This window comes from Bradyrhizobium sp. CCH5-F6 (assembly GCF_001556045.1).
Classification (GTDB): domain Bacteria; phylum Pseudomonadota; class Alphaproteobacteria; order Rhizobiales; family Xanthobacteraceae; genus Bradyrhizobium.
Genome location: NZ_LSIC01000057.1, coordinates 1 through 53453, shown reverse-complemented (window position 1 = coordinate 53453; position 53453 = coordinate 1). Strand labels below are relative to the sequence as shown.

Sequence of the window (53453 nt, the reverse complement as noted above, 5' to 3'; positions counted from 1 at the left end):
GTGCCCGTTGAAACTGCAGCCAAGCACTCTGTCCTCATCCTGAGGAGCCCGCCAAAGCGGGCGTCTCGAAGGATGGCCGCAGGGAAAAGCTCTCATATGCGATAGCCCTGCCGGCGAAGGGAATGAAACTCAGGTCCGTAAAGCGCCGCGGACACGCCCAAGCCAACCCGGGTGCATCTGATCGACGCGATGTGTCAGACTCCGCCGCAGGAAGTGCAACCGTCGTCGCACGTCCCAGCCGATGTCGCTGCGGGATGTCAGAGCCTCGCGGAAGCGTGCCATCCTCAGCGACTGCTGATCTGCCGCGATCTTGTCCCGATCGGAATAGAATTGCGAGATCTTCTCCAGGCCCATGCCTGGCGTCATGAGCCAGCGCGACGCGTATTCGGTGCAAAGACGGTCGACGTCCACCAGCAGACGGGCAACACCGGTGCCGGCGGCGGGACAGTTGGTCTGGAACGCATCGCCGATGAGCACGACGCCGGGCTGGAGATGTCCCTCGACGACGGTCAGATCCATCACCCAATTCTGGACCCGGTCGATCACACGAAAATCGCCAAGGTAGCTCCGTAACCCAGGCAGCAGACGCAAGACTGTCGCCTCCGGTTCGCGACGCAACTCGCGCATGATCGGATCCGTCGGATCGCGGAACATGAAGAGGTTGGCCCGCATGCCGGCACGGACGGGAAACAGGCTGAGGTAGTCGATTCCGTCCGCCGTGCGATCGCCGTAGCAGGTCAACGCCTCGAAATCGAACGGAGCGCCGTCCTGGCGAGCGATCGTGAAGCCGAACGAAACCGAATGGCGCTCGGCCAATACGCGCCGCCTGATGCCGAGCTTGTAGCCGAGGGCCCCCGCCATCCCCGTGGCCAGAACAACGAGGCGAGCCGTGACGCGTCGTCCGGAGGACAGTTCGAGATGCTGGACATCGTCGCTGCTGCTGATCGCGTTGACCTCGTCGACGATCAGGTTGGATGGATCGGGGATCTGGCGACGCGCCATGGCGACGAGATCGGTATAGGGAAATCCGTAGGCCTGGCCGACGCTGACATCGACCACTTTGCCCTCCCGGATATTGAGCACCCGATCATATCGGCAAGCGACATCCTCGAGCGCATTGAGAAAGCCCAGCTTGCGAAACAGGTCCAGCTGATGGCCGCCGATCTTCTCGACCCGGAATTCGTCCGGATAGATCGCGCGCTTGTCGATGAGAGCAACGCGATGCCCTGCCCGCGCCAGCACGGCCGCCGCAAGCGATCCCGCAAGGCCACCGCCGACGACGGCGATGTCGGAGACGATCGGTGCCGTCTCGCCCTCATCCGCTGGCTCGGTTCTATCCGTCGTCATGGCTCGAGCTCCCACGGTCAACCGCGGTTCCAGTGCAATTCTCCCGCCTGATGTCGCATCGCGGAGCCAAGTGCGATCCTTTACGAAGATTGAGGTTAATGAACGAGAGCGCCGGCGCGTTGCCGCCGTCCCGGCACGCGTCTTGCTCGGAATGCTCCGTAGATACCGGGTTCCGACATCCCGATCGCCGATCCCGCCTTCTTCAGTCGTGGATGCGGCGCTATGCCGTCAGTCGGTCGAGCTGGACTTTGCGCCAGCCGGGACAATGAGGACGACGATGTTCCAGAGTGAAGCAACCGATCCAGCCGCGATATCCCCCGCGCAACCGGCGAGATCCTGCAAGTCGTCCGTTAACACTCGCGCTGTTTCGGCATGCTAGGTGTCCGCGGTGCCCGAACATGCCTCTCCGGGGGAACGCAGCCCCCTGAACTTCCATGATTGAATCCATCCTCCAGTTCATGCGGCGCGATGTCACGCGCGGTGTTGCCGGGACCATCCTCCTCAAGGTTGGCAGCGGCGCATTCGCGTTCGCATTGTTCTCGCTGGCGGCACGAACGATGTCGCCCCATGGCTTCGGCATCTTTGCGACCTGGCTTTCAGTCGCCCAGATCGCAGCCGTCGTGGGACTGGTGGGCCAGGAATCCCTGTTGGTGCGGTTCCTGAACGAGTATCAGGTCGGCGACAGGCCGGACCTTACCAAGGGCCTTCTCCAGTCGAGCTTCAAGATCACCTCGGTCGCAATGCTGGTCGTGATCGCCGGGATCGCCATCGTGGCGGGCGCGAGAGGCGACTGGTGGCTGTTGATTCTTGCGGTGTCGGCCTACACGGCCGTCAATGCCGGCGTGATGCTCGGCAGCCAGATCGCCCGCTCGCTCGTCAGCATTCTCATGGGCGAGGGAAATCGTGAGCTCTTCTGGCGGGTCATCGTCGTGCTGTTCCTGCTCGCCATGCTGCTCGGCCACCGGCAACTCGATCCCGCCGAGTTGTTCGCCGTCATGACAATGGCGATGTCGGCGGGCCTCGTTGCGCAGATCGTATCGATCGCACGAGTGCTGCCGGACTTGCGCGGTACGCCGGCGCGCTTCGAAACGGCCCGCTGGCGATCGAGCGCCCTTCACTTCTGGCTCGCATCCATCCTTGAAGTCGCCAACCAGTATTTCGACGTCATTCTGGTCTACTGGATGCTGGATCCGACGACCGCGGGAATCTACTTCGCCGCCTCGCGCCTCGCCAACATCTTCGCCATGCTGTCCGCGGCGCTGTACACTTTCGGCGCGCGCCGGCTTCCTTCACTGTATTTCAGCAAGAACCACCAGGAGTTCGAGCGGACTTTGCGGTTGATGGCCGAAGTGACCGCACTTTGCGTCATCGCCGGCCTCGCCACGATCTGGATCGGCGGCCCATATCTGCTGAACCTGTTCGGACCTCATTTCACCGAGCAGCACTCGGTCTTGATCGTGCTCGCGATCGGAACCGCCATCCAGGCGGCGGGCGGCCCGTCTGCTGCGATCCTGCAACTGACCGGCCACGAACGAGTCTATGTTCCCGTCGTTGCCGCCAACGTCGCGCTACGCTTCGTGGGATTTCTCGTCCTCATTCCCTGGCTCGGCGTGCTCGGCGCCGCCATTTCGGCGACCGTGTCGCTCGCGCTCGCGACCATCGCCCTGAATGTCCTCTGCCGACGGCGGACCGGGGTGGACCCTTCAATTCTCGTGCTCCTGCGCTTTTCGGTGTTCAGGCGCGGCAACTATGCGGTGCGCGGCGCGGACTCGCGTGACTAGGTGCCATCACGCCGTCCGCCGCCACGCGCCGGCAGCGCGCAAGGCCGATGGTTAACACGCACGCTGCGCACCAGCCGAAAACCAGTCGAATTGCCGTGCGAACGACGCCGTGACCAGGCCACGCATTAACTCCGTTTGCTGCTAGCCAGTGTCCGCGGGGTACCCGCGTGATAGGTACGGAGTTAAGAAGGTGAAGATTTCGTTTCTTTGGCGGGTCGGGATCCGTGCTCCACTATCAGCCGAACAAGGACTTGGGCGAGACGAGCCCGACGGCAGCGGCGCGGCCCAACGGCGGCGGGCGGAAGCTGCACGTGCTCCTCGCACAAACCCAGGCCGAGAACGCCGGTGCGCAGGAAATCTCCCGGCTTCTCGGCGCCGGGCTGACCGCTCGCGGCTACCGGGTCACCAATCTGTTCTTCTTCCGCAAATCGGACTCTTTCGATGAGCCGCCCCATACGCTCTACTGCGCGTCGGGCCGGCCAGGGAATCCGGTGGCGCTGCTGCGGATGCTCTGGACGCTCGGCCGCCACATCCGGACCACCAGGCCCGACGCCGTCCTGACCTTCCAGCATTTCGGCAACGTCATCGGCGGCGGCGTGACGCGCCTCGTCAGCCGGGCACCGGTTGTCGCAAATCAGGTCTCATCCGCGCTGTCGATGAGCTGGCCAGTCCGCACCGCCGACGTCGTCATGGGCAGCCTCGGCTTCTTCGACCGCATCACGCTCAATTCGCAGGACATGGAGCGCGAGTATTCGCGTTATCCCGCGGCCTACCGTTCGCGCATGGTGCATGTCCCGCACGGCTTCGACGACAAGGCCCTTACTTTGTCGAAGGAAGCAGCACGACAGAAGTTCGAGCTGCCGCCGGATCGCGTCCTGCTCGGCTGCGCGGCGAGGCTGCATCCGCACAAGCGACTCGATCTGGCGATACGTCTGTTGCCGGATCGACCATCCTGGCACCTTGCGCTCGCCGGCCAGGGAGCCGACGAGACCCGGCTGAGGCTGCTGGCGAACGACTTGCACGTCTCGGACCGACTGCATTTGCTCGGGGAGATCCCTCCCAGCGGCATGGCGGACTTCCTCGCCTGTCTCGACGTGTTCGTATTTCCGACACAGGCTGAAACCTTCGGTCTGGCCGCGGTCGAGGCCGCGAACGCCGGTGTCCCCTCCGTCGTGACCGATCTTCCCGTCCTGCGCGAAGTATTGTCCTACGAAGGAAGACCAACCGCGCTGTTCGTCGACGCCTCCGATCATGCGAAGCTCTCCGCAGCCGTTTCCACGTTGCTGACGGACAAGCACCTGAGCGACGCACTGCGACAAAACGCCAAAGGCTTGAGAAAGCGCTATTCGGTAGATGCCATGGTGGAGCAATACATTCGAATTCTCGACCAGGTCGTTTGACCTGATACTTGGGACTAGATTGGCTCAGCATGATCATCGAGTTTCGTTGTGAACGGGAGTACGCGCGGCGCTGGATGAACCGCGAGACGCTGTCGATCGACGGGCGGGACGTTCCGGTTCAAATCGCATGGGTGCCGACCGCGGAGCCCCGGCCTGCGGGCCTCGATGCCCTGTTCGAGCTCGAACGCGTGGTGTTGCACAAGGGCAAAGCCAGCGGCGCCGACAGGCTGAAGATCGTTCCGGAAAGCACTAAGGTTCATACCGAGACGGCCGACGTGATCGTCGATTTCACGGGCGGCGCGCGGAATCCGAATTGTTCTCCCCGGCTGTATCTCAGGCCGCTGTTCAACGGAGTTGCGGGCGAGAATGCCGCACTCGCTGCTATTCTCGCCGGCGACCTGCCCGTGATCGACATCGTCAACGAGATCGACGGTTCAGTTCTCGACCGCGGCCATCCATCCGGAGAAATTGCCGCCGGCCTCAGCGGCGCGCTCGAAACGGTCATGGCGCGAACCCTGACCCTGGTGACGGCGATCCTGTCGGGAAGGCCGCGAATTGTGCCGCAGCTGGCCCGACCCGTTGGCAACGGCTCGCACCATGGACCCGTTGGCCATGTGGCTCGCGGCCTTGTCGCATCGATTGCCAGGGAGGTCTATCGCCTCTGCTGCTACGCTCCGCACTGGCATGTCGGATGGCGCTTCAATGACGGCGCGGGCGTCTGGCAGACCGGCGATCTATCGGGCCCAGGCTGGAACGTCCTGGGAGATCCTGGAAACCACTTCTACGCCGATCCCTTTCCCGTCACGTGGCAGGGACGAACGTTCGTCTTCTTCGAGGATCTCGATCACCGTTTCGGAAAAGGCATCATTTCGGCGATCGAGTTCAGTGACGCAGGTCCGGTCGGCGAGGTGATGCCGGTGCTGGAGGAGCCCTGGCACCTCTCCTATCCGTTTCTGATCGAAGACGATGGCGAGCTGTGGATGATCCCGGAGAGCTCGACCCGCGGGGACGTCGCTCTCTACAAATGCGTTCGCTTTCCGGACAAGTGGGAGCGCTACGCGACGCTCCTTTCCGGGCTCGAGCTGGCCGACGCCACGATCACCCGGCACAACGGCCTGTACTATCTATTTGGCGCCTGGCGCGACGGCACGGGCGGCTATTCGGATTCGCTGGCGATCTATTACGCCGATCACCTGATGGGGACCTGGTTGCCTCATGCCAGCAACCCGGTCCTGATCGACCGCGCAAGCGCGCGGCCGGCCGGGAATTTCGTCACTCTCAATGGCAAATTGTGGCGCCCGATCCAGAACTGCACGGACGGATACGGCGCCGCGCTGGCCCTGGCGGAAGTGGTCGAACTGTCGCCGACGGCGTTCAAGCAGATCGTGCGTCACTCTCTGAAGCCCGGACCGGCATGGCCCGGCAGGAAGCTGCATACATTGAACCGCTGCGGCCGGCTCGAGGTGATCGATGGCTCGCGCGTCCAGCCCAAGACGAGTGCCTTCACGAGCAGAATTCCATCGGCCGTGTTGCCGGCGCGAACCAGCACGAGCTCCGCTCTTTGATTTGCGTTTCGCTCGCAGATCCTCACGGCGACCGGAATTCTACGGCTTTCCACTCATTTCGCGGCGTCGATCCAGATACCGGGCGGTGACTGCTCGCGGATGTGGCTGACCAGGAAGTCGGAAAAGACCCTGATCTTGGCGGGCAGCCTGACGCGGTTTTGATAGGCGATGTTCATGGTGAGCAGCGGCAGCTCCCAGCCCATCAGGACGGGCTCCAGCCGGCCGGCCGCGATATCGCCCTGCACGATGTAGAGCGGCTGGATCAGGATGCCGAGCCCTGCGCGCGCTGCGCCACAGATGATCTGGCCGTCATTGCTGTCGAGCGTCGGCGCGATCCGCACCGTCTGCGTCGTGCTCCCCTGGCTCAGCCGTAATGAGTAGGGATCGTTGGCGAGATTGTAGATCAGCATGTTGTGGCGGCCGAGATCGGCGGGATGTTCCGGCCGGCCGTGCTTTTCCAGGTAGGAGGGAGCTGCTGCGAGCACGCGGTGCATCTGGCCGATGCGGCGGACGATGATGTTGGAATCCGGCTCCTGCTCGCGCGTACGGATCGCGACGTCGATCCCCGCCTCGATAAAGTCGGGATAACGGTTCGCGCTGATGATCTGCATGTTGAGGTTGGGATAGAGCGCGCGGAAGGCAGGCAGCATCGGCGCGAGATAGATCATCGCAAAGGATAGCGAGCTCGTCACGCGCAGCATGCCCTTCGGCGACAGCGCGCGGTCGGAGACCGCGTCCTCGGCCTCTGCAAGCTCGTTCAGCAGCGTGCTGCAACGTTGCAACAGCTCCTGCCCTGCTTCGGTCAGCCATTGCCGACGCGTGTTGCGCTCGATCAGGCGGACGGCAAGCCGCTCCTCCAGCGCACTGAGGTGACGGCTCGCGGCCGCATTCGACATGCGCAGGATCTCGGCAGCTTTGGAGAGACTGCCGAGTTCAGCGGTTTTGGAGAAGACCTCGAGTTGGAGCAGCCGGTCCATTTTTGCTGAAAGTGGAAAAGAGACTTGCAAATTTTGACCTTTATTTCCGATTTCTGCAAGGCAAAATGGCGTCAATAAGCAAGTTGCAGGCGAGGAAATCAGGAAATGTCGGGCCCGATCAGGCACATCGTGATGTGGCGGCTGCGCGGAGAGACGCTCGCGGAGCGCACCGCTGCCCGCATCAAGGTCAAGACCCTGTTCGAGGGTCTGCGCGGCCGGATCGACGGCCTCACCCATATTGAGGTCGGCCTCGACGTCAGCGATGTCGACTATGCCTGCGACGTCGTACTGTTCTCCGAATTCACCGACCAGGCCGCGCTCGCCGCCTACGCCAACCACCCGGAACATCTGCGCGTGCGCGAGGCGCTGGGCGACTTGCGCATCGGCCGCTTCCAGGTCGATTATCCCATCAAAGAGACCGGCGCATGATCGGCTCGTTCACCTTCGAAAACCTCCCCTGCCGCGTCGTGTTCGGCAGCGGAACGCTGATTAGCGCGAAAGCCGAGATCGAGCGGCTGGGCGGCAAGCGCGCGCTGGTGCTGACGACGCCGCAGCAGGAGGCGCAAGGAAGAACTCTCGGCGCGGCGCTTGGCCCGCTCTATGCCGACATCTTTCCGGGCGCGACCATGCACACACCGGTCGAGGTGACGGAACGCGCACTCGCGGCGCTGAAGGCGTGCGGGGCCGACTGCGTCGTCTCGCTCGGCGGCGGTTCGACCACGGGCCTCGGCAAGGCGCTGGCCTTGCGCACCGGAATCAACCAGCTCTGCATCCCCACCACCTATGCCGGCTCGGAGATGACGCCGATCGTCGGCCAGACCGAGAACGGCCTGAAGACGACGGTGCGTGATGCCGCAGTGCTGCCGGAGACGGTGATCTATGATGTCGATCTCACCTTGACGCTGCCGGCGACTCTGGCCGCAACTTCCGGAATCAACGCGATCGCGCATGCAGTGGAAGCGCTTTACGCACGTGACGCCAATCCCGTGACGTCGCTGATGGCGGAGGAAGGCATTCGTGCGCTCGCACGCGCCCTTCCCGCGATCGCCGTCAAGGCGAACGACCGCGAGGCGCGCACCGAGGCGCTCTATGGCGCCTGGCTGTGCGGCGTCTGCCTCGGCACCGTCGGCATGGCGCTGCATCACAAGCTCTGCCACACGCTGGGCGGCACTTTCGACCTGCCGCACGCCGAGACCCACACCATCGTGCTGCCGCATGCGCTGGCCTACAACGCACCGGCCGTGCCCGATGCGATGGCGCGCATCTCGCGCGCAATCGGCGCTGCCGATGCATCGCAGGGGCTTTTCGAGCTTGCGAAGCGGCTGGGAGCAAAGCTTGCACTCCGCGACATCGGCATGCCCGAGAGCGGAATCGACAAGGCGGCCGATCTCGCCGTCACTAACGCCTACTGGAATCCGCGTCCGCTCGAACGGAGCGCCATTCGCGATCTGATCGCACGCGCCTGGGCCGGCGAGCCGCCGGCCGCCTTCAAAGCGGCGGCTTAGATCGATGCGGCGCACGCTGATCAGATCCGCGACCGTCATCAGCATGGATGACAGGATCGGCGACCTTTCGAGCGGCGATGTGCTGGTCGAAGGCAACCGGATCGTCGACGTGCGCCCCTCGATCGACCTCGGCAGCGGTGCCGCCGAGACCGAAATCGTCGACGGCGCCGGGCGCATCGTGATCCCCGGCCTCATCAACGCGCATATGCACTCCTGGCAGACGGGCTTGCGAGGTTACGCCGCAAACTGGACCCTGCTCGAATATTTCCGCCGCATGCATGCCGGGCTCGCGACCGTGTTCCGGCCCGAGGACATCCACATTGCGACGCTGGTCGGCGCGCTGAACCAGATCAATTGCGGCACGACCACCCTCGTTGACTGGTGCCACAACAACCCGACGCCTGATCATACCGATGCTGCCGTGCGCGGCCTGTTCGAGAGCGGCATTCGCGCCGCCTTCTTCCACGGCTCGCCGAAACCCGAGCCGAAGCCCGGCGAGCCGCATTTCTCGGAAGTGCCGCATCCACGCCGCGAGGTCGAGCGGTTGCTGACAGGCCCCCTCGCCGACCGCAATGGTCTCGTCACGCTGGGGCTTGCTATCCTGGGACCGCACTATTCGACCCTCGACGTCGCCATGCACGATTTCCGCCTTGCGCGTGAGCTCAACCTGATCGCATCGATGCATCAGGGCGGCGGCCCGGCCAAGACACCCGGCGGCTGGGAGAAGCTGATCGAGGCCGGGCTCGTCGGTCCGGGCGTGAACATCGTCCATGGCAACGATCTGCCCGACGATCTCCTCGACCGAATGGTCGATCTCGGCGTGTCGTTCTCGATCACGCCCGAGAATGAGATGATCCAGGGTCACGGCTTTCCCATTACAGGACGCCTCCTGAAACGCGGCGTTCGGCCGACGATCGGCATTGATCTGGAATCCGTGCTGGCCGGCGATCTTCTCTCCGCCGCCCGCGTCGCGCTCTCCATGCAGCGGTCGCTCGACAATGCGGAGTCGCGCAAGACCAGCGGGACCATCCCGGTGACCACTACCATTCCCGTCCGCGAAGCGCTGCGTTGGATCACGACGGAAGGCGCGCGCATGCTCGGTCGCGAGCACCAGATCGGCTCGCTGACGCCGGGCAAGCTCGCCGATCTCGTCATCATCAACGCCTCCGATCTCAATCTCGTCCCGGTGCACGATCCCGTCGCCACCGTCGTGATGCAGACGGGCCTTGCCAATATCGAGGCCTCGATGATCGGCGGCACCTGGAAGAAGCGTAACGGCCGGTTGCTGGCCGAGGGGCTGGAGACGAAGATGGAATTGCTGGCGCAATCCGGCCGGCGGCTGGTGCAGGACATCGAGCGACAAGGACGCGCCGCCTGACGGCGCCAACGGACAAGGACGATGACAGACACTTCGAAGAACGTCGCTTTCATCGGGATCGGCAAGATGGGCCTGCCGATGTCGGTGCTCGTCGCCAAGGCTGGCTTTGCCGTCACCGCGTTCGACCAAAGTGCGGCGCGGATCGATGAGGCACGCGCGCAAGGCATCGCGATTGCCGCATCGCCGGCCGAGGCCGTGAGCCGCAAGGCCGCGGTCGTCACGTCTTTGCCAGATGACGCTGCCCTGCGCGGTGCGCTGCTCGGCCCTAACGGCCTGATCGCCGCGATGACGCCAAAAGCTGTTCTCATCGAAACCAGCACCGTGAGCGTCGAAGCCTCCACCGAGGTCGCAGCCGCCGCGCAGGCACGCGGGATCGCCTATCTTCGCTCGCCGGTCTCCGGCAACGCCAGCATCGTGCACACGGGCGCGCTGACCTGTTTCGTGTCGGGACCGAAGGACGCCTTCGAAAGCGCAAAGCCGCTGTTCGTCGCCTTCACCCGTGCCCAGACCTATCTAGGCCCGGCCGAGGAAGCGCGCTACGCCAAGCTCTCCGTCAATCTCATGATCGCCGTGTCGGCGGCGATGATGGCCGAGAGCCTGGCGCTGGCCCGCAAGGGCGGCATCGCCTGGCAGGACATCCTAAAGGTGCTCGACGACAGCGCGGTCGCCTCGCCGATGGTGAAGTACAAGACCGCGCCGCTACGGGCCCGCGATTTCGAGTCCACCTTCTCCTGCAAGCAGATGGCCAAGGATCTCGATCTCATCCTCGGTGCCGGCCATGCCGTCGGCGTGCCGCTTCAGCTCGCGGCGCAGGTGCGCGAAACCTACGGCTCGCTGGTCGCGCAGGGCGACGGCGACACCGACTTCATCGCGACCGTCAAGCATCTGGAACGGCTGTCCGGCCTCGGCGAGCCGAAGCTGTGACCAACGGAGGCACGCATGCGTAACTTCGACGAGAACACGATCACCGACGCGGTGCTGGAGCGGATCTCAGGGGCGACCGATCCGCGCGTCAAGCAAATCAGCGAGGCCTTGGTGCGTCACCTTCATGCCTTCGTCCGCGAGGTGCGACCGACCCAGAAGGAATGGGAGTACGGCATCGATTTCCTGACCCGCACCGGGCACATGTGCAGCGACAAGCGCCAGGAGTTCATCCTTCTGTCGGACACGCTCGGCGTCTCCATGCTGGTCGATGCGATCAACCACCCGGTGCCGGAAGGCGCGACCGAGACCACGGTGCTCGGCCCGTTCTTCGTCCAGGCCGCGCCGGAGAAGGACAGCGGCGCTGACATCTCCGGGCCGATGCAAGGCGATCCGATGCTGGTCACCGGCTCGGTCTCGACCGTGGACGGCAAGCCGCTGGCGGGCGCCATCGTCGACGTCTGGCACTCCGACAACGACGGCTACTACGACGTGCAGCAGCTCGACGCCATCGGCGACCTCGCGATGCGCGCCCGCTTCCACACCGATGCCAACGGCCGCTTTCATTTCTGGTCGATCAAACCCGCCGCCTACCCCATTCCGCATGATGGCCCGGTCGGCGAAATGCTGGAGGTGCAGGGGCGTCATCCCTGGCGCCCGGCGCACGTGCACTTCATGATCTCAGCACCCGGATTCGAGCAGCTGGTGACGCACGTGTTTGTTGCGGGCGACCAATATCTCGACAGTGACGTGGTGTTCGGGGTCAAGGACAGCCTGATCCGCGAGTTCGTCAAGCATCCCGCTGGCCGTGCGCCCGATGGTCGCATGGTGCACAGCGAGTATTTTCATCTCAACTACGATTTCGGCCTGAAGCAGCTCGCGAGCAGCGCGAGAGCGGCTTAAACTCAAGCGGCGGCGGACCGGCAAGAGTCCGACAGGGAGCAGACGGGAGCTGAGGATGGGACCGCGGGTCAGCACGAGCATATTGGCCGAGCGCCTCACCGGCATGATCGGCTCGCGCGCAAGCGTCGCGCGCGGCGTGCTCGATCAGCATGGGCAGAGCGAATCTCATTATCGGAGCCTGCCGCCGGACATCGTCGTCTTCCCCGAGACGACGCAGGAGGTTGTGGACATCGTCAAGCTCTGCGCCGGCGCGGGCATGCCGATCGTTCCGTTCGGCGCCGGCACCTCGCTCGAAGGCAATGCGGCGGCGGTCGCGGGCGGCGTCTGCTTCGACTTTGTGCGCATGAACAAGGTGCTGGCAGTGCACGACAGCGACATGGATGTCGTGGTGCAGCCCGGAATCACGCGCAAGCAGCTCAATGCAGAGCTGCGCAACACAGGCCTCTTCTTTCCGATCGATCCCGGTGCCGATGCTTCGATCGGGGGCATGACCTCGACGCGCGCGTCGGGCACCATGGCAGTACGCTACGGCACCATGAAGGACAACGTCATGGCGCTCGAGGTGGTGCTGGCCGACGGCCGCGTCATCCGCACCGCCAAGCGCGCCCGCAAGTCGGCCGCCGGCTACGATCTGACGCGCATATTCGTCGGCGCGGAAGGCACGCTCGGAATCATTACCGAGATCACGCTGAAGGTCCACCCCGTGCCGCAGGCGATCTCGGCCGCAGTCTGTAGCTTCGACACCTTGCACGACGCCGTCGACACCGCCATCTCCGTCATCCAGTCGGCAATCCCCGTCGCGCGCATCGAGCTCCTCGACGACGTCATGATGCGCGGCATCAACGCCTACGCCAAGCTCGGCTATCGCGAGACGCCAACCCTGTTCTTCGAATTCCATGGCTCCGAGTCCTCCGTCGCCGAGCAGGCTGAGGCCGCGCAGGCGATCGCGGCAGACAATGGCGGCCATGGCTTTGCGTGGGCCAAGGCGCCGGAAGACCGCAGCCGGCTGTGGCATGCCCGCGACAACACGCTCTATGCTGGCCTTGGCCTGCGGCCCGGCGCACGCGCGGTGATCACCGATGTCTGCGTGCCGATCTCGCGTCTCGCGGAATGCCTGACCGAAACGCGGCGCGACGCGGACGAGCACGGCTTCACCGCACCGATCGTCGGCCATGTCGGCGACGGCAATTTCCACATGCTGATCCTGATCGATCCGGCAAAGCCCGAGGAGACCGAAGGGGCCAAGGCGCTGCAGGCCCGCATGGTCGCCCGCGCCATCGCGATGGACGGCACCTGCACGGGCGAGCACGGCATCGGTCTCGGCAAGATCGACTACCTCGCTGACGAGCTCGGCGAAGCTGTCGACGTGATGCGGTCGATCAAGTCCGCGCTAGATCCGAATGGTCTCATGAACCCCGGAAAGATCTTTGCGAGCGGAGCCAAGGCATGAGCGACGCGCTTCCGATAGAAGTCACCTCACCCACGCCGCTGCTGGAGCTGCGCGGCATCAGCAAGGAATTTCCCGGCGTCAAGGCGCTGGACGACGTGTCTTTTGCCGTCCACCCGGGTGAAGTGCACATGCTGCTGGGCGAGAACGGAGCCGGCAAGTCGAGCCTGATGAAGGTTCTGTGCGGCGCCTACCGCGCGGATGCCGGCGAGTTCTACTACAAGGGCGAGAAGGTCGCGATCTCGTCGGCCGCCGATGCGCAGAAGCTCGGGATCGCCGTAATTTTCCAGGAATTTTCGCTGGTCCCCCATCTCGACATCGCGCAAAACATCTTTCTCGGCCGCGAGCCGAAGGGCCGCATCCCGGGCACCATCGACCGCCGCCGGATCCTGGCTGACGCCAGACGCGTGCTCGGCACGATCGGCTTCGACATCGATCCCTCCACCACCGTCGACAAGCTCGGCGTGGCGCAGCAGCAGATGGTCGAGATCGCGAAGGCGATCAGCCAGAACGCTCGCATCCTCGTCATGGACGAGCCGACGGCGGCGCTGTCGGACCGCGAGACCGAACTGCTGTTCGCGCTGATCGCGCGGCTGAAGGCCGATGGGGTCTCGATCGTCTACATCTCCCACCGCATGGCCGAGGTGTTCGCGCTCGGCGATCGCATCACGGTGCTGCGCGACGGCCGCCGCATCGACGGTGTCCGGCCCTCCGACGTCACGCCGGACCAGCTGGTGCGCATGATGGTCGGCCGCAACGTCGACATGACCTATCCGCGCAACTTTGCCGAGAAGCCCGGGGAGCTGCTGCTCGAGGTCAGGGGCCTCGCCGCGTCGACGGGAATCGCAGACATCAACATCGAGGTGCGCCGGGGCGAGATCGTCGGCCTTTGCGGCCTCGTCGGCTCCGGCCGCAGCGAGGTCGCGCGCGCCATTTTCGGCGCCGACCCCGTCACTTCAGGACAGATCATCTTCGATGGCAAGACCATCTCCGGCGAACCGGACCTCGCCGCCCGCCGCGGTATTGCGCTGATCCCGGAGAGCCGCAAGAGCGAGGGCCTCGCACTGCTGCGCTCGGTGAGCGACAATCTCGTGGTGTCAGCGTTGCGAAAGCTATTCCCGAGCGGCCTGTTCGACCAGCGCCGTGCACAGCGCACATCCGACGGCCTGATCCGGCAACTGCGCATTGCAACGCCGAGCGCACGCCAGACCGTCGGCCTGCTTTCGGGTGGGAACCAGCAGAAGGTCGTGATCGGCAAATGGCTCGCGGCCGGCTCAAAGCTCTTCATCTTCGACGAGCCGACGCGGGGCATCGACATCGGCGCCAAATCGGAGATCTTCGCTCTGATCGATCGGCTGGTGGCCGAAGGCGCTGCCGCCCTGATGATCTCCTCCGAACAGGTCGAGATCTGCCATGTCTGCGACCGCGCCTATGTCATGCGCGAGGGGCGCATTGCCGGACACCTGACACGCAACGAATTGACCGAGGAGAACATCGTGCGACTGGGGATGCATCATGCGTGAAGCCGCGGTTGTTTCACAACCCAACCCGCTGCAGCGCATTCCCGGCGTTGCCATGGTCCTGGTGCTGCTGATCGCGCTGTTCAGCGTCATCGCGCCCGGCTTCCTGTCGGTCGCCAACCTCTCCAACGTACTGGTGCAGTCGACCATCCTGACCATGCTTGCGCTGCCGATGACGCTGATCATCATGACGGAGGGACTGGACCTCTCGATGGGCGCCGTGCTGACGCTGACCTCGCTCTGCGTCGCAATCGTGTCGCTCGCGACCAACTCGATGTTGCTGGGCTTGGGTGTCGGCCTGCTGGTCGGCACGGCCTTCGGCGTCGCCAACGGCTGGCTGGTCGCGATCCTGGGCATTCCGCCCTTCGTCGCAACGCTGGGGACGCTCGGCATGGCGCAGGGCCTGTCGCTGATCGTCAGCGACGGCCAGAGCGTGGTCGGCATTCCCCACAGCGTGCGCGACATCTATTCGGCGACGCTTCTCGGAGTTCCCGTTCCGATCGTGATGGCGCTCGTGACCTACGCGGTCTTCCACGTGCTGCTCTATCATACAAGGTTCGGCACCTACATCTTCGCGCTCGGCGGCAACCGCGAGGCGCTGCGCTATGCGGGTCTCTCGCCGAACCGGCTCCTGATCGCGGTGTACGCGATCGGAGGTGCCATGGCCGGAATCGCGGGCCTGCTGATGACCGCGCGGATGAATTCCGGCCACCCGACCGCCGGGCTCGGCCTCGAATTCGATGCCATCGCCGCAGTCGCCGTCGGTGGCACCTCGTTCGAGCGCGGCAATGGCTGGCTGCTCGGCACGCTCCTCGGCGTCCTCTCAGTCGGTGTGTTGCGCAACGGGCTGAACCTGATCTCGCTGCCATCCTCGGTGCAGGTCGCAAGTGTCGGTGTGCTCGTCATCGTTGCCCTGTTCCTCGACGGCCTCAGGAGCCGCGCATGACCGACATCACCAAGGACGCCATCGCGCCGCCCCGCTCGTTCCTGTCACAGGAGGCGATCCAGCTGTTCTACCGTCTCCTCGCGGCGCTCCTGATCTGCGCGGTGCTGGCCGTGCTCAGCGACTCCTTCCTGAGCCTCGGCAATATCCTCAATGTGCTGAGGCAGGCGAGCCTGACCTTCTTCATCGCCTCCGGCCTGACGCTGGTGGTGCTGACTGCCGGCCTGGATCTGTCGGTCGGCGCCAATGTCGCGTTGTCCGCCTGCATTGCCGGCACCGTGATCCACACGACCGGCTCACCCGCCCTCGGCATCCTCACCGGGCTCGCCTGCGGCGGCATCGTCGGCCTTCTCAACGGCATCATGGTCACAGCGCTCCGCATCCCCTCCTTCATCGCCACCTACGGCATGCTCTGGGTGCTGAACGGCCTCACCTACTGGTACATGGCGGGCGAGACCCTGCACGGCTTCCCGGCCGGCTTCCGCCAGATCGGCAGCGGCTATCTGTTCGGCCTGCCGATCCCGGTCTATCTGCTGCTGGTGTTCCTCGGCATCGGGACGTTCTTTGCACAGCGCACGATCTGGGGTCAGGAAATCTATGCGATCGGCGCCAATCCGGTGGCGGCGCGGCTCTCAGGCATTCCGGTCGCGCGGCGCCTGCTGCTGGTCTATGCCGTCTCCGGCACCATGGCGGGGCTCGCCTCGATCATCTTCCTGTCGCGGCTCAATTCGGCCGAGGCGGATATCGGCGAAAGCCTGACCTTGCCGGCGATCGCGGCCGTGCTGATTGGCGGCACCTCGCTGTTCGGCGGGGTCGGTACCGTGTTCGGCACCTTCATCGGCGCGCTGATCCTGACCTTGGTGCTGAACGGCATGAACCTGCTCTCGGTCAGCGCCAACTGGCAGCCGCTCGTCACCGGCGTCATCGTCATTCTCGCGGTCTGGCTCGACATGAAGACGCGCCGCCGCACGCAATGAGTTCCTAGAGTTCCAACAAGCAAAACGAGGGATGGAGGCAACATGAAACGGAAACTGGGCTATTTGACGCTGCCGCTGCTGATGGCCGCTGCGTTCACCACGCAAGCACGCGCGGATGGCGAGACCATCGCCGTCTTCACCAAGAACCAGACCAATCCGTTCTTCCAGACGGTGCGGGTCGGCGCCGACAACATGGCGAAGACGCTGAACGCGAAGACGCTTCAGTACATCCCGACCAAGCCGGACTCGATCCCCGAGCAACTCAGCCAGATCGAGGACGTCGTGGTGAAGAAGCCGAGCGCGATCGTCTTCACGCCGGTCGACTACAAGGCGATGGTGCCCGGCGTCGAGAAGATCAACGAGGCCAAGATTCCGGTCGTCAACATCACCGACCGCTCAGCCGGGGGCAAGTTCCTGTCCTTCGTCGGCGCCGACGATTACAGCCTTGGGCTGGAGACCGCGCGCTTCCTGCTGAAGACGCTGGGTGGCAAGGGCAACATCGTCATCATCGAGGGCGTCAAGGGCTCGCTGACCAATGTCGACCGCGTCCGCGGCTTCAACGACGCGCTGAAGGAGAATCCGGGCGCGAAGCTGCTGGCCTCGCAGCCCGGCAATTACCAGCGGCTCCAGGCGCTCCAGGTGATGGAGAACCTGATGCAGTCGAACTCGCAGATCGACGGCGTGCTCGCCGCCAACGACGCCATGGCGGTCGGTGCGATCGAGGCGCTCGACGGCGCCAACCGCAAGGCCCAGGTGATCGGCATCAACGGCACCAAGGAGGCGATCGACGCGATCAAATCCGGCAAGCTGCTGGCGAGCGGCGACTACAACGGCTTTGCGCAGGGCTGCCTCGGCACGATGATGGCGATCCGGTCCTTGCGCAACCAGCCGGTCATCGCCGAGATCGTGCTGAAACCGACCGTCATCACCAAGGACAACTACCAGCCGTTCGACGTGCCGCTGGAGCAGCGCACTTGCCCGACCTTCGAAGAGGCGGGCAAGCTCGCCGGCAAATGAACGTATGCACGACAACGACGGACGGCCGCTCCCGCGGCCGTCCCAAGAACCCAAGCAAGAAACGGAGCCCACAATGCTGTTCGCCATCCACGCCCTCGACCGCGACGGCGCGCTGCCGACCCGGCTCGCCAATTACGACGCCCACAAGGCTTTCCTGAGTGACACCTCGCGCTTCGGCGTCAAGATCGTGATGTCCGGGCCGCTGGTCTCCGACGATGGCCAGACGATGATCGGCAGCCTGTTCCTGATCGAGGCACCGGGCCGTGCCGAGGTCGAAGCCTTCAACCGCGCCGATCCCTTTGCCGCGGCGGGCATCTGGGAAAAGGTGACCATCACGGGCTTCCTGCGCCGACAGGGTTGAGGCGCGGCCACATCAACACAGGGGCATAACGCCACCATTCCTCGATCGTCGTTTCCCTCTCGGACCTGTCGCCAGCAGGGCTGGCGCAAGGGCTATTCGGCCGCCGCCGGTACGCCCTCTTCCAGGTGACAGGCCACCCACTGCTCGGCTCCGGCCGAGCGCAGCGTCGGCTCCTCGGTCCGGCAGCGATCGAACACGAAGGGGCAGCGGGTGTGGAAGCGGCATCCGTTGGGCGGGTTGATCGGGCTCGGCACGTCGCCCTTGAGGATGATCGGATTGCGCTGGGCGCCGGGCTCGGGCAGCGGCACCGCGGAGAGAAGCGCCTTCGTGTAGGGATGCCTTGGCGCGGCAAAGATCTCCCGGCGTGGCGCCACTTCGACGATCTTGCCGAGATACATGACCGCGACGCGATGGGTCATGTGCTCGACGATCGCGAGATCGTGGCTGATGAACAAGAGCGCGAGGCCGAACTCGTGCTGGAGATCCTGGAGCAGGTTGACGATCTGCGCCTTGACCGAGACGTCGAGCGCCGAGACAGCCTCGTCGCACACGATCAGCTCGGGTTCGGCCGCGAGTGCGCGCGCGATTCCGATACGCTGGCGCTGGCCGCCGGAGAATTCGTGGGGCCTGCGGTTCAACGCCTCGCGCGGCAGACGCACCGTGTCCATCAGTGCCGTGACGCGAACCTCGAGATCCTCCGCGGATTTGGCGAGGCCGAAATTGCGGATCGGCTCGGCGAGAATGTCGCGCACGCGCATGCGCGGATTGAGGCTCGAGAACGGATCCTGGAACACCACCTGGACGCGCCGGCGCATCTGGCGCATCGTGCCCGGGGCGGCGTCGTCGATCCGCTGGCCATCGAGGATGACCTGGCCCGAGGTGATCTCGAACAGCCGCAAAATGGCCCGGCCGACCGTCGACTTGCCGCAGCCTGACTCCCCGACCAGCGACAGCGTCTCGCCGCGCGCGATCTCGAAGGAGACGCCGTCCACTGCATAGACGAATTCCGACTTGCGGCCGAACAGGCCGCTCTTGACCGGAAAGTGCTTCTTGAGGTCGTTGACCTGGAGCAGCGGAGGGCTCATGCCGCGACGGCTCCCTTGGAAGCATAATGGCAAGCGGCAACGTGGCGCGGTCCCTTCTCTTCGAGCCCCGGCGCATATTGCCGGCAGAGATCGGTCGCGAGCGCACAGCGGCCCGCGAAGACGCAGCCGACAATGGGCTTTCGGAGATCAGGCACCTGCCCGGGAATCTCGGCCAGTCGCCTTGCCGTGCCCGTCAGCGACGAGCCAAGCCGCGGCACTGCGCCCAGCAAACCTTGGGTATAGGGATGGCGTGGCGAACGGAACAGTTCGGCCACCGGTGCCTCCTCGACCTTGCTGCCTGCATACATCACCATGACTCGCTCGGCGATCTCGGCGACGACGCCGAGATCGTGGGTGATCAGGATGATGGCGGCGCCGACCCGCCGCTTCAGGTCAAGCATCAGCTTCAGGATCTGCGCCTGGATCGTGACGTCGAGCGCGGTCGTCGGCTCGTCCGCAATGAGAAGCTTCGGATTGCACGCCAGCGCAACCGCGATCATCACGCGCTGGCGCATGCCGCCGGAGAGCTGGTGCGGATATTCGCGCACACGGCGCTTCGGCTCGGGAATGCCGACCAGCGTCAGCATCTCGACCGCGTGCGCCTCCGCCGCCTGCTTGTCGAGGCCCTGATGGATCATCAAGGTCTCGCGGATCTGGCGGCCGACGGTGAGCACCGGATTGAGGCTCGTCATCGGCTCCTGGAAGATCATCGAGATGTCGTTGCCGCGGATCGCGCGCATCTCGCGATCGGAGAGCTGCAGCAGGTCCCTGCCCGCAAAGCGGATCGCGCCGGCGATCCTGCCCGGCGGCTCCGGAATCAGCCGCATCAGCGACATCGAGGTCACCGATTTGCCGCAGCCGGACTCGCCGACGATGGCCAGCGTCTCGCCCTCGTCAACGTGAAAGGACACGCCGTTGACCGCGCGGTTGATGCCGCCGGGGGTGCGGAAATGGGTCTGGAGGTTCTCGACTTCGAGCAAAGCCATCGCGATCAGCCTCGATCCATCAGAGGCAACATCACAGACTCTTGGCCATGCGCGGATCGAGCGCATCGCGAAGGCCGTCGCCGAGCAAATTCACGGCGAGAACGGTGACGGACAGGAACGCCGCCGGGAAGAACACGATGTAGGGCTTCACCTGCCACAGCGCGCGGCCCTCGGCCATGATGTTGCCCCAAGACGGAATGGTCGGCGGCGTGCCGGCACCGATGAAGGACAGGATCGCCTCGGTGATCATGGCGCTGGCGCAGATGTAGGTCGCCTGCACCAGCATCGGCGCCAGCGTGTTGGGCAGGATGTGGCGCAGGATGATCATCGGCGTGCGCGTGCCGCAGGCCACGGCCGCGTCCACATAGGGCTGCTCGCGCAGCGACAGCACGACGCTGCGGACGAGGCGCGAGACGCGCGGGATCTCGGCGATGGTGATGGCCAGGATGACGTTGCCGACGCTGCCGCGCGTCAGCGCCATCAGCGCGATCGCGAGCAGGATCGGCGGAATGGACATCAAGCCGTCCATGAACCGCATCAGGATGCCGTCGGCCCAGCGGATGAAGCCGGATATCATGCCGATGGCGAGGCCGACTGCCGACGCGAAGATCGCGACCGACAGGCCGACCGTCAGCGAGACGCGCGCGCCAAACAGCACGCGGGAATAGATGTCCCGGCCGAGCACGTCGGTGCCGAACCAGAAATCGGCCGACGGCGCCCGCGTGCGTTTGGCGGGCGCAAGCGCGGTCGGGTCGACCGTGCCGAGATAAGGCGCAAAAACTGCGACCAGGACGAGGGTCAGCAGCAGCGCGCCGCCGATGGCGACCGTCGGATGGCCGCGCAAGAGGCCGAGGAAGCCGCGCCGGATCGTGACCGGCCGCAATATCTCGGGCAGTTGCGGCGCGACGACGAAGCCGGCCGGCAGCGATTGCGGATTGACGGTGGTGTCGGTCAATAGCGGATCCTCGGGTCAACGAGCGTATAGACGACGTCGATCATCAGATTGACGAGAACGTAGACGAAGCTGAACAGCAGCACGATGCCCTGGATCACCGGATAGTCACGGCGCAGGATCGCGTCGATCGTGAGGCGGCCGAGGCCGGGGATCGCGAACACGCTCTCGGTCACGACCGCGCCGCCGATCAGGAGCGCGATGCCGATGCCGATCACGGTCACGATCGGTACCGCCGCGTTCTTCAGCGCGTGGATGAACAGGATGCCGCCCTGCCCGAGGCCCTTGGCCTTGGCGGTGCGGATATAGTCCTGTTGCAGCACTTCGAGCATGGCGGCCCGCGTGATGCGCGCGACCAGCGCGATGTAGACGCAACCGAGGGCGATCGCCGGCAGGATCAGGTTCTCGAGCCACGGCCAGAAGCCCTGCGCGAGCGGCGTATAGCCCTGCACGGGGAGCCATTCCAGCTCGAGCGCGAAGATGTAGGCGAGCATGTAGCCGACGACGAAGACGGGCAGCGAGAATCCGAACACGGCAAAGCCCATGATGACGCGGTCGATCAGGCTGCCGGCCTTCCACGCCGCCACCACGCCGAGCGGCACCGCAATCACGATCGTGAGCAGCAGCGTCACGATCATCAGCGACAGCGTCGGACCGAGACGCTGCCCGATCATCGCCGAGACCGGCAGATTGGTGAAGATCGAGGTGCCGAGATCGCCGTGCAGGATGCGCCAGACCCAGCTTCCGAACTGGACCAGGAACGGACGGTTGAGGCCGAGGCTCTGCCGGATGCGCTCCACATCCTCCGGGCTCGCCTGATCGCCCGCGATCACCACGGCCGGATCGCCCGGCGCGATGTAGAGCAGGCTGAACACGAACAGCGCGACGATCGCCATGACTGGCAAGGTCGCGACGATGCGACGGAGGATGTAGGAGAGCATTTGGCCTCAGCGCACGATCATGCAGACTTCGACACGCCCCAGAAGAACGGCAGCGGCCCCTTTGTAATGCCGGAGACGTTCTTGCGCCACGCAGTGTAGCTCAGGAAGAAGCCCGTCGGCGCGTAGACCACGTCATCCAGCGCCGCCTTGTTGAGGCGGCCGATGGCGGCCTTCTCCTCGTCGAGGCTCTTGGCCTCGAACCAGGACGCGACCTCCTTCTCCGTGGCGGGGCTGTTGGGCCAGCCGAACCAGGCCTTGTCGCCATTGGCGCGAATGGCGGTGTAAGGCGCCGGATTGATGCAATCGGCGCCCGCGTGCCAGGTGTGGAACATGTTCCAGCCGCCCTGTCCCGGCGGCGTCTTCGCCGCACGACGCGATCCGACGGTGCCCCAATCGGTCGCGACGAAGTCGACGTTCATGCCGAGCTTCTTCAGCAGGTCCGCAGTGACGTCGCCTTGCGCCTTAGTAATCGGCTGGTCCTGCGCCACCAGGCACGTCACCGGCTGGCCGGAATAGCCGCTCTCGGCGAGCAGCTTCTTGGCCGCATCGAGATCGCGCTTGCCCTTCAGGATCTCGCCGCCGGCTTCGCTGTAGAGCGGCGTCTCCGGCGTGAAGAAGCCGGGCAGCGGCTTCCAGAGCGCCGTATCGTCGCCGACGATCGCGCGCATGTAGTCTTCCTGGCTCAGCGCCATCAGCACCGCTCGCCGCGCCCGCACGTCGTTGAACGGCGCAAAGAGATGGTTCATGCGGAACGAACCGATATTGCCGAGGGGATCGCCAATGTCGACGCTGATGTTCTTGTTCTTCTTCAGGACCGGCACCAGGTCCGCGATCGGGCTCTCCCACCAGTCGACCTCGCCGTTTTGCAGCGCGGCGGCCGCCGTGGCCGGATCCGGCATCACGATCCATTCGACGCGATCGACCAGGATCTGCTTGCCGCCCGCGAGCCAGGATGCCTTCTCCTGCCGCGGCGCGTAATCGGTGAACTTCTCGAACACCGCCTTGGCGCCGGGCACCCACTCGCCCTTGACGAATTTCATCGGCCCGGAGCCGACATAGTCGGTGATCTGCTTGAAGGGATCGGTCTGCGCGATGCGCTCCGGCATGATGAAGCCGCACGGCGAGTTGTTCTTGGCCAGCGCGTAGAGCATCTTCGGGAAGGGCTGCTTGAGCACCCATTTGAAGGTGCGGTCATCGACGGCCGTCAGCTCCTGCTGCAGCGCCTTGATCATCAATCCCATGGGGTCGCGCGCCGACCAGCGCGTCAGGCTTGCAACGACGTCCTTGCTCAGCACCGGCTCGCCGTCGTGGAACTTGAGTCCCGGCCGCAGCTTGAAGGTCCAGGTGGTGCCGTCGTCGCTCACTTGCTCGGACTCGACCATCTGCCGCTGCGGCTGCAGCGAGGAATCGATGCCGTAGAGCGTGTCCCAGACCATCGCCGCAGCATTGCGCACGACATATTGGGTGCCCCAGATCGGGTCGAAATTGGCGAGATTGGCCTGCGGCACGAAGCGCAGGGTCCGGGCGGATGCGCCTTGTGCGATCGCCGGGGCCGAGAGGCCGGTCAATGCCAGACCGCCTGCGCCGGCCAGTCCCTTCAATACGGTCCTGCGATCCATGAAGTCCTCCCAGTAGTGCCGTGATGCCGGCCATCGTCGGCCGAAAGCAGTGAAACCAGAGCCCATTTGCGTGCAAATGGTATGCCACTATTCGGCCCCTCGCGAGCATGGTCTGACGGCTGTCTGGCCGGATCCAGGGGCTCGGGTCCAGGACCTCAGAGGGCAGCCGCCAGCGTCGGCCCGGTCTCGAAATGCGGGATCGCCTCGACCAATTTGCGCGTGTAGTCGGTCTTCGGATTATCGAACAGCGCCCGGCTCTCGCCCTGCTCCACGATGCCGCCATTGCGCAGCACGATGGTGCGGTCGCAGAGCATGCGCACCACGTTGAGATCGTGGCTGACGAACAGCAGCGCGATGTCGTTCTCGCGCCGCAGGCGGTCGAGCAGTTGCAGCACCACCGCCTGAACCGAGACGTCGAGCGCAGCGGTCGGCTCGTCCAGCACCAGGAGCCGCGGCCGGCAGGCGATGGCACGGGCGATACCGACGCGGGCTTTCTGCCCGCCGGAGAGCTGATGCGGAAACCGCGGCAGCAGATCGAGCGGCAATCCCACACGTTGCGCGCATTCCTCCACCCGCTGACGCAGCGCATCACCCGTGCGCATGCCGTCGAGCCGCATCAAGGGATGGGCAATACAATCGAATGCCGTGAAGCGCGGGTTGAGACTCTCGTTCGGATCCTGAAAGACCATCTGGATGTCTTTGCGCAATGGCGAGCGGTGAAAATCACGCGACGCCACGTGCCCGATCGACTGTCCATCGAACACGATGTCGCCTTCGCTCGGGTCGATCAGGCGGCAAATCATGCGCGAGGTCGTGCTCTTGCCGGAGCCGGACTCGCCAACGAGCCCGACGCTCTCGCCGCGGGCCATCGTCATCGAGAAGTCGGCAACCGCGGCGGACCCCTGGTCGAAGCGCTTTGCGAGCTTCCGCACCTCCAGGAGCGGCGGCGTACCGTGTGGCAAAACCGGCCGTGGCTTGTCGAGAATGGCGTTGTAGCGCTCTCTCTCCTCTTCCGTCACGAGGTCTTCGATCCGTGACGTCGCCGTCGGCGATGCCGCAACCAGGCGCCTCGTATAGGCGTGCTGCGGCGAGCTGAAGAGCGTGCCGGGGCTCGCCTCCTCGACGATCCGGCCACGCTCCATCACGGCGATGCGGCGGCAGTAGCGCGCTGCGAGGCCGAGGTCATGCGTGATCAGGATCGTCGCCATGCCTCGCGCGGCGGCAATGTCTGCCAGCAGATCCATCACCACCTTCTGCGTGGTGACGTCGAGCCCGGTCGTCGGCTCGTCGGCGATCAGCAGCGCGGGATTGCAGGAGATCGCAATCGCGATCATGACGCGCTGGCACATGCCTCCGGACAGCTCGTGCGGATAGGCGTTCATCCTCAGCTCGGGATCGCGGATCTGAACGGCGCGCAGCAAGTCCAGCGCCTCGGCGCGCGCGGCCTCCTTCGAGATGCGCTTGTGCGTGAGGATCGCATCCGCGATCTGCAATCCGATGGCCCGGATCGGATTGAGCGCCGCCCGCGGGTTCTGGAAGATCATCGACATCGCGGCGCCCTGGAGCTGGCGGAGGTCATCGCCCCTGAGCTTGGTGACATCCTGGCCGCGAAACAGGATCTTGCCCGCGGTGACGCGCCCGGCGGCATCGAGCAGCCGTGTCGTCGCAAAGCCGGTGACCGACTTGCCCGAACCGCTCTCGCCGACGAGGCCGAGCATCTCACCGGCCTTGACCGTCAGCGTCACGCCGCGCACGGCCTCGACCATTCCGCGCCGCGTCGAGAACGCCACGTGGAGGTCGTCGATCCTGAGCAGATCCTCGCTCATGTGCGCATCCGGGGATCGAGAATGTCCCGCATCCCGTCGCCGAGGAGATTGAAGCACAGCACCGCCATCATCAGCGCAAGGCCCGGAAATGCCACCAGCCACCATCGGCCCGTCGAGATGAAGCGCGCGCCTTCCGCGACCATGATGCCCCATTCCGGCGTCGGCGGCTTGACGCCGAGGCCGATGAACGACAGGCCGGCGGCATTGAGGATGGCCCAGCCGAGATTGAGTGAAATCTGCACCGCCATCGCCGGCAGGATGTTCGGCAGCAGGAAGCGCAGCACCACAGAAAAATGGCTCTCGCCGCAGGCACGCGCGGCCTCGACCCAGCCGACATTGCGCCTGACGTTCACCTCGGCCCGCGCGAATCGGATGTAGAAGGGAAGATTGATGATCGCGGTCGCGATCACGATGTTCTCGATCCGGTTGCCGAGAGCGGCCACCATCGCCATCGCCAGCACGAACAGCGGAAACGCCATCATCACGTCGACGAAGCGGCCGACGGCGCGATCGAGCCGGCCGCCGGCATAGCCGCAGAACGCACCGACAACGGCCCCGATCACGAAGGAGATGCCGACCGCTGAGATCGCGATGGCAAGGTCGAGCCGGGCTGCGATGATGAGACGGCTGAACACGTCGCGCCCGAGTTGGTCCGTACCGGCAATGTGCGTCGCACTCGGCGGCTGCAACGCCTCCGAGACGTTCGAGGCTACGGGATCGTAAGGCACGATCCACGGTCCGAAGATCGCGACCAGGACGAAGAGGAGCACACCGGTCGCGGCAACCGCGGTGAGCGGATTGCCGCGGAGGATCCAGACCGAATGGCGAAGGGTTGCGCTGGTCATTCGATCGACACCCTGGGATCGGCGATGCCGTAGCAGATATCGACCACGAGATTGACCAGCACGAACAGGCTGGCCATCAGCAGCACGAATCCCTGCACGGGGGCATAGTCGGACGACAAAAGCGCATCGAGCGCATAGGAGGCAACGCCCGGCCAGGAGAACACCTTCTCCACCAGCACATTGGCGCCCAGCATGGTCGAGAACACGATGCCGGCGATGGTGATGACGGGAAGGATCGCATTACGCAGCGCATAGGTCACGACCACCTTGCGCCAGGACAATCCGACCGAGCGCGCGGTGCGCACGAAATCGCTCCCAAGCGATACCAGCATCGACGCACGCGTGATCCGCGCGAGCGGCGCGATGACGAATAGGGCCATGCTCACGGCCGGCAGAACCAGCTGCTTGCAGGCCGCCCACCAGCCCTCAAAATCGCCCGCCAGCAGGAAATCGATCGAGAGAAAACCGGTACGCTGCGGCGGCAGCGAGGTGAAGACGTCGATCCGCCCGGTGGGATCAGGCGCGAGCCCGAGCAGGTAATAGAAGACGTAGATCAGCAGCAGGCCCGACACGAAGGTCGGCACGCAGACGCCGAGCGCGCAGAACAGCCGCACGCCGTGATCGATGATCGATCCCGGTCGCAGCGCCGCGACCACGCCGAGCGGTACCGCCGCGATCAGCGCGATCAGAAGCGCGGTGAAGGTGAGCTCGAGCGAAGCCGGCAGCCGCTCTCGCAGGTCCTTCAGCACCGGCTGTCCCGTCATCATGGAGCGGCCGAGATTGCCGTGGCCGATGTCGGAGAGATAAAACACGAGCTGCTCCGGCACCGACTTGTTGAGTCCCATCTGCTTGCGGATCTGCTCGATCTCCTCCTTGCCGGCATTGGGCCCCGAGGCGAAGAACACCGCGGGGTCGCCGGGCAGGACGCGCATCAGCAGAAAGGTGAAGACCAGCACGCCGAACAGCGCCGGCAGCGACGACAGAAGCCGCCTGCCCGCCCGCACCAATGTTGCACCAAGACCGGTCATCACCCTTGGGAGCCTCTCTTGCCTTCAGACGTTACTTGCGGCTGAGGTTGCGGTAGTCGACCTGACGATGGAACTCGTAGATGTAGCCCTCGACCGAGGTCGCCATCACCGCATCCTGGTTCGGCTGCCACAGCATGATCTGGGGCATCAGGTCGACATGCATCGCGTTGAGCTTGCGGCCGTCCTCCTCGTATTTGGCCTTATCCGGCTCGAACCGGGCTTCCTGGGCGATCGCCGACAGCTCGGCATTGTTGATCGAGCTGTAATTCCAGCGCTGATTGCCGGTATAGAAGTTGCGGTAGAAGTAGTCCGTCGACGGCAGCCAGGCGATGATGCCTTCGGTGAAGAAGGGCACCTTCTTCTCGTTGATCAGCGTCGACATCTGCGCGTCCGGCAGCTTCTGGATGTCGACCTTGATGCCGATCTTGCCGAGCGACTCCTTGACCAGCGCCGCCATCGGCTCCGCCTGGGAGGCCCATCCGACATTGAAGCTGAAAGTGGTCGAGAAGCCGTCCGGAAGGCCGGCGGCCTTGAGATATTCTCTTGCCTTGTCGAGGTCGAGCTTGACCGGCTGCTGGAACGGATAAGTGCCGTTCAGCGGCTTGCCGTCCGGCCAGCTGGCGCCGTACAGCGGCGCGCCGCGGCCGAACAAGGCCGCCTTGAACATGTCATCGTAAGGCAGCGCGAACGCGATGGCGCGGCGGACGTTGACGTTGTCGAAGGGCGGTATCTGGTTGTTCATCGAGACGAACGTGATCGCGTTGTATTGCGGCGTCGAGACCACCTTCAACTTGCCCTTGGCTTCGAGCGACTGCACGTCGCTTGCCTGAAGATCGAGCACGATATCTGCGTCACCGCGCTCGACCAGATTGGCGCGGGTTGCCGGCTCCGGTACCGATTGCACGATGACGCGCTTGAAGGAGGCGGGCTTGCCGGGAGAACCGCGGTTCCAGGCCTCGTTGCGCTTGAGGGTCACCTGCTCGCCGGGCTTGAAGGTCTCGACGATGTAGGCGCCGCTGCCTGCGGTGTGCTCCTTCAGCCAGGCCATCGCCCACGGATCGTCCGCGGTCGCATGCTCCTTCGCCAGCTTCGAATTGATGATCATCGGATAGACGGTGGCGAGATTCGGCAGCGCCAGCTTGTCGGGCTTCGGCAGCGTCACCTCGATCGTCAAGGGATCGATCACCTTGAACTGATCGGCGGATGTCAGCGACCCCGTCAGCAGCTGCGCCTTGCCGAGGATCGGCGCGGTGACGCAGCGGTCGAGCGACCACTTCACGTCATCCGCCGTCACCGGCGAGCCGTCCTGGAACTTGGCGTCCTTGCGCAGATGGAACGTGATCTTCAGCTTGTCAGGACTGACGTCATATGACTCGGCGAGCTCGCCCGTGATCGTGTCGAGATCGAACACCCATTTGCCGTTGATCTGCTTACGGCCGAACGACACAAGTCGATCGTAGGTGCTCATGCTGAGCCCGAAGGATTCGCGCGTCGCGCCGGGAATGTTGGGATCGAGCGTGTTGACCGACGCGCCGGTCACATAGCGCAGCGTTTCCGCTCTGGATTGCGCGTGCGAAGGCGCGGTCGCGATCAGCAACAGCGCAGTGATGGCAAGGCCTGAGGTCGCGGACCTGAAAGACACAAAACGCATTCGTTTTCCCTTGAATTTCGAACGAGAACGCCAGCAAGGCAGGTTTAGAAGGAAGCAAGTTGCGCGCCAGTCTCATGGCGTGCGCGTGGAGGCGCGCCGTCGCAGCGGCGCATGGGTGATCATCGCGATTCCTCCGTTCTTCCCGCACGCCGCGTGACCACGGCCTGCGGCACGTCATAGGCGCTGAGCGAGGCCCAGTGCCGTTCAACATCGGTGCGAAACAGGCCGCGCGTCAGGCCATTCACGAGCTTTGGAACCGCCGTCGTCATCGCATTGATCGACGATCCCGATGCACCGAAGCTCATGGTGGAAGCGATGGCGAAGAGATGGATATCGGAGATCCACGGCGTCTTTCCGGGCACGCGCTCGGTGAAGGCATAGTCGTCGGCGAGATAGGGAAAGCGGCCGAGCCGTTCATTGCGTTCGCCCTCCGGCGGCTGATAGCGGTCGGCCCAGGCCGCGATGTTGCCGGCAAACCTGGCGAGCTCGCCGCGTCCGGCGAAGTTCATGTCGATGCCGGTGCCGCAGATGACGAAATCGGCGGTGACGGCGCCACGCGGCGTCTGCAACTCAATGGCTTTGCCGGTCTCGCGCGCCGCTTCGATCGGCGCGCCCTCGTGCAACATGAAATTGGCGTGGCGAGCGCAGCGGTCATAGGTTGCTTGCGGAAATCCTTCCCGCATCTCGAGAACCTTGCGCATGAAGCGCCAGCGCCAGGCATCGTCGAGATCGCTGAGATGGCGCAGGAAGCCGCGAAAGGTCAGCCAGCGATAGGGCTGGATCACCTGGATCTGCGCGCGGCGGCACAGCAAGTGCACTTCAGAGGCACCCGCCTCCAGCGCGGTGGCCGCATTGTCGAAGGCGGATGCGCCGGCGCCGATCACGACGACGCGCTTGCCGCGAAGGCCCTCGAAATCGATGTCGTCTGCGACGGTCGCGACCGAACTCGCCGGCAGATCGCGTAGCGGCTCCGGGATCATCCAGCCGCCCATGCCCTCCTGTCCCGTCGCCAGCACGATCTTGCGCGTATAAAGTGTCTCGACGGCGCCGGACTGTTTCACGCGCGCGGCGAGCAGGCCGTCGGCCGCCGGCGCAATCTCCAGGAGCTCACAGCCGTTGCAGACCGGCAGGCCGAGCGTGCGCCGCAGCCACAGCAGGTACTCGGCCCAGTGCGCGCGCGGAATCAGATCGAGCGTCTGCCAGCTCTCCTTGCCGAAACGGGCTTCGTGCCAGGACTGATAGGTGAGGCTCGGGATGTCGAGGTCGGGGCCGGTGTAGTCCTTCGGGCTGCGCAGCGTCGGCATCCGGGCATAGGTGAGCCACGGGCCCTCCTTCCCCTCCTCGGCCTTGTCGATCAGCAGGATGTTGCTGACGCGCGAGCGCATCAGGCCGAAGCCGATGGCGATACCGGATTGGCCGGCGCCGATGATGAGCACATCCAGCGCAGGTTTTCCGTCCGGCCCTGTCTTCGGTTCGAGCCATGCGGCGCCGGGGTGCGCGATCATCGCGAGATCGGCGCGAATTTCGGCTTCAAGTTTGATCAACCCATCACTCATGCCGCGAGCCAGCCTCCGTCGACCACCATCACGGTGCCGGTCGTGAACGAGGACGCATCGCTGGCGAGGTGCAGCGCGGTCTGCGCGATCTCCTCCGCCTGACCGAACCGCTTCATGGCGTGGCGGTTGCGCGAGGCCTCGCGCACCTCGTCCGAATTGGCGTGCCGGGCGAAGCTGCGGCGAAGCATCGGCGTATCGATCGCGCCCGGCGCAATCGCGTTGACGCGGATGCCGTCGGCGGCGAAATCCACGGCCATCGTCCGGGTCAGGCTGACGATCGCGCCTTTGGCGGCGATATAGGCACTGTTCCCCTTGCCGCCGGCCATCGCGAGCTGCGAGGCCAGCGTGATGATAGATCCGCTGTTCTGCCGCTGCATCTGCGGCACCGCGGCCCGCGCCCACAACCAGGTGCCGCCGACATTGGTGCGAAACACCGCGTCCCAGTCCTCCACGCTCGTCGTCAGCACGGTGCCGCCGCAGGAGAATCCTGCTGCCGTCATCAGGATGTCGAGCCGGCCATGCCGCGTCACGACGTCGCCGACGACGGTCTCCGCGAACGCGGCATCGCCGACGTCGCCGACATGCGTCGTGGCATCACCCACGAGGCCAAGCGTTTCCTGAAGCCCCGCGGCATCGCGATCGACCAGAGCGAGACGCGCTCCTTCTGCTGCAAACAATTTTGCGCCGGCGCGGCCAATGCCCGAGCCCGCTCCGGTGATGATGGCAGTGCGCCCATGCAGCCGCATGTCAGATCCCCTCCTTGTGCTGCATCCACCAGGCGCTCATCGCGGCGGCCGACTCGGCGCAGCCGAACCGCGCCCGCCAGCCGAATTCGTCGGCCATCCGCGCAACCGAGAGCGGGGCACGATCGCCGCCATGCAGCTTGATGACGGTTTTCTCGCCCGGGTTCGCAAGCCGGCAGTGCAGGCCGGAATGAAGTGCCGCAAAGGCCTCGCCCCATTGCAGCGCCGACCAGCCCGCACCGCTGGAGATATTGTAGAGCCGATGGCGTGGCCGCTCGGCCTCGATCAGCACAGCCACGGCCTCGGCGGCGTCGACCGCGTAGGTCCAATCCTTAAGTCCCGGTGCCGGCATGATCGCCGGCTCGCCGCGGGCGAACGCTGCCAGGATCTGGAATTGGAGGCTGGGCGTATCGCGCACCGCGCCGGCCCGCTCCCACGGGCCAAACACGGCGCTCAGCCGCACGCTCAGAAAATCGCCGCCGAAGAGCTCGGCATGGCGCGCGACCGACCGCTCCGACGTGAATTTGCTGATGGCGTAGAACGAGACCGGGTCGCAGGGCGTCTCCTCGTCCAGGACTTGATGACGCTGGCCGGCGGCGCCATAGGCGGACGCCGAGGACAAATTGACGACGCGGCGAACGCCGTGGCGGATCGCCGCTTGCAAGATCGGGATCTGCGCCATGACGTTGATCTCGAGAACGCGCGCGGGCGACGCCCTCTCGAGATCATCTCCGGCTGTGATCGCCGCACCAAGCACAAGTGCGTCCCAGCCTTCAGCGATGAGGGCGTCGATACCGGCCGCATCTGTGATATCGCCCTGCACGACCTTCAACCGCTTGCGATCATCGGCCAGCGAACGCTGCGCAGCATGCGGCAGCGGCGAACGATCATACAGTGTCACGTCATGGCCGCGCGCGAGCAACACCTCCGCCAAGTTGAGGCCGACAAAGCCGGTGCCGCCGAAGATGACGATCTTCATCGCGCGCGATCCACCTTCACAGCAGCTTCGCTCCGAAATTCCGTTCCGGATCCATGTCGGCAACGAGCCGGCCGGTCGGCTTCGCCGCCTCGCCGCCGCTGCGCGCCAGGAATTTCCCGCTGCCGGCACTCGCGAGACACTTGTTGTCCTCGACGACCACGCGGCCGCGCGAGAGCACGGACACCGGCCAGCCCTTCAGCTTGCGGCCCGCGAAGGGCGTGTAGCCGGTGAGATCGTGCATCATCGCATCCGTGATGGTCACCTCGCGGTTCGGATCCCAGATCGCGATGTCGGCATCGGCGCCGACCGCGATCGAGCCCTTGCGCGGGTGCAGATTGTAGATCTTTGCCGGGGCAGTCGCCGTCAGCTCGACGAATTTCTCCAGGCCCAGCCGCCCATTCGAGACCATCGCGTCGAACAGCAGTGGCAACCGCAGCTCCAGTCCCGGCAGACCATTGGCGACCTGCTTGAAGTTCGGATTGGGACCGGCGCGCAGCTTGCCGGTCTCGTCGTAGCGATACGGCGCGTGGTCCGACGAGATGGTCTGGAGATCGCCGAGCGAGAGCGCCTGCCAGAGCGCCTCCTGGTCTGCATGCGTACGCGGCGGCGGGCTGCACATCCATTTGGCGCCTTCCGCGCCGGGCTTGTCGAGATCGTCCGCGGTGAGGAACAGATACTGCGGACAGGTCTCGGCGAAGACCTTGAGCCCCTGCCCGCGCGCATCGCGGATCACCTTGGCGCCTTCGGCGGTCGAGACGTGGAAGATCATGATCGGCTGGTCGATCAGGGCCGCCATGCCGATCAGCCGGGTGAAGGCCTCCGCCTCCGACACGCGCGCGTGGCTGACGGCGTGGTATTTCGGCATGGTATAGCCGCGCGCGAGCAGGCGCTTGACCATCCAGGCGATGATGCCGTGATTTTCGGCATGCGCGCACAGCATCGCGCCGGACTGGCGGGCCGCGAGGAGGATGTCGAGCAGCGGCTCATCGTCGACCTTGAGCCGGTCGTAGGTCATGAAGATCTTGATCGAGGCGTGCCCCTGCTTCACCAGCGCCGGGATGTGCTCCTCGACCGTCTCCTTGGTCGCGTCCGCAATGATCATGTGAAAGGCGTAGTCGATGACCGCGCCCTTCTTCGCCAGCGCGTGATAGTCCTCCACCACCTGCGGCAGCTTCATGCCGACATGCTGGGCGGCGAACGGGATCACCGTGGTGGTGCCGCCGAAAGCGGCAGAGACCGTCGCGCTCTCGAATGTATCGGCATTCATGATGCCGGCAGCGGAGAGCTGCTCGATATGAGCATGACTGTCGACGCCGCCGGGCAGCACCAGCTTGCCACGCGCGTCGATCTCGCGTTTGGCCGCCGGCAGGCCCTTTCCGACGGCTGCGATGGTCTCGCCGGAAATCGCGACATCGGCCTCGAACACGTCTGTCGTGGTGGCGACGCGGCCACCGCGGATGATCAGGTCGTAAACTGGTTCAGTCATGAGGCGCTCCATGATATGCCTGAAACGAGTGATCTCCATTTTGCAGGAAGACCATCATGTCCCGGCCGCGCATTCTCGTCATCAACCCGAACTCCAACCACAAGGTCACGCAGGGGCTGGAGGATGCGCTGAAGCCGCTCGACTTCGAGGGCGGACCGGAAGTGGTCTGCCAGACGCTGGCCGAGGGCCCCTTCGGCATCGAAAGCCAGGCCGACGTCGACAGCGTCGCGATGCCGCTGCGCCGGCTGGTCGAAAGCGACAACAGCTCGGCCGCCTTCATCATCGCCTGCTACAGCGATCCCGGGCTTCAGGTGTGCCGTGAAGGTACCGACCGCCCCGTGTTCGGCATTGCCGAGTGCGGCGTGCTCACCGCGCTCGCCCGTGCCGAAACCTTCGGCGTCATCGCGATCGCCCAGCGCTCGATCCCGCGACACATGCGCTATCTCAGGCAGATGGGGCTGACCGACCGCCTGGCCGGCGAGCGGCCGCTGAACATGAGCGTTGCGGAAACCGCCTCGGGTGAAGGCACGCTGGCCAAAATGATCGAGGTCGGCCGTGCCCTGCGCGACCAGGACGGTGCCCGCGCCATCGTGATGGGCTGCGCCGGCATGGCTCGTCATCGCCGTCCGCTCGAAGACGCGCTGCAAATCCCCGTGATCGACCCGACACAGGCGGCCGTCACCATGGCGCTGGGCACGGTGCAGTTCTCGGCTCACTAGGCGTCCTTCAGCTCTTTGGCGTCCTGCCGCGCGAGCCATTGCGCGTGGCTCTCGCGGACAAGCGCGAACGTATCCCGCTGCGTCGTGTAGAGGTTGCCGAACATGCGGCCGATCGGCCGGTACGCGTCGAGATCGACATACATGTTGACCTCGTCGACGAGACCCTCGCGGGCGTGCACCCTGAGCACCTCGCCAACCAGCAGCTCGCGATCCGGCGAGAAGGTCAGCACCACATGGCGTCGGCATTCCAGCGCGAACGGCGCCGCGGCGAGGCGCGGCACCTTCACGTCCACTGACGGAAGCGTGGCAAGCCCGGTCGCGGCGACCTCGCTGTCCCCGGAGGGGAAATCGACCGCGCAGTCGTTCATCGCCACCGACAGCGCTTCATCCACCATGTGCACGACGAACTCGCCGTCCCGATGGATGTTGCGCGTCGTGTCCTTCGGGCTGTGATCGGGCTTGTGCTGAAGCCCGAGCACGATCAGCGCGGGGCTTTCCGAGAAGACGTTGAAGAAGCTGAACGGCGCGGCATTGACAGCTCCGTTCTCGTCCAGCGTCGTCACCAGCGCGATCGGCCGCGGCACCACAACGCCGCAGAGCAGCTTGTAGCGGTCACGCGCGTCCAGCTCGCGCAGGGAGATGCCTTTGCCAGCCATCGGCGTCACGTCTCCGGTGGCGGCACCGCGCCGGTCTGGCTGGTGATCAGGCCGTAATGCTCGATGCGGCGATGCCGGGCGAAATCGAAAATCGTGGTCTTGCCGAAGATTGTGGCATCGAGATCGCAGGGATGGACCAGAAGCTCGTCCTCCTCCGTCTTCGCTTCTGCAACGATCTCGCCGTTGGGATCGACGATCAGGCTGCCGCCGAACAGCGGATGGCCGTCCTCGACGCCAGCCTTGGCCACCGCGACCACCCAGGTCGCGTTCTGGTAAGCGCCGGCCTGCACCGAAAGGCGATTGTGGAACAGGCGCTTTTCGACGCCCTCTTCGCTCTTCTCGGCATTCACGGACGGCGTGTTGTAGCCGATCAGCACCATCTCGACGCCCTGCAAGCCCATGACGCGATAGGTCTCGGGCCAGCGGCGGTCGTTGCAGATCGCCATGCCGATGATGCCGCCGAGCTCGCGCCAGACCTTGAAGCCGAGATCGCCGGGCTCGAAATAGCGCTTCTCCAGATGCTGGTGCGAGCGCTTGGTGTCGTATTCCACGTGTCCCGGCAGATGGACCTTACGGTATTTGCCGACGATCTTGCCGGACTTGTCGGTGAGAACCGCGGTGTTGAAGTGATGACCGTCCGGCGTCAGCTCCGCATAGCCGAAATTCATCGCCATTCCGTGCTGCGCCGCGCGTTCAAACAACGGCTTCGTCGCCGCATTCGGCATCTCCCGCTCGAACCAGACATCGAACTCGGCCCGGTCCTCGACATACCAGCGCGGGAAGAATGTCGTCAGCGCCAACTCGGGATAGACGATCAAGTCGGCGCCCTTGCTCTTGGCCTCGTCCATCAGCGCGATCATGCGCTTGACCACGGCCTCGCGGCTGTCGGCTTTCTGGATCGGGCCCATCTGGGCGGCGGCGACATTGACGATGCGCATCAGCGAATTCCTGATCTCTTCACGAATTTTCTGGCGAGGCTGGGGATCGCAGCTTCAAGGGCGTACCGGCAGCATAACGCCGCCTTGCATCCGTTTTCCAGCCAAGCAGCTTTCATGCCGTTCGCCCCCATTCGGCGTCCTGCAGCAGCCGCCAGTTGATCTTGTTGCTCGCGGTGCGCGGCAGCTGGTCGACGAAGACGACCGTGCGTGGCGCCTTGTAGCTGGCCATCGCGCCACGCGCCCAGCCAACGATGTCATCGGGCGATATCGTTGCCCGCGCCGCCTCATCCAGCACGACCAGCGCCTTGACGGTCTCGCCGCGGTAGTTGTCCGGCGCCGAAATGATGCAGCACTCCCGGATGGCGCGGTTCTGATACATCGCGGCCTCGACCTCGGCCGGCCACACCTTGAAGCCGCTGACGTTGATCATGCGCTTCAGGCGATCGACGGCGAAGAAATAGCCTTCGGCGTCACGGTAGCCGAGATCGCCCGTACGCAGGAACCGCTTGCCGTCAAGCTCGATGAAGGCTTCGGCATTCGCCTGCGGCCTGTTCCAATAACCCTGCAATACCTGCGGTCCGTGCACGACGATTTCGCCGACCACGTTGTCGCCGAGCTCGATCAGGCTCTCGGGATCGACGACCCTTGCGTCGGTCTCCTGCACGGCGATGCCGAGGCACTGCCGCTTCGGCGCCGCCATCGGGTTGATATGCGTCGGTGACATCGTCTCGGTCATGCCGTAGCCCTCGACGAAATCCAGCCCGAAGCGCCCCTTGAGCCGTTCGGCGACCGCGGTCGGCATCGCGGCGCCGCCGCCGGTCAGAACCTTGAGCTTCGCAAAGCATTTGTCGCGGAACCGGGCGCTGGCGAGCACGTCGACGATCATGGTTGGCGCGGCGTTCCAGAACGTCACGCCATAGGTCTCGAACAGATCCGGCAACAGATCCTTGTCCCAGCGCGCCATCAAGAGCAGCGTGGCCCCAGTGACCATCGCCGCATTCATCGAGCCCTGCATGCCCGCAACATGGAACAGCGGCATGAAGCCGGTCATCACGTCGTCGCCGCCGAGCCGATACCAGCGCGCCTGCAAGACCGCGGTGAACAGCGCGCTGCGATGCGTATGCATGCACGCCTTGGGCTTGCCTGTGGTACCCGAGGTGTAGGGCAGGATCATGAGATCGTCCGGCCCCGCGGTCATCACATTCGGCTTCACGCCTTGTGCGATCGCGGACGACCAGGAATGCCAGCCCGGCGATGACGGCACCTCGGACGGCGCTTCCGTCACACATGATGGCAGCGTATAGGGCGTCGCGGCTGGGATCTCCTCGCGATATTGCGCGACGATCGCATGCGCGATGGCCTCGCCCACCAGCGGGGCAAACACATCGCTCAGCTCGCTCCCGATGAGCGCGACCCTGGCTCCGCTGTCGACAGCAAGATACGCGATCTCGTCGGTCTTGTTCATGGGATTGACGGGTACGATCACGGCATCCGCCCGCATCACCGCGTAGTAGGCGATGACATATTGCGGCGAGTTCTGAAGCGCGATCAGAACGCGGTCACCTCGCTTGACGCCGCAGGCTTGCAGGAAGCCGGCCATGGCATCGACGCGGTCGCGCAGCTCGGCGTAGCCGAGGCTCGCGCCGTAAAACACCGTCGCCGGATGCGACGGTCGTTCACGTGCAGCGCGCGCCAGCGCATCGTAAAGCGTTCCCTCCGGCATCGCGAGATGCCAGGGCTCATCAGCGGGCCAGGCCGGCGACCGACGTGGCGTTGCGTGATCCGCGCTCACCCGTGCTCCTCGTCGGCGATATCGAGTCCGTGATCGAGCGCGTCCAGAAGCTGGTCAGCCTCGCGATCGGAAATGACGAGCGGTGGCGCCAGAAACAGCGACGTCTGCTCGCCGCTGGTACCGATCACCGCACCGGCTTCCAGCGCCCGCTCCGCGACGCGCGAGGCGATCGGCACCTCCGTGGTGTCGGCATGCCAGGTCCGCCAGTCCGGCCCGTGCAGCTCCACCGTCCAGTGCAGCCCCTGCCCCGCGACGCGCTGCACGCTCGGATGCTTCTGCGCGATCGCGAGCAGGCGGCGGATGAACAGCTTCTCGAGCTGCTGCACACGCTCCAGAATCCCGTCCTCGGTGACGACCTTGAGATAGGCGCTGACGGCTGCCATGCTGATGGGATGGCCGCGCAGAGTGCCGTAGTTCTGCCAGCTCGTCCCTTTGAGCCGCTCGACGATGTCCTTGGACACCACGACCGCCGCCACCGCCGCCGCGCCGCCGCCGAGCGACTTGCCCAGCGTGACGATGTCCGGGCGGCTTTGCGCCCCCTGGAACGCGAACCAGCGGCCGGCGCGCCCCGCGCCAGTGACGACCTCGTCGGCGATCCAGTAAGAGCCCGCCTGCCGCGCGCAGCGCGCCACTTCGTCCTGATAGGCGCCGTCGTAGTAGATGCCGCCCTGGGTGTAGTCGATGATGGTTGCCGCCGTGTCCGAGAGCAGCCGCGCGGCATCCGCGAGATACTCGCTCGGCGGCCTGTTGTTGGCCGGTGCACCATAGATCGCGCCATCCGGCGCGGGCAGGATCCGGACCGGCGCCATCGGCGCCGGCAGCTTCGACCCGCCGGCATGCACGGCGAGACCGCCGTGCCATTGCGGCTGCACCGTCATGCTGCGCGACAGGCCGGTGATGCCGTGATAGGCGCGTTCGCGCGTCGCCAAGGCGGACCGCTGCGTCAGCGCCTGACAGAGCGAAAGCGCCATGTCGTTGGCCTCGCTGCCGCTGATGCAGAATCGCACCGCGCCGACCCAGTCCTCCTCGCCTTTGAAAGCGGTCGCCATCAGATCGTCCGCGGCCCGCTCGCGGCCGACCCAGGTCCAGCCTTCGTTGACGACAGGCGTATCCGCCGCGCGGCGGATCGCGTCCACCATTGCGGGATGGCGATGGCCGAGACCGCCGCCGGTGTTGCTGCCGTCGATGAGCTTGCGGCCATCGGACAGGTGGAAGTAGACGCCCTCGCCGCCGACCACGGCCATCGGCGCGCTGTCGCCCGCATTCAGCCCGGTTCGCAACAATCTGCTCATCGCAATCCCCTCACTCTGCGGCCGCAGCGCCGTAGCCGCCGCCGCCGCACATCTCGATCGTGACGAGATCATCTTGCTGCAGCACCAGATTCGACTTGCCGTCGATCGCGACGTTCGCGCCCTGCCTCACCAGCGAAATACGACAGGCCTTGCCGGATTCGCCGCCCTGCATGCCCCAAGGCGCAATCACCATCCGTTCGATGCAGGTGGTCAGGTGCATCGAATGTGCGAGGATGCGGTAGGTGCGGACCGAGCCGTCACCGCCGCGATGCGCCCCCGCGCCGCCGGATTTTCTGCGAATGGCCTGCTGCTCGAGCCGGATCGCGTAGCTCGCCTCGATCACCTCGACCGGCGTGTTCGAGGTGTTGGACAGATGCACCCGGGTGGCCGACATGCCATCCCGATCGTGGCGCGCGCCTTCGCCGCCGCCGTGAACCTCGTAGAGCATTTTCCAGGAACCGTTCGGCCGCGGCTCGGCAAAGAACAGCACGCCCGCGGTGGTCGCGCCGCCGGCCGACAGGCGCTCCGGTATGGTGTCCTGCATCGCGCGGAAAATCGCGTCGACGATCCGCATGGAGGTTTCGTGATTGCCGGCGGCAACGGACGCCGTCCATCCGGGCTCCAGGATCGAGCCCGGGCGCGTGATGATGGTCAGTGGCCTGAGCGCGCCGGCGTTCTGCTGCATGTCGCGCCCGCTCATGATGCGCGCGGCATAGGCGACGGCCGAGCGCGCCATGAACGGCGTCGTGTTGCAGAAATTGGAGACGCGGTCGCAGCTTCCGGAGAGGTCGAACGTCGCCTCGTCGCCGCGAATGGTGATCTTCACATGGATGCGCGCCGGTGCGTTGTTTTCACTGCCGTCGTCGAGATAATCCTCGCCCTCGTAGACGCCGTCCGGCAGCGCGCGGATCGCCTCGCGCATCTCGATTTCGGAGAGATCGTGCAGGCGCGACTGCGCCGCCGTGAATACCGCTTTGCCGTGCTCGCGGCAAAGCTCGACGATGCGCCGCTCGCCGGCCTTGGTCGCGGCGATCTGGGCGAGGAGATCGCCCTCACAGGATTCGGAGTCGCGAACATTGGCCTTGAGCAGCTGCACGATGGGCGCATTGACGCCGGCCGCGGTCGCGATCAGCACCGGCGGAATCCGCATCGCCTCCTGGAAGGTGTCGATCGCCTTGGCAAAATAGCTGCCGGGCCAGGTGCCGCCGATGTCGGGCCAGTGCGCGAGGCTGACCGCGAACGCCACGATGTCGCCGTCGACGAAGACGGGCCGCACGACCTTGACGTCGTTGAGATGATTGCCGCCGAGCGCGCCGACGTTGTAGATCAGCACGTCGCCGTCGTTCAGGCTGTCGCGCGGCACCACCTTCAGCAATTCGGGGATGGTGTAGGCCATCGCGCCGAGGTGGATCGGGATGTCGCGCCCCTGCCCGACCAGACCGCCGTGGCCGTCGGTAATCGCGGACGACAGGTCGCCGGCCTCGCGCAACAGCGGCGAGCGCGCCGAGCGGGTCATCACCAGGCTCATCTCCTCGGCTGCGGCCGAGAGACCGTGCCTGATGACTTCGACGACGAACGGATCGAGCTTCATGCCCCCCTCCGCGTCAGGAACAGATTGCCAGATACATCAGGCTTTGCCTGCCAGCCTGGCGGTACGACCACGGTTGACCATGCGTCTTCGATGATCGCGGGGCCGCTCACCATCTCTGCCAGCGAAGCACGGTCGATGATCGCAGTCTCGATCTCGTGCAGGCCGTCGAACGAGCAGATGCGCTTGCCTGTAGACACGGCCCTCGCTGCCGTCGCCGGCCGGTTCACGACAGTGGTCGACGGGCGGCGGGCCTGCACCCGCACAGATTCGATGACGCAGCTCTCGCTCGTGGCATAACCGAACAGCTCGTGATGCCGCGCCAGGAAATCCTGCTTGAGCTTGGCGACATCGGGCGGCAAGACGAAGGGCACCGGGATGGCGTCGTTCTGCGCCGCGTAGCGCATCAAGGCGACCAGCTCGACCCGGATCTCCGCCTTCGCAACGCCATTGGCAAGCAGCGGCGCGGATGCATCGGCAATCAGGGCCTCGATCCGCTCCGATACGCGTGCGAGATCTATGCCGTCGAGGGCGGCGCGAAGAGTCTGCTGCTGGAGGAAGCTGAAATCGGCGGTGAGGCAGCCCAGCGCCGAGAAGGCGCTCGAGGCGCTCGGCACGACGACCTCTGCGATCCCGTAGAGATCGGCGAGACCCGCGGCATGCATCGGGCCGCCGCCACCGAAGGCGAGCAGCGTGCAGTCGCGTCCATCGATGCCGCGCTCGACCGTGACGCGGCGGAGCGCCCGGGCCATGGTCGCGTTCGCGACCTTGATGATGCCCAGCGCCGTTTCCGTCAGGCTCAGTCCGAGCGCGCCCGCGATCGGCGCGATGACGCGCCTGGCTGCCTCGATGTCGATGCCAATGCGGTCACCAAGCTTGGTCTCGGGATTGAGATAGCCGAGCACGGCGTTCGCGTCCGTGATGGTCGGTTCCGTGCCACCGCGGCCGTAGCAGGCCGGCCCCGGCTCGGAGCCGGCACTCTCCGGCCCGACCGTCAGGCCGCCGGGACCGTTGCGCACGATCGATCCGCCGCCCGCACCGATCGAATGCACGGCGAGCATCGGCTGGCGCAGCGGCTTGTCGCCGAGCATGCGGCCGTCGGTCATCTCGGCCTGGCCGTCGACGATCAGGCAGACGTCGGTGGTGGTGCCGCCCATGTCGAACGTCAGCATCCGCGAGGTGCCGAGCTGGCGCGCGATGCTGACGGACGCCGAGACACCGGCCGCCGGTCCCGACATCGCCATCACCAGCGGTCGCCGCTTCACCGCCGAGATGGGGATCATGGCGCCGGCGGAATGAAACACTTGCAGCCCCGGACCGATCGGCAGCCGCTGCTCCAGCTCGCTCAGATACTCGACCGCGATCGGCATCGCGGCCGCGTTGAACGCGGTCGCCGAAGTCCGCTCATATTCGCGTGCCTCGGGATTGACCTCGTGCGACAGCGAGACATGGGCGACGACGTGCTTGAGGCGCTCGCCGAGCATCTTCTCGTGGACCGGATTGGCGTAGGCGTGAAGCAAGGCCACCGCGACACTCTGCACGCCGGTCTCCTTCAGCCAGGCCACCAGACGCTCGATCTCCGCTTCTTCCAGCGCCTTCAGCACCCGTCCCTCGTGATCGAGACGCTCGGCAAGCCCGAAGCATCGTTCCGGCGGCACCAGCGGCGGCGATTTGGGCGGGACGTCGAGACGATAGAGATCGCGCCGGCGATAGCGGGCAATCTCGAGCACGTCGGCAAAGCCTTCGGTCGCGACCAGTGCGACCTTCGGCAGCCGGTTCTCGACGATCGCGTTGGTGACGCGCGTGGTGCCGTGGACGAAGCGCCTGACCTCGCTCTTGCGCAGGCCCACCGCCTCGATCGCCTCCAGCATCGCCTGAACCGGCGCCTGAGGGCGCGACGGCACTTTCGCGATCCGGGCCTCAGCGGAATCGCGCCTGATGGCAATGATATCGGTGAAGGTGCCACCGATATCGGTGCCGACTTCCCAGTGGTTTTCAGGGGAGCTCATGTGTGGCGTCAGCTATGCGTGACGTCCGAACCGGACGCCGGGCCCTTCCCGTCCATCGCAACCTCGAATGCCGAACCGAGAGCGCTCATCATGCATCCCCTGTCATGCCACCGCCTGCGAGCGTGCGACAGAGCTGTGGCCCTCCGATAGGGCCAGAGTTGTTGCAATTCACTGGGCCAGAAGACCGCAGGCGGAGCGCCCGCAGCAAGGGATGCACGTTTTTGTGCAGCAATGCCTGCACGGACGGCACGCGAGCGCACGCTGTTCCACGCCAGAAACGTGCAGGGCATCACGGATTTCTCTGAGCAAATCGCGATGTCTATTACGCCGTAGTTCGAGCGCCCGAACTCAGTTGTCTAATTTTCAGGCGATCAATCGGCAGCACGGGACATCGAGATGCCTATGAGCTATGCACGGAGGTCGGCTCAGCCTCTCTTTATTGTACGATCAGTAAGAGAGCGTCTTGCGCGGTTCGGATGGTGCATTGGGAGAAGCGCGGCCGATGCAGGCTGCAATCCTCGCAAGCAGCGGAGCGGCATCCTCAACTCGCAGCCGCCCGTACCCGAACACCAGGCCTTGCCGCGTCGGTCGTTCCAGAAAATTCTGCGACAGCGGTTGCACGTGGATGCCGGCCTGCTTCAGGACCGCGGCCGCCTCCCGATCGCTCATCCGCGCCTGCATTGCATCGGTGAACAGCGCCACCAGGTGCAGGCCGGTGACGGCGGAGGACACGGTCAGATCATCCGGCATCAGGGCTCCGATCGCGTCGATCAGCGCCTTTCGCCTCGCGGCATAGACCCGCCGCATTGCGCGCAGGTGCCGCAGCAGATGGCCTTCCCGCATGAATTCCGCCAAAGCAAGCTGTCCGATGCCGGATGTGTGCACGTCGATGCGCGCGCGGCCCTTGGCGAACCCTTCGATGAAATGCCTGTTCGCGACGAGGTATCCGAGCCGCAGGTTCGGCATCATGATCTTCGAGAAGGTGCCGAAATAGATCACCCGGCCCTCGCGATCGAGCGAGCGCAGCGAGGCGATCATGCTGTCCTGATGCCTGAACTCCGAATTGTAGTCATCCTCGATCACCCAGACGTCGTTCCTGTTCGCCCAGTCGAGAAGTTCGAGCCGCCGCTCCAGGCCCATGCTGATCCCGAGCGGGTATTGATGCGACGGTGTGACCACGATCAGCCGCGCGCGTGGTGCGCGCCGAATCCCTTCCGAGACGACCAGCCCCTTGTCGTCGACCGGAATCGGAACGATGTTTGCGCCGGCCGCGGTGAGCGCCCATCGCGCCTCGACGAAGCCGGGCTCCTCGACCCAGACCTCGTCGCCGGGATCGAGGATCATCCGGCTGCAGAAATCCAGTGCCCCCGACGTGCCGGAGGTGACGACCACCTCTTCAGGCGAGCAAACGAGACCGCGCACGGAGCCGAGGAAGTTCGCGATCTCGCTCCGCAACCGCGGATGGCCTTCGGGCGGAAGATCAAGGCATTCGTGCTCCCTTGGATTCTGCCAGGTCTGGCGCAGCAAGCGCGACCAATCCTTGAAGGGAAAGGTTGAAATGTCAGGTGCGCCCGGACTGAACTCCGACGGCCAGTTGGTCTCGTAGTTGGAGTCCAGCAGCGATCGCCAGCGCTCCGACATGTGGGCGGGCCTGGCCGCAGACAAGCTGGACGATGGCTCGGCATGAGGCGACCCAACCGATGCCACCATGACGCTGCCGCGCGGCGTCGATTCGAGATAGCCCTCGGCGTAGAGCAGATCCCAGGCCGTCAGCACGACGGTCCGCGAGCATCCCAGTTCGCGCGCGATCTCGCGCGAACCGAGAAAGTGTGTTCCTGCGGGAAAGGCGCCGCACAAAATGCCGTCCCGGATATGCTTCGCGATCTGCAAGTGCAGCGGCACCGCGGAGGTCCGGTCGATATGCATCCCGGCAAGGGACAGGCGCTTGCTCGGGTGACGGCTGTTGTTCATGTCTCGCCTGCCAGGCAACGCAGGTGCTACCCGCCGCCGTTCCGGGGCGCGCTCCTTGGCGCGCGCCCCGAAATCACGACGCGACTTTTCCTTAGGCGCTCGCCTGGGTCACGAACTTCGTGTTGAGGTAACCCTCGATCGCCTCGAGGCCGCCTTCGGAGCCGTAACCGGAATCCTTGATGCCGCCGAACGGCACTTCAGGCAGCGCGAGGCCGTGATGGTTGATCGAGACCATGCCGCTCTCGATGTCGGCACCGATGGCCTGCATCGTCTTGGTCGAGGTCGTGTAGGCATAGGCCGCGAGCCCATAAGGCAGGCGGTTGGCCTCGGCCACCACCTCGTCATAGCTGCGGAAGGCGGTGATCGGTGCGAGCGGGCCGAACGGCTCCTCGTTCATGATCCGCGCGTCGCGCGGCACGTCCGTGAGCACCGTCGGCTCGAAGAAGAAGCCTTCATTGCCGATACGCTTGCCGCCGGCCTTGACCTTGGCGCCGCGCTGGACCGCGTCGGAGACGAAGCCCTCCATGGCGTCGACGCGGCGCGGGTTCGCCAGCGGCCCCATGCGGGTCTCCTTGTCGAGACCGTTGCCGACCTTGAGGCTCTTTGCCGCCGCCACGAACTTGTCGACGAAAGGCTCGTAGACGCTCTCATGCACCAGGAAGCGCGTCGGTGAGACGCAGACCTGGCCGGCGTTGCGGAACTTGTTGGCCGACAGGATTTTTGCGGCGTTGTCGAGATCGGCGTCCGCAAACACGATCGCCGGCGCATGGCCGCCGAGCTCCATGGTGACGCGCTTCATGTGCAGCCGGCGAGCGCGGCCAGATGCTTGCCGACCGCGGTCGAGCCGGTGAAGCTGATCTTGCGGATGACCGGATGGGGAATGAGATATTCCGACACTTCCGAAGGCACCCCGAACACCAGCTGGACGACTCCAGGCGGAATGCCGGCGTCCGCATAGGCGCGCACCAGCTCCATGCAGCTCGCAGGGGTTTCTTCCGGGCCCTTGACGATGATCGAGCAGCCGGCGGCAAGCGCGGCCGAGATCTTCCGCACCGCCTGATTGATCGGGAAATTCCAGGGCGTGAAGGCCGCGACCGGGCCGACCGGCTCCTTGGTCACGAGTTGCGAGACATTGCCCATCCGCGGCGGCACGATGCGGCCATAGGCGCGGCGCGCCTCTTCCGCGAACCAGTCGATGAGGTCGCCGGCCAGCATGGTCTCGCCCTGCGCTTCCACCACCGGCTTGCCCTGCTCCATGGTCATCACGGGCGCAATCTCGGCGGCGCGGGAGCGGATGATGTCGGCGGCCTTGCGCATCAGCTTGTAACGATCGAACGGCGAGGTCTTGCGCCACACCTCGAAGCCGGCCTTGGCGGCGTCCAGCGCGCGGTCGAGATCTCCGCGCGAGGCATGCGGGGTCTTGCCGATCGGCTGGCCGGTGGCGGGATTGAGGATGTCCTCCGACTTGCCGGACGAACCATCGGTCCACTCGCCGGCGATGAACATCTGAACTTTCGGATACATCCGTGCTGCCTCCTGCATGGTTTCGGCGGCGGCATTGGCGTCCGCCGTTTCAAGCCGGCGTAGAGCTACACCGAAAGGCTTCCGGCGAAAAGGGATCAATGACGCCGGCGCAAGGCATCGCTGATGCCCTCAGCTGCCCTGATCACGGAGGCCGACGGGAATGGCCTGTTAGAACCAATCGAGGCTGGCACCTTCCTCATTGAAAGTCGATAGCTCGGTCACGATATTGCCGGAGCCAGCCAATCGTCATCGGATCGACCATCGCCACCATGCCCTTCTTCCGGATCAACGAAAACGATCTTCGTCCCGATGATGCTATCGATTTCGATCCGGAGGACGTGCCGCGCGCCATCGCCGCCTTCGGCGGAGAGATGGTCACCAAGGGCACGGAGCTTGCCATGCACACCCATTGCAAGGACGAGCTCGTCCTGACCTTGCGGGGCGTCGTTCGCTGCGAGGCCGGCCCGGGTGTCTGGATCGTGCCGCCGCGCTGTGGCCTTTGGATTCCCCGAAATGTCCCGCACAGTGTCAGCGTCGCCGGGAACGTCGAAGTGTATTGCCTGTTCGTCGAACCGGGTGTGGTGCCAAGGCCGCCCCGGCAATGCTGCACGCTGTCGATCTCGCCGCTGCTGGAACGTCTGCTGGTGCACGTCACCCGGATGCCGGCCCTGTATGATACCGACGGCCCCGACGGGCGGATCGCAACTGTCCTGCTCGACCAGCTGGCGCTGGCGCCCACCGAAGAGCTGAGCTTCCCGATGCCGGCCGATGCCAGGCTGCGCAGGATCGCGAGTGCGATGATCGCCGATCCCTCCGACCGCGCGACGATCGACGAGTGGGCCAGCCGCATGGCCGTCGCTCCGAGGACGCTGACCCGCATCCTGAAACGCGAGACCGGCATGAGCTTCGGCCGCTGGCGCCAGCAACTCCACATCCTGATTGCGCTTCAGCGCCTCGACCAGGGAGCGTCGGTGCAGGCTGTGGCGCTCGATCTCGGCTATGAGGGCGCGAGCGCCTTCGTCACCATGTTCCGCAAAGCCCTGGGCAAGCCGCCCGCGCGATACCTCGCGGAGCGCCGCGTCCTCGCGCACTGACCGGAAATCGCAATCGATTGTCACGTTCGCGGAATGCGGCCGGCAGACCGATTCCGTATTCAGGCTCCAAGGCCCGTCCGCGGGCGCATTTTCCGGAGCCGAGAAACATGGATTCCCTCAGCCGCGGCCTTGTCGCAGACGTTCTCCTTCGTCTTCATCGGGAAGCGGAGGCGGCCGATGCGCCGCTGATGCAAGCCATGGGCGACGCAGCCGATCATCAGGGCGCCATCAGCCACTTCATCGAATCCGAGACCAGGGATCTCACGGGGGTCTATCGCGAGCTCGCGGACAATTTTCTGAATGTCTCTCCCGAATTCGGTCGGTTTCTCTACCTCTGCGCCCGCGCCTGCAAGGCGACGCGCATCGTGGAGTTCGGCTCTTCGATGGGGATATCCGCCATCTACATGGCCGCTGCCTTGCGCGACATGGGCGGCGGCCGCCTGATCGGGACCGATCTCGAGCCCGCCAAGATCGTGCGTGCGCGCGCCAACCTCGCTGCCGCAGGGCTCGACGACCTGGTCGAATTTCGCGTCGGCGACGCGCGCGAGACCCTCAAGCCCGGCGTCGGCGGCGACATCGACATGGTGATGCTCGACGGCGCTTTCACGCTCTATCTTCCCGTGCTCAAGCTGCTGGAGCCGCACATGAGGCCCGGCACGCTTATCGTCGGCGAGAACGCGTTCGAGGAGGCGTCCGGCTATATCGACTACGTCCGCGATTCCCAGAACGGCTATCTCTCGCTGCCACTGCCGTTCAATCCGGCGCGCGGCAACGAACTGACCATCAGGACCAAGTAGTCCCGGCAACCGCTGAGATCTCAATGACTGGAGCCAGGCTTTGAACGAGCCCGACCAACCCCGGATGTCCGAGCCATCGAAGCCGCCACAGGGACGGGTCACGCGCATGTTGCTGCAATGGCTGATGCGCCCTGCAAGCATCGCCGGGATCGAGGTGCTCTCGCCCCGCTTTCGGTCGATCGCGCTCGAGGGCGACGCACTCAAGGGCCTCGCGTGGAATGTGGGCCAGAAGATCCAGGTCGCGATGGGATCCGGCCTGAGCGCGCGAACCTACACGCCGATGTCGTGGGACGCGGAGAACGGCCGCACGACATTGCTGGCTTTCGCGCACGGCAGCGGTCCTGGCAGCCGATGGGCAAGCAGCTTGCAGGAAGGTGACATGTGCCGGTTCTTCGGCCCGCGCCGCTCACTGGATCTTTCCCCCGGAGAAACGCCCACGGTTTTGTTCGGCGATGAAACTTCATTCGGCCTCGCTTCGGCACTCCGGGAGAGCCGGCCGGCGGGTGGTACAATCTACGTGTTCGAAGTTTCGGATGCCGCAGAAGCAGTTCCCGTACTGGCGGCAATCGGTCTCGGCAGTTCGACACTGATCGCGCGCAGCGCCGAGGATGCCCATCTCGCAGCCGTCGAGGCCGAACTGCTGCGCTTTTCCGCGAGCGCGCATTTCGTCCTGACCGGCAAGGCTTCGTCGATCCAGCGCATCAGCCGGGCCCTGAAAGCGGCCGGCGTCGCAACATCGCGGACGAGGACCAAGGCCTATTGGGCGCCGAGCAAGACCGGATTGGATTGACGCAAACGCCGCCAGCCGATGACGGTGAACGAGTGGCTTCTGACGAAGGATTCGCCGCTTACAGTTGGGGGGCAGCCGCGGCATTGGGGACAATGTCCCCGCACCGCATTCCCTTTTCATCCCCTCTCGGGGAAACCGTCAAAACCATCTAGGATTACCATCGAGACAGAGTCAATGTCGCAGTCGCGGCGTGAATGCCACAGCGAGCAACTTCCTTGGAGATGGAGCATGGAAGGCGAGACCTTCCTCTGGCTGATACGGCATGCGCCCGTCGACGGCGTCAAAGGGACGATCCATGCGGCCGACGCGCCGGCTGATCTCGGCGATCGCGCGCAACTGGAGGGGCTGCGGCAGTGCCTGCCGACAGGCGCTGCGAGCTATGCCAGCCCGTCGCGACGCACGGTCGAGACCGCGCAGGCGCTGGGACTGACCCCAGAGCTGATGGCCGAATTCAGCGAGCAGAATTTTGGCGACTGGACAGGCCATCGGCACGACCAGCTCGCCGCGACTGAGGGTGAGACTTATACCCAGTTCTGGAGAGACCCGGCACATGGACGGCCGCCGGACGGCGAGAGCTTTGAAGATCAGATCGCACGCGTCCGGCTGGGGCTCGCGCGGGTCGGCGCCGGCTCCGCAACGCTCGTCGTGCATTCCGGCACCATCCGCGCGGCGCTGTGCATCGCACTGGACCTCGCGCCGCAAGCCGCGTTGCGCTTCGTGATCGATCCGCTGTCGTTGACCCGGATCGACCGGCTTGCGGCCGGCTGGCGTGTCGTCTCCGTCAACCAGCGCATGGCGTGAGCCGCATCAGGCTGGTCGGTCCGGCACATTGGCCTGCGCAAACGTCGCCATGCCGTTGTGAAGCGCGCAGGCCGAGCGGACCAGCGGCAGCGCGATGGCGGCGCCCGATCCCTCGCCGAGCCTGAGATCGAGGCTGATCAGCGGCTGCACGTTCAGCGCGCGCAGCACCAGCCGGTGCCCCTGCTCCGCCGATTGATGCGAGGCGAGCTGGAACGGCTGGCAGGACGGATTGAGACGTACTGCCGCCAGCGCCGCGACGGACACGATGAAGCCGTCGATCAACACGGGAATGCGGGCTTGCGCGGCCGCGATGATCGCGCCTGAGATCGCCGCGATCTCGAGGCCCCCGACGGCGCACAGGATATTTTCCGGCGATGCGCCCGCAACGCCATGGCGCGCAATTGCAGCATCGATCACGCGTGCCTTGTGCGTACGACCAGCGGTATCGACGCCGGTGCCGCTGCCGGCGATTTCCTCCGCGCTCACGCCGAGCAGGCTGGCGGCGATCGCCGCCGAGGTCGTGGTGTTGCCGATGCCCATCTCGCCGAAGATCAGAAGATCGGGCCGACTTGCTTCGGCTCGCGCGACTGCGCGTTGCCCGGCCTCGAACGCGAAAGCCAACTCCGTGGGGGTGAGCGCAGGCTCGACGCTGAAATCGCGCGTGCCGCTGCGCGGCTTGTCGGTGACGATGCCCGGCATCGCCTCCTGCGCCAGCGTGCCGGCGTCGACCACCTCGAGGCTGGAGCCGAGATCGCGCGCCAGCACCGAAATCGCGGCGCCGCCCGCGGCAAAATTCGCCATCATCGCGATGGTGACGGCTTGCGGATAGGCCGACACGCCTTGCGCGACGATGCCGTGATCGCCGGCGAAGACGATGATCGGCACCCGCGCGGCGCGGGGCTGCTCCGTCGCTTGCAGGCCCGCAAGCTCGATGGCCAGTTGTTCGAGCCGGCCGAGCGCGCCGGTCGGTTTCGTCAGCTGTGCCTGCCGCGCGATCGCCGCATCGCGATGATGCGCGGAGATCTCGGGGCATTTCTGGTAGACCCATTCGGGGAGCATGCTGCCTCGCTTATGGCCGGCGCTTGAGAATATAGCTGTCCATGATCCAGCCATGCCGCTCGCGCGTCTCCTGTCGCAGCGCGACGATGCGCGGCCCCACTTCCGCCAGCGCGCCGGACATGACGATCTGTTCGGGCATGCCGAGATAGGCGCCCCACCAGATGTAGAGACCAGCCGGATCGAGCGACTGGAACGCCGTGCCGCCATCGAGCATCACCGCCACGGTATCGATACCCTGCGGCCAGCCGCCTTCGCGCAGACGGCGGCCTGTCGTGACCAAAAAGGGTTCGCCGATATCGTTGAGCGGCAGCGCATGCGCCGCGCACAGCGCCTGGATCGAGGTGATGCCGGGCACGACTTCGATCGTCGGCAGCGGATTCAATCGCCGCGCAATGCGCAGCGAGGAATCGTAGAGCGACGGATCGCCCCAGATCAAGAGCGCTACCTTCCCGTCGCCTTCGAGGTGATTTGCGATGGTTTGCGACCAGGCCGCGGCCACGGCGTCGTGCCAATCGTCCACGCCCTTGCGGTAGTCCGTCTCGCCTGCGTCGCGCACAGGCAAGTCGAACTCGGCGATGCGCGTGCTCGCATTGGTGAGCACGTTCGCGCAGATCGTTCGCCTGAGGTCGGCAAGATCGGACTTCGCCGTCCCCTTGCGCGGGATCAGGACGAGATCGGCCGCGTTGATGGCACCGATCGCGGCGCGTGTGAGCTGCTCGGGATCGCCGCAACCGATGCCTATCAGGGAGAGCGTGAGCATCGCGAGCGCGACGGGCGGCAACAGCCGCCCTTTCGCTTGGCTCTTAGGTGCCGTTGTGCAGGCGAGGAGTGACCAGGCCGGGCGCGGTGACGCCGCGCAACGACTTCGCCAGCGCCAGCACTGCGAGGTCGGCCAGCGGTTCGATCACGATGACCAGCGCATAGGAGGCCGCGAACGTCGCGATGTTGGCGAGGTTGCTCATGGCAAAGCCGGAACCGTAGAGCGCCCAGAACGCCACCCAGGCGACAACGCCCGCTTGATAAGTCGTCGACAGCGCCAGCGCCTGACCGTACTTCAGATCGACATAGGCGGTGTTGCGCGAAATGATGCGCGTGGCGATCGCCTGGATCGCGAACAGCGGCACCAGCAGCGTGGTGACGTTCATGCCGTATTGTGGCAGGTCGGCCGGCTCGAACAACACACCCTGGAGCAGCAGGCCGAACGCGAGGCCGAAGGCGGCGGGCGCAGCACCAAAGAGCAGGAACAAGGTCGAGCCGAGGATGAAGTGCACCTCGGAGACGCCGACCGGGAAATGCGGCAGCACCTGGAAGAAGGTGAAGACGAGGCCCGTGGTGGCCAAGGTGCGCGCCGCGAACGAGCCGACGCCCTGCTCGCGGACGGTTTCGGCGGCAAGCTTCAGCGCGACGCCGCCGGCGGCGATGCCGGTTGCGTAACTCAGCACGAGCTTGGCGCCCGTCACGATTCCGGGTTCGATATGCATGGCTTAGATCCTTCCTGCCGTCACACCCGACGGCGTTGGCCTCAAAACGTGCACGGCCGGTCTCCTGGCTCGCGGCTCACTGGGATTCTCCGGCCTTCCCGAGCCTCGCGGCTCAGTGGCTGATCGGAGTCCCTCACCGCTTACAGTCGCGGGGGCGGCTGGGGTTTTGAGCGCCGCAACTGGGTCCGCCCATCCCCATTCCCGATTATGCTCCGGCGCTGTGCGCCGTGTCGAGCACCATGCCTCTCCTGTGTGCCCCTTTCGCAGAGCCGGCGTCAAGGGGCGAAGGGCTGCCGCGGTCGTCATGACGAATAATCCCCCGCCAGCGCGCCGAACAGGATCACGGCCGCGGTCGAAGCGGCGCCGCCTCGGGCAATCTGCTCGGCGAGCTCGGCGATGGTGGTGCGGATCAGCCGCTCGTCGGCACGGCCGAGAGATTCGGCGAGCAGCGCGGGGGTGCCCGGGGCAAGGCCGTGCGCGATCAATGTTGCGGCAAGCGCCGGAAAGGTGCGCCGGCCCATATAGACCACGGTGGTCGCCTCCGGATCTGCCAGCGCCGCCCAATTCAAATTGGGCGGCAGCTCGCCGCTGACATCAGCCCCCGTGATGAACTGCACCCGGCGCGAGGTATGCCGGCGGGTCAGGGGAATGCCGGCATGCGCCGCCGCAACGCAGGCCGCGGTGACGCCGGGAACGATCTCGTAGCCGATGCCGGCTTCGCGGAGCGTCTCCAGCTCCTCCTCGAGCCGGCCGAAAATGCCGGCATCGCCGGACTTCAGCCGCACGACGCGCGCGCCGGTTGCGGCATAATCGACCAAAAGGCGGTTGACGTGGTGCTGCTTGGTCGAGGCCCGCCCTGCTCTCTTGCCGACCGCGACGAGATTGGCACCCGGACGAGCGAGATCGAGAATCGCGCCGGAAGCGAGGTCGTCATAGAGCACGACGTCGGCCTCGCGGAGGCGTGCGGCGCCCTTCATCGTGAGCAGGTCGGGATCGCCGGGGCCGGCGGAGATGAAGGAGACAAACCCGCTCACCGGTCCTCCGCGATCAGATGGAAGAACGTGCCGGTGGCATTGCCACGCCGCGAGCCGGTCTCGGCGATGACGGCGCCGGTCGCGTCCTGCACGACCGCCAGCGGCGCATCGGGCTGCGCCACGATCGTGGAGTAATGGAACTCGTGGCCGCGCAGGCGTGCGCCAACAC

At 65.4% G+C, this 53453-nt stretch carries 45 protein-coding genes, 2 pseudogenes and 2 riboswitches; of the genes and pseudogenes, 19 read left to right on the top strand and 28 right to left on the bottom strand.

Going from position 1 to position 53453, the window contains the following annotated elements; all coding sequences use genetic code 11:
• Positions 1–129: 129 nt before the first annotated feature.
• Positions 130–1347 (bottom strand): FAD-dependent oxidoreductase, encoded by a 1218-nt coding sequence (locus tag AX729_RS10470; RefSeq protein ID WP_061022652.1) that lies wholly within the window; start codon positions 1345–1347, stop codon positions 130–132.
• 434 nt (positions 1348–1781) lie between these two features.
• On the opposite strand from AX729_RS10470, the gene AX729_RS10465 reads away from it, so the two are divergent.
• The 3 genes from AX729_RS10465 to AX729_RS10455 all read left to right on the top strand — a co-directional run bounded on the left by AX729_RS10465 (position 1782) and on the right by AX729_RS10455 (position 6093).
• Complete coding sequence (locus tag AX729_RS10465) at positions 1782–3128, top strand: lipopolysaccharide biosynthesis protein (protein WP_061022650.1); 1347 nt, start codon at positions 1782–1784, stop codon at positions 3126–3128.
• Positions 3129–3352: 224 nt separating this feature from the next.
• Positions 3353–4528 (top strand): glycosyltransferase family 4 protein, encoded by a 1176-nt coding sequence (locus tag AX729_RS10460; RefSeq protein ID WP_061022649.1) that lies wholly within the window; start codon positions 3353–3355, stop codon positions 4526–4528.
• A 29-nt stretch (positions 4529–4557) separates the two neighbouring features.
• Complete coding sequence (locus AX729_RS10455; protein ID WP_061022647.1) at positions 4558–6093, top strand: glucosamine inositolphosphorylceramide transferase family protein; 1536 nt, start codon at positions 4558–4560, stop codon at positions 6091–6093.
• A 53-nt stretch (positions 6094–6146) separates the two neighbouring features.
• Here AX729_RS10455 and AX729_RS10450 read toward each other — a convergent pair whose 3' ends face one another.
• Positions 6147–7070: a LysR family transcriptional regulator gene (locus tag AX729_RS10450; RefSeq protein WP_061022645.1), complete on the bottom strand. Its 924-nt coding sequence runs from the start codon at positions 7068–7070 to the stop codon at positions 6147–6149.
• Positions 7071–7175: 105 nt separating this feature from the next.
• On the opposite strand from AX729_RS10450, the gene AX729_RS10445 reads away from it, so the two are divergent.
• The 11 genes from AX729_RS10445 (at position 7176) to AX729_RS10395 (ending at position 18042) form a co-directional block, all read left to right on the top strand.
• A complete protein-coding gene (locus tag AX729_RS10445; RefSeq protein WP_061022642.1) occupies positions 7176–7499 on the top strand; it encodes a Dabb family protein in 324 nt (107 codons plus the stop codon).
• Positions 7496–8575, top strand: a complete 1080-nt coding sequence (locus tag AX729_RS10440) for a maleylacetate reductase (RefSeq protein WP_061022639.1) — start codon at positions 7496–7498, stop codon at positions 8573–8575. The genes AX729_RS10445 and AX729_RS10440 overlap by 4 nt, the downstream gene beginning before the upstream one ends.
• A gap of 4 nt (positions 8576–8579) precedes the next feature.
• Complete coding sequence (locus AX729_RS10435) at positions 8580–9953, top strand: amidohydrolase family protein (RefSeq protein WP_061022638.1); 1374 nt, start codon at positions 8580–8582, stop codon at positions 9951–9953.
• 21 nt (positions 9954–9974) lie between these two features.
• Positions 9975–10877, top strand: coding sequence for an NAD(P)-dependent oxidoreductase (locus AX729_RS10430; protein WP_061022637.1), 903 nt, complete (start codon positions 9975–9977; stop codon positions 10875–10877).
• 15 nt (positions 10878–10892) lie between these two features.
• Positions 10893–11777, top strand: a complete 885-nt coding sequence (locus AX729_RS10425; protein ID WP_061022635.1) for an intradiol ring-cleavage dioxygenase — start codon at positions 10893–10895, stop codon at positions 11775–11777.
• A 55-nt stretch (positions 11778–11832) separates the two neighbouring features.
• On the top strand, positions 11833–13227 hold the full coding sequence (locus AX729_RS10420) for an FAD-linked oxidase C-terminal domain-containing protein (protein WP_061022634.1): 1395 nt from the start codon (positions 11833–11835) through the stop codon (positions 13225–13227).
• Entirely contained in the window at positions 13224–14747 is a 1524-nt protein-coding gene (locus tag AX729_RS10415) for a sugar ABC transporter ATP-binding protein (protein WP_061022633.1), read from the top strand. The genes AX729_RS10420 and AX729_RS10415 overlap by 4 nt, the downstream gene beginning before the upstream one ends.
• Positions 14740–15690 carry an ABC transporter permease gene (locus AX729_RS10410; RefSeq protein ID WP_061022631.1) on the top strand — a complete coding sequence of 317 codons (951 nt, stop codon included), beginning with the start codon at positions 14740–14742 and terminating at the stop codon, positions 15688–15690. Before AX729_RS10415 ends, AX729_RS10410 begins: the two co-directional genes overlap by 8 nt.
• Positions 15687–16664 (top strand): ABC transporter permease, encoded by a 978-nt coding sequence (locus tag AX729_RS10405; protein ID WP_061022630.1) that lies wholly within the window; start codon positions 15687–15689, stop codon positions 16662–16664. Before AX729_RS10410 ends, AX729_RS10405 begins: the two co-directional genes overlap by 4 nt.
• 42 nt (positions 16665–16706) lie before the next feature.
• Positions 16707–17681 (top strand): sugar ABC transporter substrate-binding protein, encoded by a 975-nt coding sequence (locus AX729_RS10400; RefSeq protein ID WP_061022628.1) that lies wholly within the window; start codon positions 16707–16709, stop codon positions 17679–17681.
• Between the two features lie 73 nt (positions 17682–17754).
• Positions 17755–18042: a YciI family protein gene (locus tag AX729_RS10395; protein ID WP_061022663.1), complete on the top strand. Its 288-nt coding sequence runs from the start codon at positions 17755–17757 to the stop codon at positions 18040–18042.
• A 92-nt stretch (positions 18043–18134) separates the two neighbouring features.
• Here AX729_RS10395 and AX729_RS10390 read toward each other — a convergent pair whose 3' ends face one another.
• From AX729_RS10390 to hydA, 13 genes are all read right to left on the bottom strand, one after another.
• Positions 18135–19127, bottom strand: a complete 993-nt coding sequence (locus AX729_RS10390) for an ABC transporter ATP-binding protein (RefSeq protein WP_061022626.1) — start codon at positions 19125–19127, stop codon at positions 18135–18137.
• Positions 19124–20113 (bottom strand): ABC transporter ATP-binding protein, encoded by a 990-nt coding sequence (locus AX729_RS10385; RefSeq protein ID WP_061022621.1) that lies wholly within the window; start codon positions 20111–20113, stop codon positions 19124–19126. The genes AX729_RS10390 and AX729_RS10385 overlap by 4 nt, the downstream gene beginning before the upstream one ends.
• A 31-nt stretch (positions 20114–20144) precedes the next feature.
• On the bottom strand, positions 20145–21068 hold the full coding sequence (locus AX729_RS10380; RefSeq protein ID WP_061022620.1) for an ABC transporter permease: 924 nt from the start codon (positions 21066–21068) through the stop codon (positions 20145–20147).
• Entirely contained in the window at positions 21065–22006 is a 942-nt protein-coding gene (locus AX729_RS10375; RefSeq protein ID WP_061022619.1) for an ABC transporter permease, read from the bottom strand. Before AX729_RS10375 ends, AX729_RS10380 begins: the two co-directional genes overlap by 4 nt.
• A gap of 17 nt (positions 22007–22023) precedes the next feature.
• Complete coding sequence (locus tag AX729_RS10370; RefSeq protein WP_061022618.1) at positions 22024–23625, bottom strand: ABC transporter substrate-binding protein; 1602 nt, start codon at positions 23623–23625, stop codon at positions 22024–22026.
• A gap of 155 nt (positions 23626–23780) precedes the next feature.
• Positions 23781–25451, bottom strand: a complete 1671-nt coding sequence (nikE, locus tag AX729_RS10365) for a nickel ABC transporter ATP-binding protein NikE (protein ID WP_061022615.1) — start codon at positions 25449–25451, stop codon at positions 23781–23783.
• A complete protein-coding gene (locus AX729_RS10360) occupies positions 25448–26296 on the bottom strand; it encodes an ABC transporter permease (RefSeq protein WP_061022613.1) in 849 nt (282 codons plus the stop codon). The genes nikE and AX729_RS10360 overlap by 4 nt, the downstream gene beginning before the upstream one ends.
• Positions 26293–27324, bottom strand: a complete 1032-nt coding sequence (locus tag AX729_RS10355) for an ABC transporter permease (RefSeq protein WP_197433570.1) — start codon at positions 27322–27324, stop codon at positions 26293–26295. The genes AX729_RS10360 and AX729_RS10355 overlap by 4 nt, the downstream gene beginning before the upstream one ends.
• Before the next feature lie 31 nt (positions 27325–27355).
• Positions 27356–28975, bottom strand: coding sequence for an ABC transporter substrate-binding protein (locus tag AX729_RS10350; RefSeq protein ID WP_061022610.1), 1620 nt, complete (start codon positions 28973–28975; stop codon positions 27356–27358).
• Positions 28976–29094: 119 nt separating this feature from the next.
• Positions 29095–30531, bottom strand: a complete 1437-nt coding sequence (locus AX729_RS10345; RefSeq protein WP_061022608.1) for an NAD(P)-binding domain-containing protein — start codon at positions 30529–30531, stop codon at positions 29095–29097.
• Positions 30528–31277, bottom strand: a complete 750-nt coding sequence (locus AX729_RS10340; RefSeq protein WP_061022606.1) for an SDR family oxidoreductase — start codon at positions 31275–31277, stop codon at positions 30528–30530. Before AX729_RS10340 ends, AX729_RS10345 begins: the two co-directional genes overlap by 4 nt.
• 1 nt (position 31278) lies before the next feature.
• On the bottom strand, positions 31279–32253 hold the full coding sequence (locus AX729_RS10335; protein WP_061022605.1) for an NAD-dependent epimerase/dehydratase family protein: 975 nt from the start codon (positions 32251–32253) through the stop codon (positions 31279–31281).
• A gap of 16 nt (positions 32254–32269) precedes the next feature.
• Positions 32270–33739, bottom strand: coding sequence for a dihydropyrimidinase (gene hydA, locus AX729_RS10330; protein WP_061022661.1), 1470 nt, complete (start codon positions 33737–33739; stop codon positions 32270–32272).
• A 56-nt stretch (positions 33740–33795) separates the two neighbouring features.
• Here hydA and AX729_RS10325 point away from each other — a divergent pair, with 56 nt between their 5' ends.
• Complete coding sequence (locus AX729_RS10325; RefSeq protein WP_061022603.1) at positions 33796–34458, top strand: aspartate/glutamate racemase family protein; 663 nt, start codon at positions 33796–33798, stop codon at positions 34456–34458.
• Here the strand turns inward: AX729_RS10325 and AX729_RS10320 are convergent.
• The 8 genes and pseudogenes from AX729_RS10320 to AX729_RS10285 form a co-directional block, all read right to left on the bottom strand.
• Positions 34455–35114, bottom strand: coding sequence for a flavin reductase family protein (locus tag AX729_RS10320; protein ID WP_197433569.1), 660 nt, complete (start codon positions 35112–35114; stop codon positions 34455–34457). The two genes, AX729_RS10325 and AX729_RS10320, sit on opposite strands and share 4 nt — an antisense overlap.
• A gap of 5 nt (positions 35115–35119) precedes the next feature.
• A complete protein-coding gene (locus AX729_RS10315) occupies positions 35120–36052 on the bottom strand; it encodes an N-carbamoyl-D-amino-acid hydrolase (RefSeq protein ID WP_061022598.1) in 933 nt (310 codons plus the stop codon).
• A 112-nt stretch (positions 36053–36164) separates the two neighbouring features.
• On the bottom strand, positions 36165–37844 hold the full coding sequence (locus tag AX729_RS10310; protein ID WP_061022596.1) for a long-chain-fatty-acid--CoA ligase: 1680 nt from the start codon (positions 37842–37844) through the stop codon (positions 36165–36167).
• Positions 37841–39136: a class-III pyridoxal-phosphate-dependent aminotransferase gene (locus AX729_RS10305; protein ID WP_061022595.1), complete on the bottom strand. Its 1296-nt coding sequence runs from the start codon at positions 39134–39136 to the stop codon at positions 37841–37843. Before AX729_RS10305 ends, AX729_RS10310 begins: the two co-directional genes overlap by 4 nt.
• Positions 39137–39146: 10 nt before the next feature.
• A complete protein-coding gene (locus AX729_RS10300) occupies positions 39147–40727 on the bottom strand; it encodes a hydantoinase B/oxoprolinase family protein (protein ID WP_061022593.1) in 1581 nt (526 codons plus the stop codon).
• The gene (locus tag AX729_RS10295) at positions 40724–42733 is read right to left on the bottom strand and encodes a hydantoinase/oxoprolinase family protein (RefSeq protein WP_061022592.1); all 2010 of its coding nucleotides are present in this window, start codon (positions 42731–42733) and stop codon (positions 40724–40726) included. Before AX729_RS10295 ends, AX729_RS10300 begins: the two co-directional genes overlap by 4 nt.
• 447 nt (positions 42734–43180) lie before the next feature.
• Positions 43181–44704 carry a MocR-like pyridoxine biosynthesis transcription factor PdxR gene (pdxR, locus tag AX729_RS10290; protein ID WP_245325121.1) on the bottom strand — a complete coding sequence of 508 codons (1524 nt, stop codon included), beginning with the start codon at positions 44702–44704 and terminating at the stop codon, positions 43181–43183.
• A gap of 91 nt (positions 44705–44795) precedes the next feature.
• Positions 44796–46228 (bottom strand): annotated as a pseudogene (locus AX729_RS10285) (NAD-dependent succinate-semialdehyde dehydrogenase).
• Positions 46229–46497: 269 nt separating this feature from the next.
• On the opposite strand from AX729_RS10285, the gene AX729_RS10280 reads away from it, so the two are divergent.
• The 4 genes from AX729_RS10280 (at position 46498) to AX729_RS10265 (ending at position 49710) form a co-directional block, all read left to right on the top strand.
• Entirely contained in the window at positions 46498–47322 is an 825-nt protein-coding gene (locus AX729_RS10280) for an AraC family transcriptional regulator (protein ID WP_061022590.1), read from the top strand.
• Positions 47323–47429: 107 nt separating this feature from the next.
• Positions 47430–48119, top strand: coding sequence for an O-methyltransferase (locus AX729_RS10275; protein WP_061022588.1), 690 nt, complete (start codon positions 47430–47432; stop codon positions 48117–48119).
• 106 nt (positions 48120–48225) lie between these two features.
• Complete coding sequence (locus tag AX729_RS10270) at positions 48226–48909, top strand: siderophore-interacting protein (protein ID WP_061022586.1); 684 nt, start codon at positions 48226–48228, stop codon at positions 48907–48909.
• Positions 48874–49064: riboswitch (cobalamin riboswitch) on the bottom strand. It overlaps the preceding gene by 36 nt.
• A gap of 73 nt (positions 49065–49137) precedes the next feature.
• Complete coding sequence (locus tag AX729_RS10265; protein WP_061022585.1) at positions 49138–49710, top strand: histidine phosphatase family protein; 573 nt, start codon at positions 49138–49140, stop codon at positions 49708–49710.
• Positions 49711–49716: 6 nt separating this feature from the next.
• On the opposite strand, the gene cobT is transcribed toward AX729_RS10265, so the two are convergent.
• The 5 genes and pseudogenes from cobT to AX729_RS38545 form a co-directional block, all read right to left on the bottom strand.
• The gene (cobT, locus tag AX729_RS10260) at positions 49717–50769 is read right to left on the bottom strand and encodes a nicotinate-nucleotide--dimethylbenzimidazole phosphoribosyltransferase (RefSeq protein ID WP_061022584.1); all 1053 of its coding nucleotides are present in this window, start codon (positions 50767–50769) and stop codon (positions 49717–49719) included.
• Between the two features lie 10 nt (positions 50770–50779).
• A complete protein-coding gene (gene cobF / locus AX729_RS10255) occupies positions 50780–51529 on the bottom strand; it encodes a precorrin-6A synthase (deacetylating) (protein ID WP_061022655.1) in 750 nt (249 codons plus the stop codon).
• A gap of 43 nt (positions 51530–51572) precedes the next feature.
• Positions 51573–52250 carry an energy-coupling factor ABC transporter permease gene (locus AX729_RS10250; protein WP_061022582.1) on the bottom strand — a complete coding sequence of 226 codons (678 nt, stop codon included), beginning with the start codon at positions 52248–52250 and terminating at the stop codon, positions 51573–51575.
• Between the two features lie 37 nt (positions 52251–52287).
• A riboswitch (cobalamin riboswitch) is annotated at positions 52288–52507 on the bottom strand.
• 45 nt (positions 52508–52552) lie between these two features.
• Positions 52553–53284, bottom strand: a complete 732-nt coding sequence (gene cobA, locus AX729_RS10245) for a uroporphyrinogen-III C-methyltransferase (RefSeq protein ID WP_061022580.1) — start codon at positions 53282–53284, stop codon at positions 52553–52555.
• Positions 53281–53453: pseudogene (locus AX729_RS38545) on the bottom strand (cobyrinate a,c-diamide synthase); the annotation flags it as partial. The gene cobA and the pseudogene AX729_RS38545, both read right to left, overlap by 4 nt.

Coding starts and splice junctions, on each gene's coding strand:
- AX729_RS10470 (WP_061022652.1), bottom strand. CDS start 1,347: ATGACGACGGATAGAACCGAGCCAGCGGATGAGGGCGAGACGGCACCG.
- AX729_RS10465 (WP_061022650.1), top strand. CDS start 1,782: ATGATTGAATCCATCCTCCAGTTCATGCGGCGCGATGTCACGCGCGGT.
- AX729_RS10455 (WP_061022647.1), top strand. CDS start 4,558: ATGATCATCGAGTTTCGTTGTGAACGGGAGTACGCGCGGCGCTGGATG.
- AX729_RS10450 (WP_061022645.1), bottom strand. CDS start 7,070: ATGGACCGGCTGCTCCAACTCGAGGTCTTCTCCAAAACCGCTGAACTC.
- AX729_RS10445 (WP_061022642.1), top strand. CDS start 7,176: ATGTCGGGCCCGATCAGGCACATCGTGATGTGGCGGCTGCGCGGAGAG.
- AX729_RS10440 (WP_061022639.1), top strand. CDS start 7,496: ATGATCGGCTCGTTCACCTTCGAAAACCTCCCCTGCCGCGTCGTGTTC.
- AX729_RS10435 (WP_061022638.1), top strand. CDS start 8,580: ATGCGGCGCACGCTGATCAGATCCGCGACCGTCATCAGCATGGATGAC.
- AX729_RS10430 (WP_061022637.1), top strand. CDS start 9,975: ATGACAGACACTTCGAAGAACGTCGCTTTCATCGGGATCGGCAAGATG.
- AX729_RS10425 (WP_061022635.1), top strand. CDS start 10,893: ATGCGTAACTTCGACGAGAACACGATCACCGACGCGGTGCTGGAGCGG.
- AX729_RS10420 (WP_061022634.1), top strand. CDS start 11,833: ATGGGACCGCGGGTCAGCACGAGCATATTGGCCGAGCGCCTCACCGGC.
- AX729_RS10415 (WP_061022633.1), top strand. CDS start 13,224: ATGAGCGACGCGCTTCCGATAGAAGTCACCTCACCCACGCCGCTGCTG.
- AX729_RS10410 (WP_061022631.1), top strand. CDS start 14,740: ATGCGTGAAGCCGCGGTTGTTTCACAACCCAACCCGCTGCAGCGCATT.
- AX729_RS10405 (WP_061022630.1), top strand. CDS start 15,687: ATGACCGACATCACCAAGGACGCCATCGCGCCGCCCCGCTCGTTCCTG.
- AX729_RS10400 (WP_061022628.1), top strand. CDS start 16,707: ATGAAACGGAAACTGGGCTATTTGACGCTGCCGCTGCTGATGGCCGCT.
- AX729_RS10395 (WP_061022663.1), top strand. CDS start 17,755: ATGCTGTTCGCCATCCACGCCCTCGACCGCGACGGCGCGCTGCCGACC.
- AX729_RS10390 (WP_061022626.1), bottom strand. CDS start 19,127: ATGAGCCCTCCGCTGCTCCAGGTCAACGACCTCAAGAAGCACTTTCCG.
- AX729_RS10385 (WP_061022621.1), bottom strand. CDS start 20,113: ATGGCTTTGCTCGAAGTCGAGAACCTCCAGACCCATTTCCGCACCCCC.
- AX729_RS10375 (WP_061022619.1), bottom strand. CDS start 22,006: ATGCTCTCCTACATCCTCCGTCGCATCGTCGCGACCTTGCCAGTCATG.
- AX729_RS10370 (WP_061022618.1), bottom strand. CDS start 23,625: ATGGATCGCAGGACCGTATTGAAGGGACTGGCCGGCGCAGGCGGTCTG.
- nikE (WP_061022615.1), bottom strand. CDS start 25,451: ATGAGCGAGGATCTGCTCAGGATCGACGACCTCCACGTGGCGTTCTCG.
- AX729_RS10360 (WP_061022613.1), bottom strand. CDS start 26,296: ATGACCAGCGCAACCCTTCGCCATTCGGTCTGGATCCTCCGCGGCAAT.
- AX729_RS10355 (WP_197433570.1), bottom strand. CDS start 27,324: ATGACCGGTCTTGGTGCAACATTGGTGCGGGCGGGCAGGCGGCTTCTG.
- AX729_RS10350 (WP_061022610.1), bottom strand. CDS start 28,975: ATGCGTTTTGTGTCTTTCAGGTCCGCGACCTCAGGCCTTGCCATCACT.
- AX729_RS10345 (WP_061022608.1), bottom strand. CDS start 30,531: ATGAGTGATGGGTTGATCAAACTTGAAGCCGAAATTCGCGCCGATCTC.
- AX729_RS10340 (WP_061022606.1), bottom strand. CDS start 31,277: ATGCGGCTGCATGGGCGCACTGCCATCATCACCGGAGCGGGCTCGGGC.
- AX729_RS10335 (WP_061022605.1), bottom strand. CDS start 32,253: ATGAAGATCGTCATCTTCGGCGGCACCGGCTTTGTCGGCCTCAACTTG.
- hydA (WP_061022661.1), bottom strand. CDS start 33,739: ATGACTGAACCAGTTTACGACCTGATCATCCGCGGTGGCCGCGTCGCC.
- AX729_RS10325 (WP_061022603.1), top strand. CDS start 33,796: ATGTCCCGGCCGCGCATTCTCGTCATCAACCCGAACTCCAACCACAAG.
- AX729_RS10320 (WP_197433569.1), bottom strand. CDS start 35,114: ATGGCTGGCAAAGGCATCTCCCTGCGCGAGCTGGACGCGCGTGACCGC.
- AX729_RS10315 (WP_061022598.1), bottom strand. CDS start 36,052: ATGCGCATCGTCAATGTCGCCGCCGCCCAGATGGGCCCGATCCAGAAA.
- AX729_RS10305 (WP_061022595.1), bottom strand. CDS start 39,136: ATGAGCAGATTGTTGCGAACCGGGCTGAATGCGGGCGACAGCGCGCCG.
- AX729_RS10300 (WP_061022593.1), bottom strand. CDS start 40,727: ATGAAGCTCGATCCGTTCGTCGTCGAAGTCATCAGGCACGGTCTCTCG.
- AX729_RS10295 (WP_061022592.1), bottom strand. CDS start 42,733: ATGAGCTCCCCTGAAAACCACTGGGAAGTCGGCACCGATATCGGTGGC.
- pdxR (WP_245325121.1), bottom strand. CDS start 44,704: ATGAACAACAGCCGTCACCCGAGCAAGCGCCTGTCCCTTGCCGGGATG.
- AX729_RS10280 (WP_061022590.1), top strand. CDS start 46,498: ATGCCCTTCTTCCGGATCAACGAAAACGATCTTCGTCCCGATGATGCT.
- AX729_RS10275 (WP_061022588.1), top strand. CDS start 47,430: ATGGATTCCCTCAGCCGCGGCCTTGTCGCAGACGTTCTCCTTCGTCTT.
- AX729_RS10270 (WP_061022586.1), top strand. CDS start 48,226: ATGTTGCTGCAATGGCTGATGCGCCCTGCAAGCATCGCCGGGATCGAG.
- AX729_RS10265 (WP_061022585.1), top strand. CDS start 49,138: ATGGAAGGCGAGACCTTCCTCTGGCTGATACGGCATGCGCCCGTCGAC.
- cobT (WP_061022584.1), bottom strand. CDS start 50,769: ATGCTCCCCGAATGGGTCTACCAGAAATGCCCCGAGATCTCCGCGCAT.
- cobF (WP_061022655.1), bottom strand. CDS start 51,529: ATGCTCACGCTCTCCCTGATAGGCATCGGTTGCGGCGATCCCGAGCAG.
- AX729_RS10250 (WP_061022582.1), bottom strand. CDS start 52,250: ATGCATATCGAACCCGGAATCGTGACGGGCGCCAAGCTCGTGCTGAGT.